Source organism: Streptomyces sp. NPDC020983 (assembly GCF_044333485.1).
GTDB lineage: Bacteria > Actinomycetota > Actinomycetes > Streptomycetales > Streptomycetaceae > Actinacidiphila.
In genome coordinates this window covers 449,588-501,396 of the sequence record NZ_JBIRRA010000007.1, presented here as the reverse complement: position 1 = coordinate 501,396, position 51,809 = coordinate 449,588, and the positions used below count along the sequence as shown (strand labels likewise).

Annotated in this window: 48 protein-coding genes and 6 pseudogenes (1 of these 54 cut by a window edge); 24 read left to right on the top strand and 30 right to left on the bottom strand. The window is 70.5% G+C overall.

Features of this window, described 5'->3' with window-relative positions; translation table 11 throughout:
• Positions 1–247: 247 nt before the first annotated feature.
• From ACH4SE_RS18925 to ACH4SE_RS18900, 6 genes are all read right to left on the bottom strand, one after another.
• Positions 248–1,528: a PQQ-binding-like beta-propeller repeat protein gene (locus ACH4SE_RS18925; RefSeq protein ID WP_398544531.1), complete on the bottom strand. Its 1,281-nt coding sequence runs from the start codon at positions 1,526–1,528 to the stop codon at positions 248–250.
• Positions 1,529–1,809: 281 nt separating this feature from the next.
• Positions 1,810–2,667: an alpha/beta fold hydrolase gene (locus ACH4SE_RS18920; RefSeq protein WP_398544530.1), complete on the bottom strand. Its 858-nt coding sequence runs from the start codon at positions 2,665–2,667 to the stop codon at positions 1,810–1,812.
• Positions 2,668–2,681: 14 nt separating this feature from the next.
• Positions 2,682–3,203 carry a cupin domain-containing protein gene (locus ACH4SE_RS18915; protein WP_398544529.1) on the bottom strand — a complete coding sequence of 174 codons (522 nt, stop codon included), beginning with the start codon at positions 3,201–3,203 and terminating at the stop codon, positions 2,682–2,684.
• Between the two features lie 563 nt (positions 3,204–3,766).
• Positions 3,767–4,372 carry an HAD family hydrolase gene (locus ACH4SE_RS18910; RefSeq protein ID WP_398544528.1) on the bottom strand — a complete coding sequence of 202 codons (606 nt, stop codon included), beginning with the start codon at positions 4,370–4,372 and terminating at the stop codon, positions 3,767–3,769.
• The gene (locus ACH4SE_RS18905) at positions 4,369–5,724 is read right to left on the bottom strand and encodes a pyridoxal phosphate-dependent decarboxylase family protein (protein ID WP_398544527.1); all 1,356 of its coding nucleotides are present in this window, start codon (positions 5,722–5,724) and stop codon (positions 4,369–4,371) included. The genes ACH4SE_RS18910 and ACH4SE_RS18905 overlap by 4 nt, the downstream gene beginning before the upstream one ends.
• A 55-nt stretch (positions 5,725–5,779) precedes the next feature.
• Positions 5,780–6,403, bottom strand: a complete 624-nt coding sequence (locus ACH4SE_RS18900; protein WP_398544526.1) for a helix-turn-helix domain-containing protein — start codon at positions 6,401–6,403, stop codon at positions 5,780–5,782.
• 574 nt (positions 6,404–6,977) lie between these two features.
• Here ACH4SE_RS18900 and ACH4SE_RS18895 point away from each other — a divergent pair.
• The 3 genes from ACH4SE_RS18895 to ACH4SE_RS18885 all read left to right on the top strand — a co-directional run bounded on the left by ACH4SE_RS18895 (position 6,978) and on the right by ACH4SE_RS18885 (position 8,693).
• A complete protein-coding gene (locus ACH4SE_RS18895) occupies positions 6,978–7,733 on the top strand; it encodes a 3-keto-5-aminohexanoate cleavage protein (protein WP_398544525.1) in 756 nt (251 codons plus the stop codon).
• A 147-nt stretch (positions 7,734–7,880) separates the two neighbouring features.
• On the top strand, positions 7,881–8,108 hold the full coding sequence (locus ACH4SE_RS18890) for a hypothetical protein (protein ID WP_398544524.1): 228 nt from the start codon (positions 7,881–7,883) through the stop codon (positions 8,106–8,108).
• A gap of 258 nt (positions 8,109–8,366) precedes the next feature.
• Complete coding sequence (locus ACH4SE_RS18885) at positions 8,367–8,693, top strand: SCO0607 family lipoprotein (protein ID WP_398544523.1); 327 nt, start codon at positions 8,367–8,369, stop codon at positions 8,691–8,693.
• Positions 8,694–9,676: 983 nt separating this feature from the next.
• Here the strand turns inward: ACH4SE_RS18885 and ACH4SE_RS18880 are convergent.
• Entirely contained in the window at positions 9,677–11,125 is a 1,449-nt protein-coding gene (locus ACH4SE_RS18880) for a DHA2 family efflux MFS transporter permease subunit (RefSeq protein WP_398544522.1), read from the bottom strand.
• Between the two features lie 275 nt (positions 11,126–11,400).
• On the opposite strand from ACH4SE_RS18880, the gene ACH4SE_RS18875 reads away from it, so the two are divergent.
• Positions 11,401–12,003 (top strand): CGNR zinc finger domain-containing protein, encoded by a 603-nt coding sequence (locus tag ACH4SE_RS18875; RefSeq protein ID WP_398544521.1) that lies wholly within the window; start codon positions 11,401–11,403, stop codon positions 12,001–12,003.
• A gap of 386 nt (positions 12,004–12,389) precedes the next feature.
• On the opposite strand, the gene ACH4SE_RS18870 is transcribed toward ACH4SE_RS18875, so the two are convergent.
• The 4 genes and pseudogenes from ACH4SE_RS18870 to ACH4SE_RS18855 form a co-directional block, all read right to left on the bottom strand.
• Positions 12,390–13,217 (bottom strand): SDR family NAD(P)-dependent oxidoreductase, encoded by an 828-nt coding sequence (locus ACH4SE_RS18870; RefSeq protein ID WP_398544520.1) that lies wholly within the window; start codon positions 13,215–13,217, stop codon positions 12,390–12,392.
• A 22-nt stretch (positions 13,218–13,239) separates the two neighbouring features.
• Positions 13,240–13,554: a hypothetical protein gene (locus tag ACH4SE_RS18865; RefSeq protein WP_398544519.1), complete on the bottom strand. Its 315-nt coding sequence runs from the start codon at positions 13,552–13,554 to the stop codon at positions 13,240–13,242.
• 104 nt (positions 13,555–13,658) lie between these two features.
• Positions 13,659–14,141, bottom strand: a pseudogene (locus ACH4SE_RS18860) (ABC transporter substrate-binding protein); the annotation flags it as partial.
• A gap of 186 nt (positions 14,142–14,327) precedes the next feature.
• Positions 14,328–14,849: a MarR family winged helix-turn-helix transcriptional regulator gene (locus ACH4SE_RS18855; RefSeq protein ID WP_398544518.1), complete on the bottom strand. Its 522-nt coding sequence runs from the start codon at positions 14,847–14,849 to the stop codon at positions 14,328–14,330.
• A 398-nt stretch (positions 14,850–15,247) separates the two neighbouring features.
• On the opposite strand from ACH4SE_RS18855, the gene ACH4SE_RS18850 reads away from it, so the two are divergent.
• The 3 genes and pseudogenes from ACH4SE_RS18850 (at position 15,248) to ACH4SE_RS18840 (ending at position 17,625) form a co-directional block, all read left to right on the top strand.
• Complete coding sequence (locus ACH4SE_RS18850; RefSeq protein WP_398544517.1) at positions 15,248–15,820, top strand: TetR/AcrR family transcriptional regulator; 573 nt, start codon at positions 15,248–15,250, stop codon at positions 15,818–15,820.
• Between the two features lie 55 nt (positions 15,821–15,875).
• Positions 15,876–16,814: an SDR family NAD(P)-dependent oxidoreductase gene (locus tag ACH4SE_RS18845; protein ID WP_398544516.1), complete on the top strand. Its 939-nt coding sequence runs from the start codon at positions 15,876–15,878 to the stop codon at positions 16,812–16,814.
• A 44-nt stretch (positions 16,815–16,858) separates the two neighbouring features.
• Positions 16,859–17,625, top strand: a pseudogene (locus ACH4SE_RS18840) (transposase).
• On the opposite strand, the gene ACH4SE_RS18835 reads toward ACH4SE_RS18840, so the two are convergent.
• A complete protein-coding gene (locus ACH4SE_RS18835; protein ID WP_398544515.1) occupies positions 17,615–17,896 on the bottom strand; it encodes a hypothetical protein in 282 nt (93 codons plus the stop codon). The pseudogene ACH4SE_RS18840 and the gene ACH4SE_RS18835 sit on opposite strands and share 11 nt — an antisense overlap.
• Before the next feature lie 223 nt (positions 17,897–18,119).
• On the opposite strand from ACH4SE_RS18835, the gene ACH4SE_RS18830 reads away from it, so the two are divergent.
• On the top strand, positions 18,120–18,341 hold the full coding sequence (locus ACH4SE_RS18830; RefSeq protein ID WP_398544564.1) for a hypothetical protein: 222 nt from the start codon (positions 18,120–18,122) through the stop codon (positions 18,339–18,341).
• 1,211 nt (positions 18,342–19,552) lie between these two features.
• Here the strand turns inward: ACH4SE_RS18830 and ACH4SE_RS18825 are convergent.
• The gene (locus tag ACH4SE_RS18825) at positions 19,553–21,076 is read right to left on the bottom strand and encodes an esterase/lipase family protein (RefSeq protein ID WP_398544514.1); all 1,524 of its coding nucleotides are present in this window, start codon (positions 21,074–21,076) and stop codon (positions 19,553–19,555) included.
• A 365-nt stretch (positions 21,077–21,441) separates the two neighbouring features.
• On the opposite strand from ACH4SE_RS18825, the gene ACH4SE_RS18820 reads away from it, so the two are divergent.
• The gene (locus tag ACH4SE_RS18820) at positions 21,442–21,792 is read left to right on the top strand and encodes a hypothetical protein (protein WP_398544513.1); all 351 of its coding nucleotides are present in this window, start codon (positions 21,442–21,444) and stop codon (positions 21,790–21,792) included.
• Here the strand turns inward: ACH4SE_RS18820 and ACH4SE_RS18815 are convergent.
• The 3 genes from ACH4SE_RS18815 to ACH4SE_RS18805 all read right to left on the bottom strand — a co-directional run bounded on the left by ACH4SE_RS18815 (position 21,782) and on the right by ACH4SE_RS18805 (position 23,949).
• Complete coding sequence (locus ACH4SE_RS18815) at positions 21,782–22,531, bottom strand: peptidoglycan-binding protein (protein ID WP_398544512.1); 750 nt, start codon at positions 22,529–22,531, stop codon at positions 21,782–21,784. The two genes, ACH4SE_RS18820 and ACH4SE_RS18815, sit on opposite strands and share 11 nt — an antisense overlap.
• Positions 22,532–22,608: 77 nt before the next feature.
• Positions 22,609–23,400 (bottom strand): hypothetical protein, encoded by a 792-nt coding sequence (locus ACH4SE_RS18810; RefSeq protein WP_398544511.1) that lies wholly within the window; start codon positions 23,398–23,400, stop codon positions 22,609–22,611.
• 93 nt (positions 23,401–23,493) lie between these two features.
• On the bottom strand, positions 23,494–23,949 hold the full coding sequence (locus ACH4SE_RS18805; RefSeq protein WP_398544510.1) for a hypothetical protein: 456 nt from the start codon (positions 23,947–23,949) through the stop codon (positions 23,494–23,496).
• A gap of 244 nt (positions 23,950–24,193) precedes the next feature.
• On the opposite strand from ACH4SE_RS18805, the gene ACH4SE_RS18800 reads away from it, so the two are divergent.
• Together ACH4SE_RS18800 and ACH4SE_RS18795 are read left to right on the top strand one after the other, a co-directional pair.
• The gene (locus ACH4SE_RS18800; RefSeq protein ID WP_398544509.1) at positions 24,194–27,496 is read left to right on the top strand and encodes a hypothetical protein; all 3,303 of its coding nucleotides are present in this window, start codon (positions 24,194–24,196) and stop codon (positions 27,494–27,496) included.
• Complete coding sequence (locus tag ACH4SE_RS18795) at positions 27,496–30,942, top strand: hypothetical protein (protein WP_398544508.1); 3,447 nt, start codon at positions 27,496–27,498, stop codon at positions 30,940–30,942. The genes ACH4SE_RS18800 and ACH4SE_RS18795 overlap by 1 nt, the downstream gene beginning before the upstream one ends.
• Positions 30,943–31,090: 148 nt before the next feature.
• On the opposite strand, the pseudogene ACH4SE_RS18790 reads toward ACH4SE_RS18795, so the two are convergent.
• The 3 genes and pseudogenes from ACH4SE_RS18790 to ACH4SE_RS18780 form a co-directional block, all read right to left on the bottom strand.
• Positions 31,091–31,276, bottom strand: a pseudogene (locus ACH4SE_RS18790) (hypothetical protein); the annotation flags it as partial.
• Positions 31,277–31,284: 8 nt separating this feature from the next.
• Positions 31,285–31,677 carry a PPOX class F420-dependent oxidoreductase gene (locus ACH4SE_RS18785; RefSeq protein WP_398544507.1) on the bottom strand — a complete coding sequence of 131 codons (393 nt, stop codon included), beginning with the start codon at positions 31,675–31,677 and terminating at the stop codon, positions 31,285–31,287.
• A 66-nt stretch (positions 31,678–31,743) separates the two neighbouring features.
• Positions 31,744–32,337 (bottom strand): dihydrofolate reductase family protein, encoded by a 594-nt coding sequence (locus tag ACH4SE_RS18780; protein ID WP_398544506.1) that lies wholly within the window; start codon positions 32,335–32,337, stop codon positions 31,744–31,746.
• A gap of 91 nt (positions 32,338–32,428) precedes the next feature.
• On the opposite strand from ACH4SE_RS18780, the gene ACH4SE_RS18775 reads away from it, so the two are divergent.
• Positions 32,429–32,881 carry a winged helix-turn-helix transcriptional regulator gene (locus ACH4SE_RS18775; protein WP_398544505.1) on the top strand — a complete coding sequence of 151 codons (453 nt, stop codon included), beginning with the start codon at positions 32,429–32,431 and terminating at the stop codon, positions 32,879–32,881.
• Positions 32,882–33,282: 401 nt separating this feature from the next.
• On the opposite strand, the gene ACH4SE_RS18770 is transcribed toward ACH4SE_RS18775, so the two are convergent.
• The gene (locus ACH4SE_RS18770) at positions 33,283–33,636 is read right to left on the bottom strand and encodes a hypothetical protein (RefSeq protein ID WP_398544504.1); all 354 of its coding nucleotides are present in this window, start codon (positions 33,634–33,636) and stop codon (positions 33,283–33,285) included.
• 200 nt (positions 33,637–33,836) lie between these two features.
• Between ACH4SE_RS18770 and ACH4SE_RS18765 the strand changes: the two genes are divergently transcribed.
• Positions 33,837–34,067, top strand: a complete 231-nt coding sequence (locus tag ACH4SE_RS18765) for a hypothetical protein (protein ID WP_398544565.1) — start codon at positions 33,837–33,839, stop codon at positions 34,065–34,067.
• A gap of 24 nt (positions 34,068–34,091) precedes the next feature.
• On the opposite strand, the pseudogene ACH4SE_RS18760 reads toward ACH4SE_RS18765, so the two are convergent.
• Positions 34,092–34,306: pseudogene (locus ACH4SE_RS18760) on the bottom strand (IS5/IS1182 family transposase); the annotation flags it as partial.
• 466 nt (positions 34,307–34,772) lie between these two features.
• Between ACH4SE_RS18760 and ACH4SE_RS18755 the strand changes: the two are divergent.
• From ACH4SE_RS18755 to ACH4SE_RS18745, 3 genes are read left to right on the top strand one after another with little or no spacing between them, the layout of a single operon-like run.
• Complete coding sequence (locus ACH4SE_RS18755; protein ID WP_398544503.1) at positions 34,773–35,744, top strand: hypothetical protein; 972 nt, start codon at positions 34,773–34,775, stop codon at positions 35,742–35,744.
• Positions 35,728–36,522, top strand: coding sequence for a 2OG-Fe(II) oxygenase (locus tag ACH4SE_RS18750; protein WP_398544502.1), 795 nt, complete (start codon positions 35,728–35,730; stop codon positions 36,520–36,522). The genes ACH4SE_RS18755 and ACH4SE_RS18750 overlap by 17 nt, the downstream gene beginning before the upstream one ends.
• Complete coding sequence (locus ACH4SE_RS18745) at positions 36,519–37,223, top strand: SDR family NAD(P)-dependent oxidoreductase (RefSeq protein WP_398544563.1); 705 nt, start codon at positions 36,519–36,521, stop codon at positions 37,221–37,223. The genes ACH4SE_RS18750 and ACH4SE_RS18745 overlap by 4 nt, the downstream gene beginning before the upstream one ends.
• 64 nt (positions 37,224–37,287) lie before the next feature.
• Here ACH4SE_RS18745 and ACH4SE_RS18740 read toward each other — a convergent pair whose 3' ends face one another.
• The 4 genes and pseudogenes from ACH4SE_RS18740 to ACH4SE_RS18725 all read right to left on the bottom strand — a co-directional run bounded on the left by ACH4SE_RS18740 (position 37,288) and on the right by ACH4SE_RS18725 (position 40,730).
• Positions 37,288–38,094, bottom strand: a complete 807-nt coding sequence (locus ACH4SE_RS18740) for a hypothetical protein (protein ID WP_398544501.1) — start codon at positions 38,092–38,094, stop codon at positions 37,288–37,290.
• A 199-nt stretch (positions 38,095–38,293) separates the two neighbouring features.
• Positions 38,294–38,374 (bottom strand): annotated as a pseudogene (locus tag ACH4SE_RS18735) (IS5/IS1182 family transposase); the annotation flags it as partial.
• A 304-nt stretch (positions 38,375–38,678) separates the two neighbouring features.
• Positions 38,679–39,146 (bottom strand): hypothetical protein, encoded by a 468-nt coding sequence (locus ACH4SE_RS18730; RefSeq protein ID WP_398544500.1) that lies wholly within the window; start codon positions 39,144–39,146, stop codon positions 38,679–38,681.
• Positions 39,147–39,944: 798 nt separating this feature from the next.
• Complete coding sequence (locus ACH4SE_RS18725) at positions 39,945–40,730, bottom strand: SDR family NAD(P)-dependent oxidoreductase (protein ID WP_398544499.1); 786 nt, start codon at positions 40,728–40,730, stop codon at positions 39,945–39,947.
• Between the two features lie 87 nt (positions 40,731–40,817).
• Here ACH4SE_RS18725 and ACH4SE_RS18720 point away from each other — a divergent pair, with 87 nt between their 5' ends.
• Positions 40,818–41,669, top strand: coding sequence for a helix-turn-helix transcriptional regulator (locus ACH4SE_RS18720; protein ID WP_398544498.1), 852 nt, complete (start codon positions 40,818–40,820; stop codon positions 41,667–41,669).
• Positions 41,670–41,823: 154 nt separating this feature from the next.
• Here ACH4SE_RS18720 and ACH4SE_RS18715 read toward each other — a convergent pair whose 3' ends face one another.
• From ACH4SE_RS18715 to ACH4SE_RS18705, 3 genes and pseudogenes are all read right to left on the bottom strand, one after another.
• Positions 41,824–42,195: a VOC family protein gene (locus tag ACH4SE_RS18715; protein ID WP_398544497.1), complete on the bottom strand. Its 372-nt coding sequence runs from the start codon at positions 42,193–42,195 to the stop codon at positions 41,824–41,826.
• Positions 42,196–42,253: 58 nt separating this feature from the next.
• Positions 42,254–42,408: pseudogene (locus ACH4SE_RS18710) on the bottom strand (IS5/IS1182 family transposase); the annotation flags it as partial.
• 170 nt (positions 42,409–42,578) lie between these two features.
• Complete coding sequence (locus ACH4SE_RS18705) at positions 42,579–42,974, bottom strand: winged helix-turn-helix transcriptional regulator (protein WP_398544496.1); 396 nt, start codon at positions 42,972–42,974, stop codon at positions 42,579–42,581.
• 153 nt (positions 42,975–43,127) lie between these two features.
• On the opposite strand from ACH4SE_RS18705, the gene ACH4SE_RS18700 reads away from it, so the two are divergent.
• From ACH4SE_RS18700 to ACH4SE_RS18685, 4 genes are all read left to right on the top strand, one after another.
• Positions 43,128–43,991, top strand: a complete 864-nt coding sequence (locus ACH4SE_RS18700) for an SDR family oxidoreductase (RefSeq protein WP_398544495.1) — start codon at positions 43,128–43,130, stop codon at positions 43,989–43,991.
• Between the two features lie 476 nt (positions 43,992–44,467).
• Complete coding sequence (locus ACH4SE_RS18695; RefSeq protein ID WP_398544494.1) at positions 44,468–44,983, top strand: SigE family RNA polymerase sigma factor; 516 nt, start codon at positions 44,468–44,470, stop codon at positions 44,981–44,983.
• On the top strand, positions 44,977–46,107 hold the full coding sequence (locus tag ACH4SE_RS18690; RefSeq protein ID WP_398544493.1) for a hypothetical protein: 1,131 nt from the start codon (positions 44,977–44,979) through the stop codon (positions 46,105–46,107). Before ACH4SE_RS18695 ends, ACH4SE_RS18690 begins: the two co-directional genes overlap by 7 nt.
• 57 nt (positions 46,108–46,164) lie before the next feature.
• Positions 46,165–46,329 (top strand): hypothetical protein, encoded by a 165-nt coding sequence (locus ACH4SE_RS18685; RefSeq protein ID WP_398544492.1) that lies wholly within the window; start codon positions 46,165–46,167, stop codon positions 46,327–46,329.
• Between the two features lie 155 nt (positions 46,330–46,484).
• Here the strand turns inward: ACH4SE_RS18685 and ACH4SE_RS18680 are convergent, their stop codons facing one another.
• Positions 46,485–46,901: a winged helix-turn-helix transcriptional regulator gene (locus tag ACH4SE_RS18680; protein ID WP_398544491.1), complete on the bottom strand. Its 417-nt coding sequence runs from the start codon at positions 46,899–46,901 to the stop codon at positions 46,485–46,487.
• Positions 46,902–47,137: 236 nt separating this feature from the next.
• On the opposite strand from ACH4SE_RS18680, the gene ACH4SE_RS18675 reads away from it, so the two are divergent.
• The 3 genes from ACH4SE_RS18675 (at position 47,138) to ACH4SE_RS18665 (ending at position 50,333) form a co-directional block, all read left to right on the top strand.
• Complete coding sequence (locus ACH4SE_RS18675; RefSeq protein WP_398544490.1) at positions 47,138–48,070, top strand: NmrA family NAD(P)-binding protein; 933 nt, start codon at positions 47,138–47,140, stop codon at positions 48,068–48,070.
• Positions 48,071–48,438: 368 nt separating this feature from the next.
• The gene (locus ACH4SE_RS18670) at positions 48,439–48,675 is read left to right on the top strand and encodes a hypothetical protein (protein ID WP_398544489.1); all 237 of its coding nucleotides are present in this window, start codon (positions 48,439–48,441) and stop codon (positions 48,673–48,675) included.
• Positions 48,672–50,333, top strand: coding sequence for a hypothetical protein (locus ACH4SE_RS18665; RefSeq protein WP_398544488.1), 1,662 nt, complete (start codon positions 48,672–48,674; stop codon positions 50,331–50,333). Before ACH4SE_RS18670 ends, ACH4SE_RS18665 begins: the two co-directional genes overlap by 4 nt.
• 492 nt (positions 50,334–50,825) lie before the next feature.
• Here the strand turns inward: ACH4SE_RS18665 and ACH4SE_RS18660 are convergent, their stop codons facing one another.
• On the bottom strand, positions 50,826–51,809 hold the 3' portion of the coding sequence (locus ACH4SE_RS18660) for a zinc-dependent alcohol dehydrogenase family protein (protein ID WP_398544487.1). It continues 15 nt past the right edge of the window; 984 of the gene's 999 nt are visible here — the last part of the coding sequence; its start codon lies beyond the right edge, outside the window — the gene reads right to left on this strand; it ends in the stop codon at positions 50,826–50,828.

The window sequence follows — 51,809 nt, the reverse complement described above, 5'->3', positions numbered from 1 at the left end:
ACGGGGGGGGGGGGGGGGGGGGGGGGGGGGGGGGGGGGGGGGGGGGGGGGGGGGGGGGGGGGGGCGCCGCCCCCCCCCCGCCCCCCCCCCCCCCCCCCCCCACGACGACCCGGTCCGCATGCGAACTGCGGCTGCTACAGCAGCACAGGGTGGCGGCGAGGGCGAGGAAGCCCACACGTGGTCACGGGCGTGCCCGGTTGCCGCCGACCGCACCGGCACACCGACCGCAGATCGACCGAAGCCCCGCTCATCCGGTCGCGGGGTAGACGTTCATGTCGATGCCCACCGCGGCGTATTCGTTGATCATGTACGTGCTCGCGCCGTCGTAGAGGCCGCGGTCTTTGCCCGTGCGGGCGTCGAGGATGACGCAATCGGCGTCGGCGGTGGCGTAGACGGCGCCGTGGAAGGCGTTCACGACTTCGGGCTTCTTCCGTGAGGGGTCGTCCTCGGAGATGGTCCAGAGCACCTTGCGGCTCTGGGCGTCGATGGCCCGGACGGTCTCCTCGGTGTCGCACACGATCACGGACCGCTGGTCGTTGAAGCAGTGGAGGAAGGTGCCGTTCGGCCCGCTGGGGACGGGCCGGCCCGTGCGGCTGTCGCGCAGCGAGCCCGCGACGAAGAAGCCGCCGCCCACCTGCTCGACCTCCACGCCGGAACGGCCGTCCTGCTTCCAGAGCGGGGAGCCGTCCGTGAGGGCCAGGCCCGCGAGGGCGAGGTCATCGTCGTTGGTGTGCCAGCCGTCCAGGGCCTGGAAGGTCGCGTCGTCGCCGAGCTGAGCACCGATGACGACGCCGTCGTCCAGTGCGTCGCCGGCGAAGCCGTCCTTTTGCCAGGTCACTTGACGGGTCTTGAGGTCGATTCCGTAGGTGGTGGCGCTCTGGCCGCCGCTGCCGGAATCTTCGGTGCTGGTGAGGACCCTGACAGCCGCGGTTCCGTCCTCGGCACCGATCACCGCGGGCTCCAGGTCGCCGACGGTCGCCCCGTTCGGTGCCGGCAGCCGGACCGTCCAGGACACCTTGCCGCTGTCCGCGTCGACGGAACGCAGGTAGACGTCGGTCCGGTCGCGCTCGGTGCCCGAGCCCTTCGTGTAGTCGGCATACGCGAAGAGGACCGCCGTATGCCCGTCCTGCTGGGCGAAGACCGGGGGGATGGTCTGGTCGTCGCTCGGCTCGCCCTCCTTGCCGGTGTACCAGTCCTTGCGGCCCAGGTCGGACGACCACAGCTTCCGCCCGGAGTGGGTGTCGTAGGCGTCGAGGGCCTTGGAGGTCCGGTGGTACAGCACGGGGCCGAGCAGGGCGAACCCCCAGGCTTTGACGTCCTCGTCCACGGGCAGCGCGAGCTGTTTGCCGAACCTTGCCGGAGGATCGAAAGCCTTCGCCTTCGCCGCGGCCGGAGGTTCGGCGCCGGAGGCCGCACCCGGGGCCCCGGCGTTCGCGTCCGTCCCGGAGGCGCCGTCGGAACAGCCCGCCAAGCCGAGCAGCACGGCCACGAGAGCCAGATGCGTGACGTGCTGGTGCGTGGCTCGCACAGTGATCTCCTCCATTTGGGTAACTCCGCGGCATCCTAATGTCGTTGTCCTCGCCACGCATTCGCCTGGTACTCCAGCAGAGGATCGCGCCATGAACTGGTGGTTGGCTGCGCCGCGGCGGCGGAACCCGGACGGCTTCCGAGGATGCGCGGGAAGCCGTCCGGCAGTCCCCGGGGAGGCGAAGCGGATGGCGAAGGCGTCGATGTTCACCGGGGACGGCGCAGCACCGACGTTGACGGGAGGGTGGCAGCGGCTGTCGGATCCGTCTGTCGCTCCTGCGCTCAGGAGGGGTGTCGGACCGGTTCTGCTCCGGTGTGGATCAGGAAGTCGGTGAGTACGTGGGCGAGTCGTTCGGGCTGGTCCTCGGGGATGAGGGTGGACGAGTCCGCGATCTCGACCAGTCGGCCCTGCGGGTACAGTTCGGCCAGGCGGGGGCCGTGCTCACGCGGCATCAATCGGTCCTCGGTCGCCCAGACGACCAGTACCGGTCGGTCGAAGTCACGCAGCCGCTCGCTCCAGGCGAGCAGGGTCCCGCGGTCGGGCGCACCGGTGGCGAATTTGGCGAAGTCCCTGCGGATGGCCCTGCTGCGGGTGGCGGGAGCGAACCAGTCGTCCATGATCTCGTCGGGGACCCCGAGCAGGCTCATCCCGCCGTATCCGCTCCGGCTGTGGCGGAAGGCGGGGATGCGCATGAGGCGCGTCAGGAGCCAGACGCCGCCGGGGATCCTGCACAGCTGCACCATGGCCTTGGCCGGCCCTGGGGGAAAGTTGTCGAAGGCCTCGCAGGCCACCAGTACCAGGCGCGCGACGTTCTGGTGCCGGCCTTCCGACACCAGGAACTGGCCCCCTCCCCAGTCATTGAGAACGAGGGTCACCTGGCCCAGGCCGAGCCTGTCGATGAACTCGCCCAGGAGCCGGGCGACACCGCGCTGGGACAGGTCGGCATCCGGGTGCATCGGCTGGCGGTGACCGCCCAGGGGCAGCGTGGGCAGGACGCAGCGGTAACCGTCCAGCAGCGGGACCACCTTGCGCCACTGGGTCTCGTTCATCGGCAGCCCGTGGCCGAACACCAGCACCGGCCCCTCACCGCCGGTGTCCTGGTAGTCGATCGGTCCGCACGACAACTCTGTCCTCGGCATCCCAACCCCCTTGCTCACGCCACGACGCTACGGTGCCGGACTGCGCGGCGGGCGGTGTTCCACTCTGTGCTTTGCAGGAAGTATGTGTCGTAGGCCTCTTGGACTTCCAGGAGGCTTTCCGGGGGGGCCTGGCCGAGTGCGATGCGTTGCAGGTGGTGGAAGTAGCCGAAGCGTTCCACGCCTGGTGTGACGACGACGAGCAGGTCGGCGTTGCTGCCGGGTGCGGCGGCGAAGGCGTGGGGGCGGCCGGGTGGGACGACGACGAGGTCGCCGGTCCTCGCGGTCAGCACTTGGTCGGCGGACAGGATGTGCGCGGTTCCGTCGAGGAGGTAGAGCATCTCGGTGCAGCTGTTGTGCCGGTGCGGTGGTGCGCCGTCGGCGCCGTCGAGGAGCGTGATGCGCAGGGTGGACAGCGCGCCGCCGGTCGCGCTGCTGTCGGCGAGGAGCTGCGCGGTGGTGGGGGCCCGGCCGACGACCTCGGTGTCGGTGGAACGGACGATCGCGGACCCGTCGTAGCCGGGCACGATCAGCGACATGGCGAACTCCTCGATTCGGTGGGCTTCGGGCGGAGGCGTGGGTGGTGCGGGGACCTGCGGTGAGTCGACCGGGAGTGCGGGCGGACGGGGACGGTCCGGCGAAGGCGGCGCACCCCCCGGGGGCTACCGGTGTGGGCCGCTGGTCCAACGGGCCTGAGGCCCCTGCGGTGCCGGTGCGAGGAGCGCGCCAGGCCCGGCATGACGGAGTAGGCGAAGGCCGCGAACAGGCCCGCCATCAACCCGGTCGCGAGAGCGCTCAGGACCAGGTGACCTGCTGCAGGGATTTCATACGTGATGCCCTTCGTTCCAGACGCCGGTGACGACACTGCGGCGCGAGCAGCCGGCGACATCCCGCGGAAAGCGGACCAAAGCACGCCGGACGCCGACGGCGAGGTGGGCGATTGCGGCCGCCGCGGACAGAGGGTGAGGTGTCCGAGCCGGTCCGTGCCGTCCTCGGGCGCCTGCGCCCGGGCAATCGCAGCGGCGTACTGCTGAGCGGTGAGTGGGTCGTGGTCAATGCGCCGCCCGGTCGCCGCGCGGATTGCTGGCAATGTGCCGTGGCGTCACCGGCTTCGGGAACGCAGGGCTTGTTCGAGGGTCTCTCTGCCCTGGAAGTGGAGGGCGGTCCAGCCCGCGGCGCGTGCTGCGTCGGTGTTGGTGACGCTGTCATCGATGAAGAGGATGTCTTCCGGGCGCGCGCCCAGTTGTTTCGCAGCGGCGTCGAAGGCGGGGAGAGCGGGCTTTCGGTGTCCGAGGCGGTGGCTGAACAGCAGGTGGTCGAAGCAGTCGAACATGAGGGGGTACAACCGCAGCAGCACTTCCTGCTCCAGCGGGCCGTTGTTGGTGAACAGCGCCAATTGCCGGGAGCCGCGGTGACGCTCCAGCATCTGCCGGAAGGCGTGGTCGGGCCGGAAGGCGCTGCACCAGGCGGTGTCGAGATCGTCGTCGCTGCCGGTGAAGCCGGTGGCGGCACGAATACGGTCCCGGATGTCCGCCGTGTATGGGTACGTGCCTGTGTCGCAATCGGCGCCGAACCCGGACCGCCACAGCAGCTCGTCCAGTCGGTCTGCGGGGAGCGCGAAGGTGTCAGCCATGCGTTGAAGGCGATGGGGGTGGTCGAAGTGGAACAGGACGCCGCCGAGATCGAGGACCAGGGTCTGGGGGCTCATGCGGTGACCTCGCGCGCGGCGGCCCGGATTTCGTCGAGCAGGAGGGTGAGGTCGTCCTCGGTGGTTTCCGGGTGCAGTATGCAGGCGCGCAGGGTTGCGGCGCCGGCGAGCTGCGTGCCGGTCAGGAAGGCGTGGCCACGGCGCTGCAGGGCGGTCGGTATTGCCTTGTTCAGTGCTTCCACCCGGTCTGTGGCGAGGCCCGGCGGGTGGTGGCGGAATGCGACGATGGATGTGACGGCCGGGGCGAGGAGTTCGAAGTCGTGCGACGCTTCGACCAGTGCGGCGAGGGTGCGCGCGAGTGCCGTGGTGTGCTGCACGAGGCGAACGGTGCCGTCCCGTCCGAGGTGGGCGATCGTAGCCCACACGCGCAGTGCGCGAAACGGGCGGGTCTGCTCGGGGCCGTACTCGGAGAACCAGCCGAGCTCCCCGGCGTCCTCGTCACGCAGGTAGGGCGGGACCAGGCTGAAAGCGTCGCGTGCACCGGCCGGCTCGCGGAAGAGGACGCAGCCGGCGTCGACGGGGACGCCGAGCCACTTGTGCGGGTCCAGGACCAGAGAGTTCGCCCGTTCCAGCCCGGCGTACCGGGGGGCGGCGTCCGGGGCGAGGATGCCGAGCGCGCCGTAGGCGCCGTCGATGTGGAACCACAGGCCGTGCTCACCGGCGATCGCGGCGATGTCGTCCAGGGGGTCGACGGCCCCGGTATTGACCGTTCCCGCGCTCGCGGCGACAAGAAACGGCCGCACTCCGGCCCGCTGGTCGGCCGCGATCAGACGGCGCAGCTCGCCGGTGTCCATACGGAATTCCGCATCGACCGGGACGGTGCGCAGGTGGCGGGTGCCCATGCCGAGGAGTTCGGCCGCCTTGCGCAGACAGCTGTGGGCCTCGGCGGACACGTAGAGCGCCAGCGGGCGGTGCCCGTACAGTCCGGTCTCGCGCACATCGTGGCCCTGGTCGCGGAGCACCTGGTGGCGGGCGGTGGCCAGGGCCACGACGGTGGCCATGGAAGCGCCGCTGGTCAGCAGCCCGGCTCCCGGGCGGTGGGGGAATCCCACCAGTTCCGCCAGCCACCGCACAGCGGTGCGTTCCAGCAGAACACCGGCGTGGTCTCCGCCCGCGCAACTGGGGTTCATGGCCGCGGCCAGGGACGCCGTCAGGACGCCAGCAGGCGAGGGCGGGGAGTTGACCCAGCCGAAGAACCGAGGATGCCCGTTGCCCATCGGATAGGGCAGGATGCGGTCGCGCACCTCGTCCAGCAGATCCGCCAGAGGGCGGCCGTCGACGGGCAGTGGCTGCTGGGTGAGCCAGGTGCGGTGCGCCTCGGGTACCGGCCGCCATACCGGTCCTCCTGCCACGCGCGCCAGGTGATCGGCTGCGAGGTCCGCCGCCGACCGGGCTGCTTTCCGCAGGTCATGCATTGTGCCGTCCCGGTGTGTGGTGGAGTGAGCCGGCTGCGTGGGCCAGCGCCATGGCCAGGTAGTACACGCACGTGTCGGTGGAGTCGTTGGCGAAGGCGTGTCGGCGGTTGCCGGGGAAATAGGCTGCGTCCCCGGCCTCGAGACGGTGGGTCACACCGTCGATGACCAGGCGCAGAGACCCCTGTTCCACGGCCACGTACTCGTGCGAGCCCGGCGCGTGCGGGGAGAACTCTCCTGCGTCCACGCCCGGTTCCAGGGTGGTGCGCATGAACTCGAATTCGATGTCCGGCAGGACCGGGGAGAGGATCCGTCGTTCCCACCCGGCGGGGTCACGGACCACCTGCTGCCGGTCCCTGGCGAGTACCACGGCGTCCGGGCGCACCGGTTCGTCCAGGAGCCGGGCGATCGAGGTGCCCAGCGCGGTCGCCAGGCGGTCGAGAACCAGCACGCTCGGTGTCTTCGCGCCGCGTTCCACCTCGGACACCATGCTCCGGCTCACACCGCTGACTTCGGCCAGCCGTTCCAGGCTGACCCCCCGGGCCCGCCGCTCGCCTCGGATCCTTGCCCCCAGCTCGGACATGGACAGCCCGCTGGTCAAAGTAGTGCCGTCACCCATATGCTCCACTATAGAGAAGGAGTTCCACTATCGGAAAGGGTTCCGCCGCGGCAGCGCCCGCATGGTCCGGGCCGCCAGGCCCGTCGGCGCCCCGCCCTCTCCGCAGCCTCTCGCGGCGACCGGCCGGGCCGACAGACGGGACAGGCGGCGGGCCGCGGCTCGGGCGCGGGGGTGGGGGCCGGCCCACCGTAGATTCGAACGGGGAATCGAACCAGCCTGGCGCCATGAGCGACGACCAGGGTCGGAAGGAAGAGGCGGCCGTCTTGCCGAAGGCCGACGGGCCGCTGGTGAAGGTCACCGTCCACGACGGCCAGCAGCTCTGCGCCGTCGTCAAGGGCCGGCGCCGCGAGACCGCGGATCTTGGTGGTTCGCCCTGTAGATCCACCTGCCAGCGGCCAGCACCACGTGGGGCACGCTGCGGGATGAAGCCGCGCCGGTCGCCTTCCGTGCCCCGGCCCGGCCGTCGAGCCTGTAGCGACAGGGGCAGCGCATATTTGCTGACGAGCAGCTTGTCCGACCAGGTTCGTATGAGGTCATGTGCGGGGAGGGCGGAGCCGACGTCTAAAATCCGGCCATGATTCAACTGACGCCAGCTGGCCCTTTCGGCAAGGACAGGCATCCGATGCTGCCTGTATCGCTGGACGAGCTGCTCGCCGATCTGCGCGAGTGCTTCCGGGCCGGCGCCGACGGTGTGCACCTCCATGTGCGCGACGAGTTGGGAGCTGAGACCCTGGCTCCGGCCCGGGTCAACCTCGTGGTCGCTCGCGTCCGGGAGCTCTGCGCAGAGCTTGGCACTCCGGTGGAGATCGGGCTGACCACCGGCGCCTGGATCCTTCCCCGACTCACTGAGCGAGTCGCGATGATCCGCGAGTGGGAGGGCGTGGACTGCGCGACCGTGAATCTGAGCGAGGACGGCTTCGAGCACGTGATGCAGGCACTACTCGATGCCGGAGTCGGCATCGACGTCGGCCTTTGGGCACCCCGTGAGCTTGACCTGCTGACTGCCTCCGGCTACCTTCCCGCGGCGCAGCGGGTCAGTATCGAGCTCGATCCGGGCGAGCCATACTTCCTGCAGGGCACGCCGGAAGAGTTGGCACAGCGCGTCAACGAGGCGCTGGACGACGCTGGGTCGGACTGTAGTCGGCTGACGCACGGGATGAACGACTGGACGTGGCCCCTCGTCGAGGACGCTTTCCGGCGCGGCCACGACACACGAGTCGGATTCGAGGACTCCGTCCTGCTGCCCGACGGCCGCCTGGCAGACAACAACGCCGACCTCGTACGAGCCGCCCTCGCAATGCAGTCAGACATCCGGGCACACAACGACTGAACTCAGCCTGCCTTGGCGGGTGCTTCTGCTCGGGCTCGGGTGCTGGCGAGGCGGTAGACACCTCACGGTGCCAAGCGGTCAAGCCGGGGTCGTGAGAGTCCCGGTAGCCTTCTGGCTGTTCGACTGCGGGCAGGGGGTGGGGATGCGATGGACGTAGCGCGGATCATGGAGTCGCTGGCAGAGCAGGGTGTGACAGCGTTGTTCAAGGTCGATGCCGAGCGCATGCGCGATGCGACGAAGCCCTGGACCTTCGTCGCGAGCGACGGTCCGTTTCGGGATGATCTCCTGGTTCGCACCGACGCCGTCTCTGCGGAAGCATGCCTGAAGATCTGCCTTCCGCGACTGCGTGAGCGTGGCTTGGTGATTCCCGATTGACGGCGCGGCCCAGGGTGGGCGACGAGCCGTGACAGAGCTTCCCGAAGGGTCGTGGCGATGGCGCTGACGTCCCAGGGGACGTCGGAGAAGTCGCCACCCGCCCCGTACGGAGCGGGCAACGGACTCGGAGGTCACGTACTCACTCCGTCGCTGCGCACCAAGGGCCCGATACCCATGACGAATTGAGTAGCTGCGCCGATAAGCACCCCCTGCCTTCTCGACAGACTTGGTCCCCTCCACGAGACAAGGGACCACACCGTGAAGATCAGCACAGGCGGCTCACGCCGCACCATCACTCTGCTCTTGGCAGGCGCCGCTGTCATCACCGGGCTCACCGCGGCCTGTTCTCTGGACACCCGGGAGGGCATGTGCATGCCCGACGAATACCCCGTGGCGGCTATCGGCTACGCCGGCGGCGGCGGATGTGTCAGCGAGGGCCAGAAACCGCCCAGCGGCACCGTCCGCTACCCCGCTGGCGAGGTACCGCAATACGTCGACGACAAGTGGGACAAGTACTGGCAGAATCATGCTCTGGATGCCCATGGCCACCTCATGAAGGACCCCAACCAGATCCGCCGCTCGTAACCGCGCCGAGACAGCCTCAACCACGCTTCGGACCAGCTCTCCCGCCAGGCCTGTATGCCTTGATGCACCAGCTGCGCTCCTGACCCTCCCCCGAGCGAGCACCGAAAGCTGGATCGCCCCTCCGTGAGGATCCGGCCCCCTGGTCACCGCGGTGGCACATTTGACCCGGCCGCTGTCGCCGAGCGTCCGTGTCCCGGCGTGGTCCCGCAGGGCGGCGAGGTTCCTCTCCCCACCTTTCCGCAGCGGCCGGCCGCGCTCCCGTCCCCGTGTCGGGGGCCGCGGTCGCACAGCCGCCGTTCGGCGGGGAGCATTCCCTTCCCTCCGGCCCTGCCCCGACCGCCCCTCTTCCCCACGAACGGCCGGACAGGGGAAGTCGGCATGGCGCCCACCTCGAAAACCCCGATAGACCTGCGCCGTACCGCTCCAGCCGCCGACCGCGGCGCAGAACGCCGTCCTGGACGGCCGCTTGCACGCCGACTATCCCCCGCGGACGACATATGGGCAGGTCAGACACCCAGCATCCCGACGAGAGAATCCAGAGACCGCCAAAATCACCCGGACATTCTGAAACCCCCATCGCGTAGGCGCAGCCACGGCGCAGAGAAGCCGGGCGATGACAGTGGAGAGGAACTGACCGGTGGTCCGTCCGGCGAGCGGTGCGCCGTGCGCCTCGTCGGGCCGGGATGGGCCGTGCACCCCGAAGCGCGCCTGTCCGCCTGCTCATTCCATTCGGATGCGAGTCCCTTGACGCAGCCTGGGGCACTGGAGGCGCCCTGATCCGTCCTGCCCGCCTGCGCCGGCGCTGCTCTCGCCGGGCGCCCCGCCCGACGCGGGTGCGACCCAGCCGGAGGAATTCTGCCTGGGGAACGCCGGACGGGGACGACGGGAACAGCGCCTTGAAGTCTTTCGGCGCCACGAGGCCGCTCCGACCACCGTTTTCGTCTCCGCCGTCCGGGCCGGGACAGGGCCCCGGCCCGGGGAGTTCAGTGGACCTTGTCGGCGGTCTCCTCGAAGGCCGGGGCCAAGGGGCTGGGGACGGGCTCCGGGCGACCGGGGAGCAGGAAGCTCGCGGCAAGCACGAGCACCACCGTGCCGAACACGAACCAGTAGGCGTCGTGGAAGCCCGTCGCGGTGGAGGCGCCACCCTGCATCTGCAGGATGAGTGTGATCACCGCGATGCCGACAGCTGCGCCGATCTGGTTGAGGATGTAGAGGGCGGAGCTGCCCTGCGGGACCAGGTGCGGCGGGAGCGTGCGGTAGAGCGAGCCCATGGTCGGAGCGCCGACGAAGCTGAGTCCCACGCCGAAGACGACTGCGCCCAGCACGGGCCGGACGTCGGAGGTCCCGTCGCCGATACGCGTCAGGACCGCCACTCCCACGAGGGCTGTCCCCGCGCCCCAGCGGGCGAGCGAGCGGGGTCCCAGCCGGTCGGAAAGCCGGCCGGCGAGCGGCATGGCGGCGGCGCAGCCGATCCCGTACGGCGCGAGGAGCAGGCCCGCGCCCAGCGCTCCCCGCCCGTGCAGTTGCTGGTAATACAGCGGCAGGATGAACAGGTTTGCGAACGTGGACATGCCGATCAGGGCCATGATCGCGACGGCGGCGGAGAAACTCGGCCGGGTGAACAGCCGCAGGTCGATCGGGGGCGGGGTACTGCGTACCCGCAGGGAGTGGGCGGCGTAGCCGAGCAGCACCGTGACGCCCGCGACCAGCGGCAGCCACACCTGCCGGACGCCGAACGCCCCGTGGTCGGCCGCGCGGGACATGGCCAGGACGAGCAGGGCCACACCCGGTCCGAGCAGTGCCACTCCCAGGAGGTCGAGGCGTACCCGAGCCGCCGGATCGCCCGGCGCGTCGGCGGGCAGCAACCGGCGCGCGCCGGCGAGCGCCACGGCGCCGAGCGGAAGGTTGATGAAGAAGATCCAGCGCCAGTCGAGGGCATCCAGTACGACGCCGCCGAAGATCAGGCCCAGCACCGGGCCCGATGACAGGACGATGCCCATCAAACCCATGACCCGCCCGGCCCGTGAGGGGCCGGCGGCCTGCGCCAGGATCATCAGAAGGAGCGGGTCGAGGATCCCGGCGCCGAGTCCCTGGACGACCCGGAAGACGAGCAGGCTCTCGATGTTCCAGGCGAGCCCCGCGGCCAAGGAGGCGGCCATGAACACGACGAGGCCGAAGGTCCAGAGCCGTTTCGTCCCGAACCTGCCGACGGCCCAGGTGGTCACCGGGATCGCGACGGTCAGCGCGAGCAGGTAACCGGTGGAGACCCATCCGATCGTGCTCAACGAGGTGTGGAAGTGCTGGGCGAGCGTGCGCACACCGACGGCCACCACCGTGCCGTCGATGATGCCCATCGTCCCGCCGAGGAGGATCATGCCGATCAGTCGTTTGAGCGCGGGTTCGAGCCGGTCGTCAGAGGCGGCAGTCGTCATGGGGGTTCGTCTCCGGGTGTGAAGGGTGAGCGGAGGCGGGCGCCGGGCCGCACGGTGGGCCCGGCGCGCTGTCCGGGCCGGGCACCGGGCGTGGAGCGGCCGAAGAAGCCTTCTCAATCTAATGATTGAAGGCGCTTCTTATCGTTAGTTAGCGTAGGGGGCTCGGGCGCGCGGGCGCAACGATTGGCTAGAATCGGCGGAGAGGGCGCGGCGCACCTGCGCCCTTCCGGTGCGTGACCCAGCGCGTGGCTCCCGAGGACATGGGGGATGTTGTGATGGTCGACGCGAGGCCGGACCCGGCGCCGGTTCTGGGGGAGCCGCTGGCCGTGGAGTTCGCCAACACGCTCTATCCGCACCGGAAGGTGCTGCAGGATGCCCTGCGGGACCGGGCGTCTGCCGCCCGGTGGCTGCTGGACCGGGCCGACGAGTTCCGTCCCGCCCTGGAGGCCGCGGACGCGAACGCCCTCGACGAGGTGGACCTGGGCCGCCTGGTCGCCCTGCGGGACGCCGTCCGCGCCGCCCTGTACAGCAGCGCCGCAGGCGAGGACGTTCCGGCGGCCGCGCGTGCGGCGATCAACACGGCCAGCGCCCTGTCTCCGCGCTGGCCGGTCCTCGACTGCCGGGCCGCGATCGAGATCGTGTGCGCCACCGGCACCGACCCGCTCCGGGAGGCCGAGGCGTCGATCGCCCAGTCTGCCGTGCACGTGCTGGGCGGCCCGATGCGCGACCATGTGGAGATCTGCCCGGGTGACGGCTGCTCGATGCTCTTCGTCAAGGACCACCCGCGCCGCACCTGGTGCACGCGTGCCTGCGGCAACCGCAACCGGGTGGCGCGCCATCAGGCCCGTCATCAGGCCCCGGCCGGCCCGACGGTCTGAGCGGCCTCGGCCACCAGCGCGGCCGCAGGCGCTTGCGCCGCCGCTCGGCGCCGGGCCCCGAGACGGCCAGGTGGCGCATGCCGGGCCGCTCCCTCCGGTGTACAGCAGCCAGGCGGCCAACTCCCGCGGCGAGCACCGCGACGAGCACGGCGACGTTCGGCCAGCTGCCGGCAGGTAGTGGTACAGCGCCATGAAGACGGTGTGGTGCAGCAGGCGGAACGCGTAGGTCACCCACGCTGCACCAGGCGCCGAAGCCGCAGGGCGTGCACATCCCGGTGCTGCACCCGACACTGGGCGACGACAGGCCGACCGGGACGTTCCGCGTGCCGAGGACGGCACCCCGGAGGGCAGGGAACTGTCCCGGTAGGCCCGCCGGCCGCCCCGGGTCACCGCGGCAGGCCGGCGAGCAGCTTCTCGGTGACCTCGTGCAGGCGGGCGGCGTCCGCCGGGTCGAAGCCCCGGGTGTCGGTGGGGACCTGACGGCCCTCCAGGACGGCGGTGAGCCGGGCGCGCGGGTCGGCGAGGAACGGCAGGATGTGCGCGACGGCCAGCGACACCGGCTTGCCCACGGCCTTCAGGCGCCTGACATCGGCCGCCGTGGCCCTGTCGTACTCGCCCGCGAAGCTCGTGGACACCACCCCGGGGTGGTTGAGGACGTAGTGCACGGGGGTGTCGGCGTGCAGCCGGGTGAAGTGGACGCCAAGGAGGTCGCACAGGGCTCCGCTGTGACCGAGCGCGCCCGTACCCGGGTAGTTGTGGCGCAGTTGCAGGTCGTGCCAACGGACCGGGCCGGTGCGACCGGATCCGCCGAAGTTCAGCACGACCGGACGCTCGGCCCGGCTGAGCGGTCCGATGAGCCCATGGCTGAGGAGATAGCGGCTGAGATAGAACAGCGCGAAGTTGCTTTCGAGGCCGTCCGCGGTCTCCGCGCGGGTGGAGCGATGGAAGCGCGCGCCCAGCACCAGCAGGTCGATCGCCGGGTACGTGTCAGTGATCAGGTCGATGACGCGGCGGTTTTCCGCGACCAGGCTCAGGTCCGCGCGCAGGAAGCGTGCCCGGTCGCCGGCTCCGTTGCGCTCGGCGGCGGTCAGGAACGCCTGGCCCTTCTCGGTGCTGGTGCCGACGATCAGCACCTCGTGGCCGAGTTCCAGATAGGTGTCGGCGAGAGCGCGGCCGATACCGTCGGTCCCGCCGCTGATGACTGTTGTCGCCATGGTCTTCCTCTCGGTTGATGGACTACCCGACGTCCATGACGGCGTCGAGTCGGGGCACGGCTGCCAGCAGGGCGCGCGTGTAGGGATGCCGTGGGTACGTGAAAACGGACTCGGCGCTGCCGGACACGACGATCCGGCCGTCCTTCAGCGCGCCGACGCGCACCGCGTCGAAGGGCACCGCATCGAAGGGCAGAAAGCGGAAATCCACGTGGGACTGGTACGCCGGGCCATGGTGGGCCGAGAACGCGGGGGCCCAGCGGTCGCTGGTGCTGCGGTCCAGCGCGACGCCCGCGTGCCGGGTCCACCCCTTGAGGGAGAAGGCGCCACTGCCCACCACCGCGTGCGGCGGGTGCTTGCGGAGGCGCGCAGGCTCGTGGGCGACAGCATCCCCGGATAGGTGGTGGAGGCGGCCTGCAGGAACGGCGCGTACGGCTTGCTCAAGCGGACCTTCACGGTGCCCGGGCCCGTGCTCGCGTACGGGCCCGGCAGACTCACGGCGTAGGGCGACTTCGTGGCCGGCGCGACGATGTCGTCGAGGTTCGCCTTCACTGCTGCGGCGTCGAAGGGGCTGCCGTCCTGGACGGTGACGTCCTTGCGCAGCGTGAACGGACAGGCCTTCAAGTGCGTCGACACTCGCCGCGAACTGGCCACCCACGGCACGAACGTGCCGTCCGGGGCCTGCGCCACGAGCGAGTAGACGACGTTGGGGTCGATCACAGCCACGGCGTTGAGCCCACTGACACGCGGATCGAGGCCGTCAGGTTCCTGGTCCACGGCGTAGCTCAGCGCTCCGCCGCGGACCGGTTGGCCTCCGGGGTGTGCGGCTGACCGGGGCGAACCCTCCTCAGAGCCGGTGCAGGCGGCGAGCAGGGCAGTCAGCTCGGCGGCGAGGGCGACGAATGGGATCAGTCTCGGCGAAAACATGATGAAGCGGTCCTCAAGGGGCATGGTCGGGCTGCGGGAGACACGGAAGCCCTGCGGTCCAACTAGTTTTATCAATCAAAGTAGATGACCAGAGGGCACCGCCAGGCTCGCGACCATGGCAAGTTTGTGAACTCTCCGGCCGCCGGATCCCCGCTGCGCCACGCTTCCGTCGGCGACTGCTCCGAGTCAGCCGAGCGGTTTGACGTATCCCGCCGCGGACATCCCGCCGAGCATGTGGTCCTGGACCCGGATGAGGGTGTCGGCAGCCCGGCCGAGCTCTGCCGACGGTGTCCGTGAGAACACCTCGGCCAGCAGTTCGCAGCGGGCGGCCCGCACCCGGGCGAGGACCTCGCGGCCGCGCGGGCTGATCGCAATGACCCCCGAACGGCCGTCAGTCGGGTCCTTCAGGCGGTTCACCAGTTCGTCGGCCTTCAACTGGCGGAGCTGGAGCGAGACGGTCGAGATGTCGATGCGCAGGCACTCGGCGATGTCGGACACGCGCATGGCCCCCGCGACATCGAAGTGCTCCAGCAGTCGCAGCGCGCTCGGCGGGATGTCGCATCCGGACAGCCGCGCCACCTCGGCCCGGGTGTGTTTGCTCTCGCTCCACCGCGTCACGGCGGCGAGCGCCACCTCCAGGCGGGCCAGCTCGGCCGGAGCGGGAGTCCCGGCCGGTACGGTCCCGGGCACGGGCGTGGAGGAGGCCATGCCGCCAGGTTACCCGGGCCCGCACCACGTGGGACTGCCGCATGCCGGTGCCCGGCCCGTGCTCCGGCACGGGGCGTCAGGCCGGCGGAACCAGCGTCGGAAGGATGCCGTCGGTAGCGGGGCCCTCTCAAACGCCGAGCGGGACATCGCGGCTACGTGGTCGGAGCGTGACAGGTGGTGTTCGGCTGCGGATTCAGCCAATGCGCTCTTTCAGTGTTGCCGTTTCCGGGTGAGGATCGCGGCCACGATCGACGACTCCCTGCTGCTGCCGGAGCCGTGTCGCCACCGCTCTCGTCCTCCTGATACGCATGACCCGTCACCCACTTCGTCCGGCTCCCTATCGACGACATCATCGGCGACTTCTTGACTGACTAGTCACTCTCTTATAGCCTCAGACCATGGCCAGACCACGGAGTACGGATCGGCGCAGCGCCATCCTGTCGGCGGCAACCCGCACCATCGCCTCCCAGGGACTCGGGGCGTCAACAGCGATGATCGCGAAGGAGGCCGGTGTCTCCAACGGTTCGCTGTTCGTCTACTTCGATACGAAAGCGGCGCTACTGAACGAGCTCTACGTCGCGCTGAAGACCGAGATGGCGACGACCTCCCTTGTCGGTCTCCCCGCCGGAAGTGAACCTCGTGAACAGATGCTCCACCTGTGGACACAGTGGCTGCGCTGGGCGACAGCCAGCCCGGAGAAGCGGCGCGCACTCGCACAGCTCCAGGTGTCGGACGACATCACCGCCGCCAGCCACCAAGCGGCGAACTTCGCATCCCGCGGCATCGCGGATCTACTCGAGAAAAGCCGGGCAGGTGGCCCGATGCAGGACGCGCCGCTCGGCTTCGTCCTGACGCTCACCAACGCCATCGCCGAGTCCACGATCGACACGGTGATCCGCGAACCCGCCGATGCCGAGGCCCTCATCCGCGTTGCCTTCGACGCCATCTGGCGGGTCATCGCCGGTGCCTGACGTTCGACCGTCACCTGCCCCGGCACAGCAAGACCGTCACCGCGAAGGAATCGACATGCCAACTCCCGAGCACAGCGCATCCGCCACCCCAGCATGGATCATCACCGGGCCGACGTCCGGAATCGGCCGTCGCACCGCGCTGGCACTCGCCGAGCACGGCATTGTCATCCTGGTGGGCCGAGACCCGAACAAGCTTGAAGAGGTGGAAGCCGAGATCAACGCGCGGGCCGGAGGCCACGCGACATCGGTCGTCTGTGACTTCTCCGACATCACGAGCGTGCGCCGCGCTGCCGCGCAGATCCTGGCACTCGGTCTTCCCCTCGCAGGCCTGCTCAATAACGCAGGCATCATGCCGAACCGCGCCGACCGGACGCCCCAGGGATGGGACCTCGCCTACACGACCAACCACCTCGGGCCGTTCGCCCTGACGGAGACACTCATTCCCCACCTGCCCGACCATGCGAACGTCGTCTTCACCTGCTCGGGCGTCGAGGACCCGGAGCGCAAACCTGCGGTAACCGCCGGCTTCCGCGGTGCGCGCTACATCTCCGCCGAAGCCAGCGCACGCGGCGAGTGGCAGCCCGGCGGATCCTCCAAACCCGGCTTCGATGCCTATGCCACCTCCAAGCAGGGCAACCTCGCCACCGTCCTCTCCCTCGCACGCGAGATCCCGAGGCTCCGTTTCATCGCGGTCGAACCCGGCTTCAACCCCGGCACCGGCCTTGGCCGCGACGCGAACCCCGCCCTGCGATTCCTGGCCAAGTACGTGCTCGCTCCGCTGGCACCCCTCATCAAGCACTGGAGCACCCCGAAGCGCGCCGCACGACTGCTGGCCGGGGTGCTAACGAGCCAGTCACATCCGTCAGGGGTGTACTACGACGAGAACGGCAAGCCCATGCTCGGCTCCGTCCAGGTGCGTGACCCCGCGTTCAGCGATCGAGTCGTTGCAGAGACCCGTGCCCTGCTCGCCCAGGTTTCCAGGGTTACCCCCTAAAGGCTGTCCCGTAACTGCTGGCCTGGTTCTGCGTTGGTCCTGTCATGGGTGGGGTGATCTCGGCGAGCGAGCCGATGTGGATCGAGCCGTTCTCGGGGCTGAGTGAGTCGCAGTTCCGCAAGCTGGTCGTGTTGGTTCGACGACGTGGCGGTGACGTTCAGCGCGGTCGGCAGTGGCGGCTTGGCCTGGACGACCGGGTGCTGTTGGTGGCCACCTACTGGCGGACCAACCTGACGTTACGGCAGGTCGCGCCGCTGTTCGGGATTTCGAAGTCCGCCGCGGACCGGGTGCTGGACCTCTCGCACCGTTGCTGGCGATCTCACCGGCCCGGCGACCACGGCAGGACACCGTACTGATCGTGGACGGGACCCTCGTGCCGACCCGGGACCGGACGATCGCCGCATCCAGCAAGAACTACCGCTACTCCACCAACCAGCAGGTCGCTATCGACGCCAACAGTCGACTCGTGGTCGCGGTCGGCCTGCCACTGCCCGGCAACCGCAACGACTGCCGGGCCTTCAGCGAGTCGGGCGTCGACCGCGCCTGCAGGGACGCACCGGTCCTGGCCGACGGCGGCTACCAGGGGACCGGGGCGCTCATCCCGCACTGACGCCGTCGCGGCCAGGAACACCTCACCCCCGAGCAAGAAGCCGACAACGCCGTCCACCGCAGAGCCCACGCCCGGGTCGAACACGTCTTCTCCCGGATGAAGAACTGGAAGATCCTCCGAGACTGCCGGCTACGCGGCGCCGGAGTGCACAACGCCATGCTCGGCGTCGCGCGGCTCCACAACCTGGCACTCAGCGGATGAGCCGGTCCCACCTCACCGTGAACTCCTCGCGTCCGTCCAGCGTCGTGACGCCGTGCGGCGCGGTGGAGACCGTCACGACGCCGTCCCCGGTCGTCGCCTCGGCGTCGCCCTGGACCACGCACGCCACCGTGACCTCGACGGGGTAATCGGAATCGGGGGCCAACTCGCCAAGCGGCGCGAACACCGCGCACTTGTCGATCAGCGACCAGGACTGCCCCGCAGCATCGGTGAACCGGACCTCGACGATGCCGGGGAATGGCTCGTCGTCCACCCACCGCACAGCTTCACAGCGCAGCTCAAGCACTCAGGCCCCCGTCTCAGACTCGCTCCAGCGCAGTAACGACCGCCAGTATGCCCGAGGTCAACATCGACTCACGGGACAGCCTTTAGTCTGCGACCGATAGACACCTCACGTTGCTGTGCCGTCGAATCGTCGGGCCACGGCCCGCGCAGCTGACCTGCCTATTCGAACAGGGGGTGGAGCGTTGGCCGACGTGACAATCGTGAGGGAAGCGCTGGCCGAGCAGGGCGTCACGGTGCTGTTCGAGGCGGATGCAGAACGCATGCGTGACGGAGCCAGACCGTGGACCTTCGTCGCGACCGGTGCCCCTTTCCATGAGGATCTGCTCGTGCGCACTGATGCGGCCTCGGTGGAGGCCTGCCTGGAGATCTGTCTGCCTCAGTTGCGTGACCACGGTCTTGTCGTCCCAGTGTGAGGGGTGACGGCGCGGCCGGCGGATCCATGCGGCAGCGGCCTCCGCGGTGCCTGAGAGGCCGGGAAAGCCACGCTCTCGTCAAAGAGCCGGCGGTGACGGCAACGTGATCCGGATCGGTGTCAGATCCCGGACGGCCAAGGCTCGCTGCCCGGGCTGCGCCCGGTGGACCTGCTGCCGAAGCGGGAGGCGGCCACCGTCGCGGCCTGGCTGGCCGGTCGAGGCCGTCTGCCGTGACCGTGCTCCGTTCTTCGCAGAGGGCGCCAGCATCGGGGCACCCACCGCCGTCCAGGTCGCCGACCGTTTCCCCCTCTGGCGCAACCTCGCCGAAGCCGCGGAGCGGTGCTTCTCCCGCCACCGCTCGTACCTGCGCGCGACCACCATGGAGGGCGGCCCCGGAGCCGGCAGAAGTCCCGGTGCCGACAGTCGGCGGGGCACCATGGCCCACCGGGCACCGGTTCGCCGACCGCACCCGCGCCAAGCACGCCTCCGTCCACGCGCTGCTGCTCTCCGGCCGGCCGACGCTCGATCCAGCGGCAGCTCGGCATGACCTGCCGCTCCGTCCAGCGGCCGGCCGACGCCGCAAGGCCGGAAGACCTGTTTCAGGGGCAGTGGCAGAACCGCAGGACGAAGCTCGACGACTTCACGCCGTATCTGAACGAACGGTGCGCCGATGGTCGCACGAACGCCTGGACACTCTGGGAAGAGGTCACGACGCACGGGCTACCGCGGCGGCTACGGAGCCGACCGCGTCTCCCTTCGCCCGTTTCGCACCACACCGACCGCACCGGCCGCCCGGCCACCGTCGCCGCGGACCGTCGCCGGGAGGATTCTGACCTACCCCGCCACTGCCGGAGAACGGCCGGCTCAAGCTGAAGTCAGTGCTCGCACACTGCCCTGAACCAGACGCGCTCACCGGTCACGTCCGCGCGTTCGGGAGGATGACCGCCGAACTCCAAGGCGACCGGCTCCCCCAGTGGATCGAAGCCGTCCGCGCCGACGACCTACCGAGCTCCCTTCGTCAGCGGCCTGGAACGGGACCTTTGCCGCCGTCACCGCCGGCCTGACCCTGCCCTGGATCTCGGGCGTCGTCGAGGGCCACGTGAACCGGATGGAGATGCTGAAGCGACAGAAGTACGGACAGGCTGGGTTCGCACTACAGCAGGGCGCGGCCACCACCTCCCGGTCGCCACTTCGAGGACGGTCCGACGGATTCAGCCCCAGGGCGTGACCGTCAGTCGAACGGCTGCCTCGCCGCCGAGCAGCGGGGCCGCGTCCGGGGCCGCGGGGTGCAGCGGGACGCGAGCGGTCCAGACGCCCGTGGCGGGGTCCTCGTCCAGCAGGGACTCCCCGGCCGGTTCGTAGGTGCCGACGGCACCGGGGATCCGCGAGTTCCAGGCGGCCCGGGCCGACGGATGCCCGCCGGGTAGTCCGACGTCGACGATGAGGGTGTCGTCGAAGTCGCGGACCTGCTCCAGGTGGTCGCGGAAGGCGAAGAGCCGGTGCCGCTCCTCGCGTGCGGAGAACACCCGCACTTGCAGCGAGAAGCGCATCGTGTCCGTGCTGGGCGGAGGCAGCCTGCTGGAGAGGAACGTGGTCGCGAGCCGCACCGCCCCGTCGGAGCAGCCGTCCTCTCCCGGGGCCGACAGCTGGATCGGGCACCAGTGGGCCGCGAGGCGCTCGTGCAGGACGACCGGCAGCCCCCGCACCGACAGCCGGACCTCGGCCTGCCATGTGACGTCCGGGTCGGCGTCGTCGAGCCGGTGCCCGACAAGGTCGGCGTCCACCCGCAGGTCGCCGAACAGGAAGCGCCGCAGACTCTGGTACCCCTCTTCGGAGTTGACCAGGCCGTAGTGTCCGCTGTGGCTGCGGTGCACGTAGGCGCGGTGGGCGCCGGGTACGTACGCGTTCTCGATCTGGACCAGGCCGTCGCTCCTGACCCCGACGGCATCCGCCGACAGCCCGAGCGCCACGTCGTAGTCCGACGGGTCGGTTCCGACCACGCACATGACCTTCTCCCGCGGAAACGTCCGCTGCCCGTCCGGCATCGCGCGGGCCGGCCAGCCGTCCGGCGGGCCGTCGGGCTCCAGGAGCGCCGCCGGTGTGAGGTACTCGTACATGCGCCGCGGTCCGAAGATGTCGGCGCCCTCGATCCCGAGCGCGTCGCGCAGCCGCTCCAGGGTGCCGAACCCCACGTCGAAGGCGATGCCGCCGTGCGGGGTGCCGTAGGTGAAGAGCTTCTCGACGTAGTCGCACGGATCGGCGTCCTCGTCCGGAAGGATCTTCTGGAGCAGGCAGCGGCAGATGAGACCGCCCATGGAGTGCGCCACGAGATGGACCCGCGGCGCCCCCGTCTTGCGCTGAAGCGTCCGGATGAGGGACAGCAGGTCGCGTGCGGCGTTCTCCACGCTGAACTCCTGCGGCCTGGCACCCCACGTGTCGGCGGACACGTCGTAGAAGCGGTGCACCCAGATGCTCGCGGGCGGAATGTCCTCGTGCTGGTCCAGGTAGGCCATCTGACCGCCCTCGACGAGGATGTGGTAGCCCTCGTCGGTGTGGAGCCTCAGCAGCGGCCCCTCGAACTGGTAGAACAGCGGATCGTCCCCACTTCCCACCCGCACATGCGTCGAGCCCTCGTTGAACCCGTAGAACGGGTCGGTCACCGCTCTGTCGATGCCCGATGTGCCGCCCGCGAATCCCCGTACGTACACGATGGGAAGGCCGGACCCGGCGGACATCTGACCTCCAGGCGTCATGTCGTGCGAGTGATCCACGGCTCCGATAGTGCCCCGGCCGGGACCGCGCTGCCACGGGAGGACCCCCGGTCGGGCGACCTGCCCGCGCCCGTGGCTCCGGCTCCACCCGGTTGGTCCGGGCCGACTGCGCCGCGCGGGTGAATGTCGCCGGCCGTCGCCGGAAGGTCCTGCCGGTGCGGAAACGGGGCGACGCGTCGTCTCCCTCGCGGACGGGCTCGAGGAGGCACTGACCGGACAGGCGCCGGCCGAGGAGCGCGACACCTTCATCCGGCTGGCCATCCGCCGGGCCGACGCCGAAACGGCTCCCGCTGAGCATCAGCTCCCGGCCGCACGGCTCGCTCCGGGGCATGGACGTGTCCCTCACTGGCCTGGAGCCGCTGAGCGAGGAGGCGGCCTTGGAAAACGTCTCCTCCGGCAACCGGTGGGAGGACCGGCAGCGGCCGGACCGGATCGTGGAGAAGGCGGCCATCGCCGAGGCGCCCACCGACCTGCCGACTGCACGTCCACTGACGGCGGAGGTGCTTCCCGCCTACCGGGACTCGCACGAATCACCGCAGGTCGGGCGGCCGCCCCCGACCAACGCCCTTCCCGCCACGGATGCGTTGCCTTCGGCGGTGTGCACTCCCCGCTGCCCGCGTGGCCGGGTGCCCTCGCCCGCAGTACGTGCCTGCCCGCTGATCCGGCACGCTATGACGTGAGAGCCACCCATGTTCCATGGCCGACGATGCCGTCGGGTGACAGGCCGTTGTTGCTCTGGAACCGGACGACGGCTTCGCGTGTGTTCTCCCCGAAGGCACCGTCCTCGGTCAGTGGAGGCGTCTCGCCCAGTTCGTTGAGCCGGCGCTGGATGTTCTTCACGCCGGGACCGACCGTGTTGAGCTGTGCGAAGGGCTGGTCGGCGTCGTCACGTTCGGCGCTGCTGGGGTGGGCGGCGAGGAAGTCGGCGAGGTCGCCCGGTAGGCTGTCGGGCCCGTCGTTCTCGCCCTCCTGCCAGCCCTCGATCCGCTGGATGGTCGTGGCGGCAGTGGTGAGCTGCCCGTCGTCGAGCTCACCCAGGGTGGTGTCGACACTGGCGGCGCCGAGACTTGTCGCAACCTGTTGGGCGTAGCGGACGGGGTCGTTGGGGCCGTCGCCGGTGGGCGCGTAGACCTTCATCTCGTCGAGGATCGTCCGCTCCGGGTGGCGGCGCAGGACGCGCCGGATCGCCTCGAAGCCGACGTCCTCCGACGGGAAGATCGCGAAGCGGCCGTTGCGCTTTCCGGCCAGCGCTCCGTCGCTCTCGGAGGTTCCCGGGCTGTAGACGATGTTGCCCGGGTTGCAGTTGTTCCAGGACGCGCTGCCGCCGGTGCGCATCTGGTCGTCGTAGAAGACGTGGTCGACGCCGAGCAGGCTCACGACGCTGCCCGCTTCCATGTCGTCGGCGTTGGGCCAGGTCATGGTTGTCTCCTTCGTGCGGTCGGTCCGGCAGGGTTCGAAGGGGCCTGCACGACGCGCCGTTGCCACCGGTTTCGTGGTCAGGCCGTGCCGGTCACACCGATCTGGAGGTGCATGTGCTCGCGGTGTGCGCTGCGTCCGTGCGGGGGCGTGGCGTCGGACGGGTGGTCGGGGTGCATGATGAAGCTGCTCTCGCCGATGGCCGACGGCGTGGTGGCCTCGTCCGGGGTGCTTGTGGTGTCCTGCCATTCCCCGGCGGCGAACTCGTAGAGCGCCCGGAAGAAGTTCCGGGTCCACTCGTCGGCGGCCGGGTCGTCGAGCCGGAAGGACACCGCGCTGCCGGTCCCCGGAGGCCAGTCGCCGCCCGGCGTCACCGCTGTGGCCACCGAGCCCCAGTCGTCCCACACGGTGGTCGGCGACATTGTGCCGTCCTCGGCAGCGACCAGCGCACCGACGAAGTCGACCGCACGGCCTTGCCCGTGGCAGTCGACGCGCGGGTTCCCGTTCTGGTCCACCCCGCCCCCGCTGATCCCGAGGTGGTAGAGCTCTGTCGCGCCGTAGTTCTCGGCAAGCCATTGGCACAGCCGCACGAGCGCCAGGGCGTTGCGCGCGTCGAGCCGGTCCGGTGCCGACCCGCCGACGGCGTTCACGGCCGTTCCGTCCGCGGTCTTCCGGCCGGTCGGCGAGTACCGGACGACCACGCCGGCCACATTCCCGTCCTGCTTGGTCTGCCCGCTCGGGTCCCACCCGTCCAGGCTCACGTGATCAGGCGTGTTGTCCTGGCCCTCCATCAGGATCGTCCCGTCGGATTCCAGCTGCTTCAGCTCGGTGAATGCGTCGTCCTTGGTCATCGCACGGGTGGCCTGGGTCATGGTCGTCTCCTGAGGTTGCCCTGGCGGCGGTCCGGGCGTGGCCTAGTCCCGGACCGCAGGGGGGTTTCGTGTTCGCGGGAATCCGGTGGCCGGTCAGTCGATTCCGGGCCAGTGGTCCGCCACCACGGAACGGTCGAATCCCGGGGTGCTCTGGTACTGCTTGGCCAGGGCGCCGTCGGGGATCTGTGCCTTGCCGTCGTAGTGGGCCACCCAGTAGTTCGGCTCGGTGACTCCGGCCTTGCGGAAGGCGTCGCGCACCTGGGGCCAGGACGAGGTGTTGCAGTAGACCGTCAGGCGCCTGTTGTCGGTTTCCGCCATGGTCCGGGTGCACCAGTGCACCGCGTCCTGGGCGGAGGAGCAGCCGGGTTCCACGTCAAGAACCTGGGCCCTGGTCGTAGGGTGCACCGCGACGGAGACCCTCTTCGCGTGGGGGAATCGCCGGGCCATTTCCTTCAAGTTGGCGAATCGGCCGTCGGCGTACCCGGCCACCATCGAGGCGTCGCCAGGGATGCGTTGTGGTGTCACCGCGTCGTACATCGTGCGGGTCATGGTGATCTCCTCTGTGCGAGATCCTCCCTCTTCCCCAGGTAAGCACGGCTGGCGGGCCGCGCAACTCCTGCGGGCGCTCCCGCGGGGTGTGCCTGATATGCGACGTCGCCTTTGGCCTCGTAGTGTGGAATATGCCAGCAAAACAGGCTACTGACGCCCTGTCGGATGTCTCGGTGCGTGCGCGCGGCTCGGACTGCCTGATGCCCGGAACGTATCCCACACCGTCGTGTACGGAGAGAGAGCCATGACCTCCACACAGCGCCTGATCCTGTCCCGTTCCGCTGACATGATGCTGATGGAAGTGAGCTGGACGGGCTGCGCGCAGGCCGGGGACCGGCTCACGGTCACGGACGCCGGAGCCGTGCTGAGCGTTCTGCTCCCCCCGCAGTCGCTCGCCGAGGCGAAGGTGCGCCCGGGGACCGAGACCGCGGTGCGGGCGGCGCGTCTGGCCGGGGCCAGCCGGCTGGAGGTCGGTCTCGGACTGCCCGTGGGCGCCGAGATCCCGCTCACCGTGGAGGGGATACTGGCCGCGCTCGCCGGCGGCGCCGTCGTGGGCGGCGCCGTCGAGGCACCGTTCGGGCTGGTGCTCGACCCGGCTGTCGAGGACTCCCTGGGCAACGGGACACGGCTGCTGCACCAGGTGTCCGTGCTCACCGAGCAGGGCGTCACCAGCGTGTGGCAACTGCCGCTGGCCGCCCCGCACTCCCCGCCCCTGGAACCGGGCGCCCGCGGGCCCGACCCGCCGGGAGTGCCCGGCGCCACGACGCTGACACTCGGTGCCGTCTCGCTGGGATCGGACGAGGGGGCGCCGGGCCCGGAATCCGACGGGGCCGCCCCCGACTTCCGGCCACTGAACGCGGTGGACCGCGGGCAGATCAGCGCCGGCGGGCCGGTGACGCTGGAGGATCTTCGGCTGACCGCGCTGGGCTCGTCGTTCAGCGCAACCCAGCTCCGGCAGGGCGACACCGGGCAGCCGTCCTTCCGCTGGGACCATCGCGCCAGCCTGGGCCGGGACGCCAAGGTGCGTGTGGAACGCCTCGGCAGGCTCTGGCCTTTCGGGCACACGGCGGTACTCCTGGAGACGGCCGAGCGGGTCGTCGACGACGGCGTGGCCGGTCTGCGGCTCACCACCGAACTGCGGATCACCGAGCCCGTCCGCTCCTTCCCCGACGACGGTTCCCCGGCGGCCCGTGCGTTTCCCTTCACATCGGTGGAGGTCCTGACCAGGTCGGTAACCGGTCTCGCCGACAACTGGCAGCAGTTCGCCCGGCCGCCCTCGTCGATCCAGCCGCTGATCGACCAACGTGACCAGCTGCAGAACACGCAACTCGCCGACGCGGAGGCACGTGTCGCTGCGACGCACTACCCGCGCAGCGCGGACGAGCTGTTCGCAAGCGGATACCCGGAGTCGGGGGACGTGGCGCGGCTGGCGGAGATCCAGCCGACGATCGACCAGGACGCACAGGCGCTCCAGGACGACGCGCAGGCCAGGTCCGAGGTGCCGGTCCAGCCTCCCCCGCCGCCGCCGGAATTCGAGGACCCTGACCACCCGCCCCCCGATCCGCCGCCACCGCCGGAGCCCGATCCGCGCATCCTGTCCGCTGACGCGTTCGCGCGTATCAGCGCGGAACTGCAGCAGCTGGAGGCCGAGGCGAGCCAGTGTCAGGCGAGGATCAGCGCGCGCCTGGCGGCTCTGGCACCGTTCGTCGCGCAGGAGGGCAACGTGGACGGCCTCGCGGCGCTGGGGGACCCCGACGCGGCTGCCGCACTGGCCCTGCGTGCACAGATCGCCGCCCTGCAGCAGCAGATCGACGAGCTGAGCACACCGCTGCCCCTGCTGATGGTGCCGTCCCTCCCCGACGAGAACGGCGACCCGCAGCCGGTGAATTTCCAGGTGCGGTGCACGGGCACCCTCGGCGACGTGTGCTTCGCCGTCCCGCTGGTGTTCGTCGACGATCTTGTGGTGTCCGACGGCGGTGCCGAGACGTACCGGGCGTTCGACGACCCCGAGCTGGCCACCCGCGTGCGGGACTGGCTCTCGCAGTCGAACGTGGACCTGACCGTGGAACTCCCTGGGAACCGGATCGACCTGATACGCGACCCCGCGCCGCGCACCACCGACGTCCGGACCGTGAACGCACTGCACCTGGACGGCCGGCACGAGAACCGGGAGTTCCGGCCGGTACTGACCGGCTTCGACATCGAGATCCCGGAACTGCGCGCGCTCCTGCCCGACCTGCCCGTGAGCACCTCCGCGGTGTTCAGCCCGAGCTTCACCGACGGGGAGCCCACCGACGCGGCGATCGCCCTGGAACCCCCGATCTCCGCCGACTTCGGCGTACGGGCGGAACGCGGCGGCGGCCTGATCGCGCCGACCTTCGACGCCGACGTCGTCTCCCGCACCTTCGGGCCGGCCGACCAGCGTGCTTTGCCCGGCACAGCCGACGTGCTCGCCGCCTTCCAGGACATGCGGCTGCTGGGCATCCCGCTGTCCTCGCTGCTGCCGGCGGACACCTCGCCGCCGGAGATCGTCCAGGTCATGGCCGACGGCAAGCCGCCCGGCGTCAGGATGAGCTGGCAGGACCTGCACCTGAAGAGCAGCGGAATCCTGGTGGCGCACCAGGCACCGCACGACCCGCCGAGAGCCGACACCACCACGGTGTCGCTGACCGCCGAGATCACCCCGGACGGCACCGGCACACGTTGCGAGATGTCGCCGTTCATGCTCAGCGTCCCCGGCGGCTCGCCGATCCTGGAACTGTCCTTCTCCTCACTCGTCTTCGAGCAGAAGGGCGCCGCCGCGCCCGACCTCACCATGAGCGGGTTCGGCGTCACCTTCTGCGGGCCGCTTGACCTGCTGAAGCAGTTGGAGTCGGTGGTCGACCTCGGCGACTCCACCCCGTCGCTCGACGTCACCCCCGAGGGGCTGACGGCCTCCTACGGCCTCGCGGTGCCCTCTCTCCCCGCGATGGGCGTCTTCTCGTTGCAGGACATCGCGGTACGCGTCGGTGTCGCGATCCCCTTCCGTGGCGGCTCGCCGGCGGTGGACATCTCGTTCTCCACCCGGGAGGACCCCTTCCAGCTCACGGTGCTCAGCTTCGGCGGCGGCGGATACCTTCAGCTCACCGTCGACGGCAGCGGCCTGAAACGCCTGGAGGCGTCCCTGGACTTCGGCGCGTCGATCGGGGTCGACTTCGGCATCGTGAAGGCCGAGGTGCACGCCCTGGGCGGCATCCGCTACGTGATGCAGGGCAACGACGTACAGCTCACCGGGTTCATCCGGCTCGGCGGCAGCGTGGACATCCTGGGCCTGGCGTCCGTGTCCATCGACCTGCTGGTCGAGCTGACCTACGACAGCGCGGGCAACCGCCTGATCGGCCACGCCAGCCTGGTGGTCGAGATCGACCTGACGCTCTACTCGGACTCCGTCCAGCTCGACAGCGGTGAGTGGGTGCTGGCGGGTGACGGCGGGAACGCGCCTGCGGTCGCCCCGGGTGGCGACGCCGGTCAATCGGATTGGAAGCAGTATCAGGAGGCGTACGCGTGATGAGCGAATTGCTCTGGGTCGCGGTTCCCGGCGGCCTGACCACCCCCGACCAGGCGCTGCTCAGGCTGCTGGTGATCCCCCGGCTCGACCCGGGTACCAAGCTGGCAGCGGCCGGCCTCGCACACTGGCCGCCGCCGGTGCTGACGCAGCCCGGCACCACCTTGTCCGTCGACCTCGCATCCGCCGCGGACGGTCCCGTCACCACGCACGGGGCGGTACCCGGCTCCGACGTGCAACCAGGCGTGTGGGAGGCGTTCTTCGGGCCTGACGCCGGGGTCCGTCCGGCACGGCCGGCGCCGCAGCGGCAGATGTCCGTCCGGCCCACCGCCGCGGACACACGCCGGGTGGTGGGCACGTACCAGGCCTCTGCCAGGACCCTCCGCGACGCGGACAGCGCGCCGGCGTACCAGGACAAGGTGCGATCCGAGCTGGCCGGCTACCAGGACGACGAGACGCCGGCGGCCCCGCAGACGAGCGCCGCGGCGGCGGACAGCGAGTCGCCCGACGTCCACCAGGTCCTGTCGCTGCTTCGGGAACACCCCGCCGTCATGCGCGCGATGGGGCTGATCCTGACCCTGCCCGTTCCGGTGGCGGCACTTCCCGCGGTGGACGAGGGCGTGGTCCGCGTGCGCTGGGACACCCCCGCGGCCGGGCTCCCCCCGATCGTCTCGCCCTGGTCGGCCTACGAACGGACGGAGTTCCTGCCGTCCGGGTCCGACGCCGCGGACGTGGCCCACGGGATGCTCATGCTCGGCCGTCCGCACTGGGACCTCAACACCATCGACGCAGCGAGCGCACTCGCCCGCCTGCGCGACGCCGCCCGCACGGAGGCGGCCGCCGCCGCGGACGCGGCAGCGGTGGCCGCCGCCAGGGCCGCGGCCCTGGCGGCGGAGGAGGTCGGCACGGAGGCGGGCGAGGAGGCACCCCCCGAGGAGACGCCCCCTGCCGCGGCGGACACCGGCCCCCGCGCGCCCGCCCTCCCGGCCCTGCGCACCGCCGGCATCCTGCTGGTCCGTGAGGGGCGCGAGGAGCTGCTCACCGCGCGCCAGCAGGAAGGCGACGCCCGGGTCGGCCGGCCGGGCAGCGAACTGCCGGTGCTGACCGCGGAACACCTGCTGCTGGGCTACCGTCTCGACGCCCGGGTGTTCGGCGAGACCTGGCATTCGCTCTGCAGGCGGCTGGCCACCTACTCCGTGGGCGGCCGCACCCTTGCCGCGGACCTGAAGGAGGAGGGCCACATCAAGGCCCGTTCCGCCGTGGACCACGGCGACGGGGTGCTGCGGGCCGACGAGGTCGTCGCCGGCTGGACCGGGTGGAGCCCCGTCGTGCCGCGCCCGGTCCTCAACGGCCACGCCACAGGAGACGCTGACGGCACCGGCAACTCCCTGCCGTTCGACTTCGGCTGGACGATGAAGCCAGAGCCGGGGACGCTGCTGAAACTGCGGTTCGGCACGCCGTACCAGCTCCGCGTCCGGACGGTCGACATCGCCGGCGGCGGCAGGGCCCCCGAGGACCCGTCGCCGGACGGCTGCGACTCGGAGCAGGTGCTGTTCGGGCGGCACGAGCCGATCAGCGCGCCCACCGTGACCCTCCCCGACGGCGTTGCCGAGACCGCCCTGGGCCCCGGGGCGACGACGTACGTGATGGTCGTACGGGATCAGGACGACGCCCCGGACGGGCGCCCGGCCGACGCGTCGCGGTCACTGCTGCCCCCCGTCGCCTCGTTCGACATCGCCGAGCGGCACGGCAAGTTCGACGGCGCCGCACCCGGCGACACCTTCGGACTGGTCGAGCGGGACCGGTTGCCCGACCCCGCCGCGGTGGGCGTCGCGGTGTTCCTGCGGCCGGGGCCCGGCGGTCCCGCGGCCGACCTGGAGCCGAAGAAGTGGCAGGACGACTGGCCCGACCAGCCGGGCAAGCACATCTCGCTGGAGGCGCGCCACCCCGGCGAACCCACCATGAACTGGAACACCGACGACGAGCTGACGGTCGCGCTCTCGCCGGCCGAGCAGGTCACGCTCGACGTCTCTTCGTTCCTCGACGCGACGACGCTGGGTGCCTTCGCCCTCAGCGGGTGGCTTCCGCAGAACACGAACGCCGGCGCGGACGCGGAGGTGCTGGACGAGGCACTCGCCGCAGTCGTCACCGGGCGCAATCCCATGATCAGTCCGGCGGCCACGCTGACCCTGCTGCACGCGGTCAAGCGCCCCCTGGCCCAGCCTGCGGGAACGCTGCGCGCCGACCGCACGGAGGGACTGACCTACGCCGACCTCGCGCCCGATCCTCCGTCGCTCGGCGTGAACATGCCGAGCACCGCGACGCTGGAGGTCACCGGGTCCTGGACCGAGGTGGACGACTCCGGTTCCCGCCCGGTGTCCGCTCCCGCAGATACCGTGCTGCTGGGCCGCGGGGACACCGAGATCCCGGCGATCCGCCACGAGTTCCACGACACCAAGCACCGGCGCGTCACCTACACCCTGACCGCGAACAGCAGGTTCCGGCAGTACTACGGCGCCGGCGCCCCTGCGGACTTCCAGACCTCGGCGACGACACCGGAGGTCATGGTCCTCAATTCCGCCCGTCCGGTGGTGCCCCAGGTCCTGTCGGTCGTACCGGCCTTCACCTGGACCTCGCAGCGAGACGGCGGCAGCGTCACCCATCGCCGGCTCGGCAACCGGCTGCGCTTCGAGCTGGCCCGCCCGTGGTTCACCACCGGCGCCGAGGAAGCACTGGCGCTGCTGGTCCCCCAGGGCGAACCGGCGGACGCACTCCTGCCGTACGTCACCCTGCAGGGCCGCGACCCGATCTGGGACACGGCGGAACCGCCCGTTTCCCCGGTGATCGACGCTCCCGAACTCACGCTCGCGGAGGACGAGTCGCTCAGCGTGCTCGCCGCCGCGTGTCCCGTGTGGTCGCACGGCGACAGCTGGTACGCCGACATCGTCCTGCCCGGCACCGCGTCGTACTGCCCCATGGTGCGGCCGGCCGTGGCACGGCTCCAGGAGCACAGCGTCCCTGGCCTCCAGCTGTCACCCGTGGTCCGCACCGACTTCGTCCCGCTGCTGCCCGACCGCACGCTGACCGTCACGCCCGCGCAGGACCAGGTGCAGGTCAGGCTTGACGGCATCGGCCCGAGCGGGCCGGAGGGCAACCAGGTGCTGGTGACCGCCGAGCGTCAGCCCGCCGCCGGCGCCGGCGTCGACGGCTCCGCCGCGAACCCGGCGGACCCCGACGCTGCCGGCTGGACCACGGTCGGCGAGGCCAACGGAGCACTGGGCGACCTCGTGACCGTCGACGCGCCCGCGCCCGGCCCGCTCCGCGTCCGGGTACGCGAACGCGAGATGGTCGTCCCCGGCGACCCGCGCCCGCCGCTCCCGGGCGCCGAGCCGGAACCACCCTCCGAGATGAGCCAGCGGGTGGTGTTCACGGACGTGGTGCCCCTGTGAAGCCGCGAAGCAGGTGTCCCGCGGTGTCCCGCGTCAGGCAACGCAGGTTTTCGGGCAACATGCGCCTCCCCCGCCGTCACCACCGCCGGCTCCTACGTGTCCTCTACCTGTCTGCCCAAGTCGCCGCCCGCTGCTGCCCCAGCTCACAGGCGACGGGGTGTGCGTCCGGGGCTTCGACGTAGGCCGGATCGACCGGGGCGGTGGGCGAGCCCGGGACCGGCCCGGACACCCACGTGCCGGTCGCATCGTCCCGCACGGCGCGGGTCGGCGGCCGCAAGCCCGTCATCAGCTCCAGGCCCGCCACGGCGGTGGAGCCGCGCGGACATGCCGGCCGGCGAGGGGTCAGTTCATGCCGATGCTCTGCCGGTCCGGCTCGATGAGGAGAGCGACGCGCTCGACGTCGCGCGAGTACGGGCCGCCGATGTATTTCGCCGCGAGCCGGTCGACGATCTCCCAGCCCGCGTCGCCCTCGACCCATTCCACGACCCTGCCGCGGACGAGCACCGGTTCGAACGGCCTGTCGGGCGGGGTCAGCGAGATCGCGACCCGCGGGTCGCGCCGCAGATTGCGGGCCTTGCGCGAGTCAGGGCCGGTGAGCACGACGATGTGCTCGCCGTGCGTGCCGATCCAGACGGGGACGGTGTGCGGCCCGCCGTCGGGCAGGACGGTGGCGAGGTGGGCGATCGGGGTGCCGTCGAGTACGTCGCGGACGTCGGTGTCGAGCATCGTGGTCATCTCCTGCTGGGTGCGAGGGGTGGGGTGATTCGCGGGTGGGTGGGGCGGTGACGGCCGGGGCCGCGCTCAGCGCTCGACCGCGTAATGGAGGTGGGTGACACCGGGTGCCGGCACGGATCCGACCAGCCGCAGACGTACGTGGCCGGGCAGGCCCTGGAAGAAGGGCCGGCCGCCGCCGAGCAGGACGGGCACCTGGTGGAGGACGACCTCGTCGACCAGGCCCGCCGCGAGCGCGGCGGTGACGACTCCGCCGCCCATGAGGCCGACATCCTTGGGACCGGCCGCCGCGCGGGCGGCGGCCACCGCGTCCTTAATGCCCGAGGTGACGAGCGTCTGCCGCTCGGTGACCTCCGGGGCGGGCCGGTGGCTGAGCAGGAACAGCGGAGCCGTCGGGTGCGGGCTGCCGCCGCCGAAGCGGTCGGAGTCCTCGTACGTGTTGCGTCCGGCGACGATGGCGCCGGTGCGGGCGGACAGGGAGTCGAAGAGCCGCGCGCTGGCCGGGCTCAGCTTGAAGCCGCCGAATTCCTGGCTGGGGGTGTCACCGTTGAAGTACCAGTCGAAGAGCTGGGTGCCGTCGCCGAGGCCGCGGCCGGGGCCGGCGTCGCGACCGGTGATGTATCCGTCGACCGATACCGCGTGGGCACTGAAGACCTTGCTCATGTCCGCGATCCTCCCTGGGGTTCCCTGAAGAGACGCCACGACCGTACCAGACGGAGTTCCCTCAAGGAACTCCAATTGCTAGAATGCCGCTATGCAGCGCACGAGCTTCAGTGGAATGGCGTGTTCGATCGCCCGCACGCTCGACGTCATAGGGGAGCCCTGGTCACCCCTGGTCCTGCGGGACGTGTGGGTCGGGCTCAATCGCTTCGACCAGATCCAGGCCGACCTGGGCATCTCGCGCAAGGTGCTCACCGAGCGGCTCGGCCACCTCGTCGAGCAGGGCGTGCTCGAACGGCACCCGTACGACCAGCGCCCGCGCTACGAGTACCGGCTGACGCAGAAAGGCACAGAACTGGTCGACCTCCTCATGGTCATGACCCGCTGGGGCGACAGGTGGCTCGCGGGCGAGACGGGTCCGCCGGTGCTCTACCGGCACCATGCGTGCGGCGAGATCAGCGGCGTCGATCTGCGGTGCGACCGCTGCGGCGAGCCGATGCACGCGGGGGACGTCGATCCGCAGCCAGGCCCCGGCACGGCAGCGTGACCCACCGGGCGAACATCTCGGACCGCGCCGGTGGACGAACACCCCCGGCGCCCCGCATGCAAGCCGACCCATGGGCCGCCGGCCTCGCAGCCGCCCGGCAGTTCCACACCCGGGAAGGCCGCCTGCAGCCGTCCAGGAAGGCCGTTTGACGCCGTGACGGGGCCGAACGCGAGATCGGGCGTTCGTCGACCAACGCGCGGCGCAGGGCCGACAAGCTCGGCCCCGGGCGGCGCCGGGAGCTGACCGAGCCGGGCATGCGCTGGTGGAGCCGCGCGACGACGGGCCGTGCCCGGACTCTCCCAAGGGTTCGGACACGGCCCGTTGTGCGCCGTCGGATGTGCGCGTGGCTCACCCGCTGTGGCCGAGGATCTCCGGCCGGCGACGCCCCGGCAGGACCGCCGTCAGGAGAAGACGACGGACCGCAGCAGCAGGCGGTCGGATGCCCCCGCGCCCGGGGCCAGGGTGTAGTAGACGTCTCCTTCGCAGTCGGCGTGGAGGAAGACGGTCGCGGTGGCGTCCGTGCGGTTCTGAGGCGCTCGCGACGCCGTTCCGGGGACGGAGCCCGGCGCGGGGAGGGTGATGCACTCACCGCTGGCGGGGTTGTTCATGAAGCCGACGGCGTCGTAGCCCTCGGCGGTGGTGTAGGTGTAGCGGAACTGGCCGGTCGCCGCCGCCGCCGAGCCGGGAACAGCCAGCAGCAAAGCAACGGCACTGCACGCGGCACCGACGGCAGCCACAGCGGAACGCACATACATGACGGTCTTCTCCCGGTCGCGGAAAGGGCAGGTCAGGGCCAGTAATGCCCGAACCGGGAAGCCGGTAGGCGCTGCATCCCCCGAACGGCGGCTGCCGAATCGTTCACTCATCCCGCAGCCGGCGCACACCCGGCCGCCCAGCGGCAGTCGGCGGATCCGCACGGAAGCCACGCAGGAAAACGGGGCCATGACAGCAGCGTGTGACGCCGCAGTGCGGGACCGCGGAGATGATCGCGGCGCTGCGCTCGCCGGGGGTCAAAATCCTCGAACCCAACACCGCAGCCGTCGCGGCCACCGCCGAACTCGGCTTCCGCCCCGCGTGCAAACTCCGCACCCACCGCTCCTCGCCCGAACAGCCCGCCCGACATGATCTTGATGGACGCCGTGCCCGAAGACTTCCCCGCCCCCTCGTGACCGCCAGGGCCGCCTGACACCCCAGCCGGACGGAAAGCGGGCCCGTCGACAGCTGTACGGGCCGTGAAAGAGGTCGCGCTCCGGCTGAAGGAGCTACGGGCAAGGGTGTCGTGGCGACGCAGATACACGGGTGCGACCAACGCACGGCGACGCGGCGGGAGTTTGCACCGCCGGTCACCCTCATGCGGATCGATGAGCATCGTGAGCCACTCGACCAAGGCACAAGGCAGGTCGAGTGCGGCAGATACGGAACCAACAGGGCTCCCCGCGCTGCTGAGTCGAGACGTCGAACACCTCCCTCAACGGCACGGGAGCCCTGCCCGTTGCGCGCCCCGACCCCACACCACCCCGTCACCCGATCAGGCGCCACGCTCAAAAAACGCTCACTCCGAGACCACGATCCGCGGGGCCATGACCGAGGTGATACTCCGCCGCCTCACCCGAGGCCAACCCGCCGTACGCCACGACCCCCGACCCCTTCGAAAAACCACCCCCGTAACCGATCCCGACCACGCTCTCCCACCACTTCGCGAAGATCATTTCGCTGAGAAAACGTCAGTTGGTTCAGGAAGGGCCGGCGATGCGTACGGTTGCCCGTAGGACGACATGCGCGGCGAATGGCTTCGGGATACGGTAACTGAAGGCGATGACCTGGGGGAATCTTCAGGGGCGCGGTCGCGGGATAGTGCGTGGCGCCCCGGGTGTCAACCAGAGGAGAGCCGATGATCGAAAACGGCATCTTCACCATGTTCAACACCTCGATCAGCCATGTAAATGCTGAAGCACAAGCGACGCAGAATTCTCTCGACAAGAGCGTCGCTGCGGCGGACACGATCGACACAACCATCCAGGGCGCCGCTCCCGAAGCGCGCGAAATTGCATCCGCCGCAAGTCAGTTGGCGAGGTCCCTGGGGAATGCCGAGTCGCTTGACGATCTCCGGGCCAAAGCCGCAGCTCTGCCCGAGGCGGTTAACACGCAGGCCCAGGCTTTGGGTGGACAGGCCCAACTGGCGCAGTCGAAAGCCCAAGAGGTCGTCAGCAAGATCGGGAGGGCTGTTGACTCGTGGAGCAACGTACAGGATCTCGACAGCCTCACGGCAGCCGTCAACGACACGATCACGGCTGCCGGGGCATTGAGCGGATTCCTGACGTTCCTTGGCGGCCTCATCTCTGCCTTCGCGCCTCCCGTGGGTCTCGTGATCGTCGCGGCCGGCGTCGCATTGGGCGAGTTGGCAAGCACTACGAATCAAGTGGTGCAGCAGACACAAGCGCTGATCGACCCGCAGCAGGATCCAGGGCCCGGGCCGGAACCAGAGCCGGAACCGGAGCCCGAACCCGAACCCGAACCGGAGCCGGAGCCGGAGCCGGAACCTCAACCCGAGCCCGAGCCCGAACCGGAGCCGGAGCCCGAACCTCAACCCGAACCCGAGCCCGAACCCGAGCCCGAACCCCAGCCCGAACCTGAACCTCAACCCGGGCCCGAGCCCGAACCAGAGCCCGAACCCGAACCCGAACCCGAACCCGGACCCGGACCCGGACCGGAACAGAAGCGTGATCTGCCGCAAGAGCTTGAGACAAAGGTCGAGCCCAACCCAGAGACCCGGAGCTCCAACGGAAACCAGCAGCCGAGGTTCGCGCCAGGGGTTGTCCCCCGACTGCCTGATCGCGGAGATGGCCATGAAGACGAAGGCTGAACATCCGAACGTGAGTTGGCCGCCGACGGGTGACTGGTGGGCCTACCGCTCACCATTCCGCCACTGGCGCGCGTCGGACGTTTTGGACGAGGCGTCCTACCAGGCGGTTTCGTCGTCCTTCCGTAGTTTCCTCGACGGCAGCGCCGACCAGCCCAAGGGCCGGCGCGGTCTGAGGGCAGGGACCGCGAACTACGACGCCCAGATGCTGACGATCGACGACAGTGTGGCGCGTCTTTTCGAGCCGTTCTTCTCGGACCACTGGATTCAGTCGCTCCACGAGTTCGTCGCTGTACCCCAGACGCGCCGCATTGATGCCGCCCTGCATTCGAGCCCGGAAGGCAGCCGTACCGGGTGGATCCACACGGATTTCTGTTCGGGGTGGTTCGACGAGTCCTCTGCCGGCGACGGCAGGTTTTTCGCCGATCGTTCCGGGTGCGACTACTTCACCGGGCGTCCCAAGAAGACGACGGCGAGTCCGAAGGAATATGTTCGCGCCGCCACCATGATCTATTACCTGTGCAACGACGGCTGGTCCGAAAGCGACGGTGGTGAGACGGGTCTCTACGGCGCCGAGAAGCAACGCGACCGGACCACCACCGCACTGGTGCCTCCTCTGAACAACACACTTCTGCTGTTCGAATGCTCACCCCACTCCTACCATCGATTCATCGCCAACCCCGGGCGCCGCCGCAACAGCATCATCCTGTGGCTGCACACCACGGTGGAGGACTCGGAATCGCGATGGCTCGATGCAGTGAACCGTCGGAGGTGGCGATGAAACCCGTCTGCCTGATCACCGGCGCCGGCGGTCGGCTCGGCCAACTGCTGTGCGCAGATCTCGCGCAGGACCATGAGGTTGTCGCCACCTATCACACAGCGGTTCCACGGGTGGCTTCACAACTTCAATGGCCGATCGGCGACGACCCGTCAGGCGAAGAGCGTTCCCCGGCGATCCACTGCGTCCAGGCAGATCTCCTCAGCCGCGAGGACATTCGCCGGGTCGTGGAGGTTGCGCACGCCCGGCACGGCCGTATCGACTCGATCGTCAACGCCGCGGCCGACGTCCGGTTCCATGGCCGACTGGTGGAATTGTGGGAGTCCGGGGATGAAATAGTGTCGCAGTTGGCCATCAACGCGGTCGCCCCTGCTCAACTCGCCTCTGCGGTCTTCCAATCGTGCTGGAAGGACCAGACCGAGGAAAACAGCCGATGGAACCGCAGCATCGTCAATGTGTCCAGCATCTCGGGCCTGTCTGTGTCCAAAGACGTCGGCCAAGCCTACTACGCGGCGTCGAAGGCGGCTCTCAATACCTTGACGATGTATCTGTCACTCGAACTGGCACCGTACTCCGTGCGCGCCAACGCCATCTGTCCGGCCAGGTTTGCGAACAAGGCCGAGACCCAGCGCGTCGTCGATGGCGTACGACAATTGATCAGGGGAAGGGATACCGGCTTGTTGGTGTCCAGAGTGCCCGCCTGACGTGCGTCATCCGTGAGCACGTGGCCGGACAGCTGCAGAGCGGGGCTGTGCGCTGCGCCGCCCCTCAGGCAGAGTCCACCACCAAGGTGCGCAGGGCAGCCGAGAAGTCATTCAGACCGGTGACATAGTCGTCCCCGATCAACTGCGCGGGCTCACTCGGCACCGTGTCGGCGTCAAGGACGGGATGAGTGAGGCCTGTGTCCCCCGGATCGAGGATGTCGTCCGCTGCGCCGGCGACGGCCGACCTCACGGAAGAGAGCGCCGTGCCAGGCGATTCGGGAAGGTCACCCACCGTATCGCGGTAGAACTGCTGCATGTCAGCCAGGGAGAGTCCCGCCCAGTTGACCTGGAACTGGTCGCGCAGCGACACCCACGCCTGGTTGACGTCGGACACCACGGGGACGAGGGATTCCTGGATTCCTGCGACGATCTCCGCGTTCTGCCGAACCGCGTCGGCTTGGTCATTCGCGGCGGAGTCGTTTCCCGCCGCCCTCGCACCGTCGTACCTTTCCAGGGAACTGCGGAGCGCGAGCAGCCCGTCGGATACGAGAAGTTGCATGGCGTCGAAGCGAGCGATCACCCGCTGCCGGTCGTCCTCTGCCGGAAGTGCCGATTCATCCAGCTGTGCGGATGTCACCGTGACGACGTCGAAGTCGTCACGTGAAGGATCATTGGCGACCGATTGTCTGTAATTGCCGCAGAACCACAGCGCCGCGGACCCCACGCCCAGAACGGCAGCATGAGGGGGAGAGAGAAGAGCCACCACCGCCGCGCCTCCGGCAAGGATTGCGGCCATGTTGTTGTCGTTCACCGCCATCCGGGCCGCCTGCGCTTTGACGGCCTGTTTCTGTGTGTCGCTGACCTCTGGCATGGAGCAGCTCCCTTGGGGACATCTGATCGCCCAGAGTGTCCCCGACGGGTTTGTTCCCTAACCGCGCGCACCTCTGGTGTCCCCGGATGGCCGACCAGAAGGCGGCAGCAGCCCTGGCGAGCCTTCAAGCGGTGCCTCTCCAGGGCGGCGACGGCTCTGGCGATGACCGTCGTGCGGGTGTGGGCTGATGCGGGATCTGCCCCTGGCAGGCGCGGTCGGCCAGGACGGGGACGCCGTGGTGTTTGCAGATACGGATGATTCGGTGGGTACGGGCTGCGCCGCCCGCATCCATGCCCTGCCCGCCTTGGGCAAAGCCGAGGCCAACGGTCTGCCCACTCCGGCCGGCAAGGGCGACATCGGCGCCCGCATCGGCATCCCTGTCCCCGTCCGCCGCCCGAAAGGCCAGTCCGAACACGCCCTCCATGCTGACACCCGAACCACGAACGCCCTGATCAGAGACCTTCCCGCTCTCGGTGAGCGTGCCGCCGCGTTCGGCGTACCGGCGGTTCCGCTGGTCGGGGCCGGCGGCACCGGCCCCGGCCAGCGGAACCTCCCGCCGACGCCGGCCGCCCGCGCTACCGCTGTCAGAAGACGAACGGCCCCGGGTTCTGCAGCGAGGTGGCCGTGCAGTGCATGGTGAACGTCCCGTACGTGCTCGTGAGGGATTTGACCTCCAACGCTTCGCCCGGGGTGACGGTGCCCGTCAGCGGGCCGGAGTTGTAGGCCTGCCCGAGCAACGTCCAGGCCGGGTTGGACTGTCCGGTGAACGTGACCTCGGCACCGTGCGCGTCGGACAGCGTCAGCGTCGTCTGCATCGAGTCGGCCGGGAAGGAGTGGGTCGCCCAGACCACCGGCGTGGAGAAGGTGACGGCCGCCGCCGTGCCGTCCTGCCGGGCATCGAGCCTGGCCTGACCGGAGCCCCAGTCCCCGCAGTTCACCTGGACCGTGGCGGTGGTGGGCGCGACCGCGGAGGCCGAGGGCGCCATGACCAGCGCGCCCACGGCCAGGGCCGCCGCGCCTGCCGTACCGGTGCCGAAGATGCTGAGTTTCATGCCGGCTGCCTTTCTGTGGGGGGACCGTCGGCCTGCCGCGCCGGGTGTGGTCCGCACTTCCCCGCATCGGCGCGAGCGGACCTGTCGGGGCCGTCGGCACGGCGCAAGGCAAGGGGGTGCCGAAGGTGCGGTGGCGGGTACTCCGCCGGGAACGGCACTGCACGGGGGTTCCGGTGCGGCGCGTCGGCACGGACCCCTCGGGCGGACGGGGCCGGGCGTCAGGCCAACGGCTAGTAGTTGACGCATGAAGTATATGGAGGGGTGAGGAATTCGCGCGGTCTGGTTCGAGCCATTTGCGGCGCGCGCCGTCGGCACCGCGATCCCAAGGCCGGTACACCGGTCGGCAGCCGACAGCTGTCCCAGAGCTCCGGAGTAGCCCAAGAGAGCAGCACAGGCGACAACCGCGCGTGCTGCACGCTGCTGCTCCAGCCGTCTCTCCCGTGCCGTTGGCGGCCAGGATGTCGAGAGGGAGTGACGACCACGAGCGCGCCAGGTGTATTGACCCGCAGCGTTGTTCACGCGGGTCAACACGCCTGGGCGGAGGGGTGGGCCCGGGCGATCTACTCCGTCGCGGCGAAGGGACCGGTCGACGGCCTCCTCGGCCGCCTGACTGTCGGCAGGTCGAAGGCCCGGGCCACTCACGGAGGATCGGAGCCCCGTGACCACTCCCAGGTCCCGCACCGCCGGCTCGGGGGCGGGTTCTGCCGCGGCCCGCGGGGTCGGGCGGCGCTCCGGGAAGCCCAGGACGACGTCGCCGTCAAGGTCGGCGGACAGGCCCCTCCGCCACGGCGGGGTCCCTCAGGCGCCCGCGCCGCCGTCGACCGGCACGATCGCACCGGTCACCATCGACGCCCGGTCGCTGAGCAGCCACGCGGCCACCTCGGCGACCTCGTGGGGCTCGGCCATCCGTCCGAGCGGGGTCGACGCCTTGATGCGCTCGACGATGCCGGGGGTCGCCGCCTCCCATGCGTCGATCATCTCCGTGGCGGTGCCGCCGGGGGTGATGCCGTTGACCCGGATGCCGTCACGAGCCCAGCTCACCGCAGCGGTCTCGGTGATGCTGTTGAGCGCGCGCTTCATCGCGCCGTAGGCGGGCAGGGCGGGGTTCGCGCGGCGGCTGCCGATGCTCGAGGTGTTGACGATCGCCCCACCCCCGTTCCTGCGCATGAGTGCGGCCTCGGCGTTCATGGCGGTCCAGTGCGAACGGAAGTTCACGGTGAACTGCTCGTCGATGTCCTCGTCGGTCGTGGCGTCGAGCGGGCCGGGCTGCTGCTGTCCGACCGCACCGTTGTTGAAAGCGCCGTCGAGCCGTCCGTGCAGTTCCTCGACGCGGTCGACGGCGGCACGGATGCCGGCACGGTCGGCGAGGTCCAGGGCGACGGCGTCGGCGACGCCCCCGTCGGCGCGGACCTCGGTGACGATGCGGTCGAGGGCGTCGGTGCTGCGGGCGGCGAGCACGACGGCGGCGCCCTCCCGTGCGAAGAGCCGGGCCGCGGCCGCGCCGATGCCGCGGCTGGCGCCGGTGATGAAGACGACCTTGCCGGTGAGCAGGCCGATGGGTGCGGTGTCGATGATGTGCGTCATGCCGCCAGTGTCATCCGGTCTCCGGAGCGCATGCAGGCACAGGCGGTACCAGGATCCGCACGCCGCGCCGCGTGCACACTGGGGAACATGGACAAGCACGAGCTCGGGGCGTTCCTCCGCACCCGCCGCGAACGGCTCCGGCCGGAGGACGCCGGTCTCCCCTCGGGCCCGCGACGCCGGACACCGGGGCTTCGCCGCGAGGAGGTGGCGGTCCTCGCGCACATCTCCACGGAGTACTACGTCCGGCTCGAGCAGGGCCGGGCACCGCGGCCGTCGGGCGAGGTCCTGGCCGGCATCGCGGGCGCGCTGCGGCTCACGGACGCCGAGTCCGACCACCTCCACGTCCTCGCGGGCACCGCGCCGAGCCGGACCGGACTGCACCGGCGCGACGTCCGCCCGAGCGTCCTCGCACTACTGGAGCGGCTGCCGCAGACGGCCGCCTTCGTGACCTCCGCCGTGTTCGAGGTGCTCGCGTGGAACGACCTCGCGGCGGCGCTCATGGAGGACTTCGCCGAGCTCGCCCCGGAGGACCGCAATCTCGCACGCCGAGCATTCCTTCGACCGGCCCGCGCCGATGCAGCGCCGTACGGGGTCTCCGACGCCGCGGAATTCCGGCACCACGTCGCCATGGGGCTCCGGTCCGCCCTCGCCCGATACCCCACCGACCCCGCGGTGACCGCACTCGTCGACGAACTCCGGGACTCCAGCCCCGAATTCGCCCGACTCTGGGAGCGGCACGACGTCCAGGCCGCGCCGATGCTCACCAAGACCTTCCAGCACCCGGTCGTCGGGGAGATCACCGTCGACTGCGACGCACTCACGCTCACGGACCGCGACCAGACCCTCGTGCTCTACAGCGCGCCGCAGGGGTCCCGGAGCGCCGAGGCCCTGGCCCTGCTGAACGTCCTCGGAGCCGAGGCCGCCGACTACCTGCGATGACGCGCCACCCCGCCGCAGCCCGAGCCCTGCACACCTGACCCCACCCCCGGCAGGCCCCGGGCCGCACGGCAACGGATCAACGGCGCGGCCTGGACGGCCGCGGCGACGTCGACGGCCGCCTCGCACCCGCTTCGCCGTCTGAGCCCCGTGCCCGTCAGCCGTGACTGGTGTCGATGACGCAGAAGCGGTTGCCTTCGGGATCGGCGAGCACGACAAAGTCGGCGTCATCCGGATAGAGGTCCCACTCGACACGTTCAGCGCCCAGGGAGATCAGTCGTGCCACTTCGGCTTCCTGATCGGCGGAGTCGCGAGCGTAAAGGTCCAGGTGGACTCTCGGGTGTTCCTGCACGGGCGTCGTACTGAGGCCGAGGGCCAGTGCGGCGCCGGAGCCGTCGGTCGGCACCAGTACCACCCAGTCGTCCTTCGTCTCACCATCGCGGGGGACGTAGCCCAGCGCCCGACTCCAGAACTCCGCGGCCCGCCGTACGTCGCCGGCCCCCATCACGATCGTTCCGATGCTCAGCATCCGCCGATTCTGGCAGACACAGGCAGACCCCCGGAGTGCACGTCCCCCCACCGGAGCAGCCCGGTGCGGTCGCAACGATGCGAATCCTCGACCCCGACGTGCCACGATCGGTCGGATTCGGTCCCGTCACCCACCTTTGAGTAGCGCATGCGACCAGTCCACCTGACCCGCACCCCCGAGCCGGTCCAGCACCAGGCGGTGAAGCTTCGCCCACGCCGGGCCGCGGTCCCGTGGGCAGAGCGCCGGTGCACGGTCCCGGCAGCATGTCCGATGCGAGCTACTGAGGTTGAACTCGTGATGCCGCCGCGCTGCTCAGGGAGTCCGGCTGCCGGGCCGGTTCCCGCGGGGCAGCCGTCCCTGGCCGGACCGTCGGCCGCCGCCGCTCACCGGGTGCGGTCGTCGTACTCTTCGCGGGCGGTGATGACCTCTTCGATGTGCAGCACCGACCACTCCGTGAGCGCCTTCAGCGGTTCCCGCAGCGTCTGGCCGAGCGCGGTCAGCTCATACTCCACGTGCGGCGGCACCTCCGGGTAGACGGTCCGGCTGACCAGCCCGTCGCGTTCGAGGGTGCGCAGCGTCTGGGTGAGCATCTTCTCGCTCACGCCCGCCAGGGCCTGCCGGAGCCGGCTGAACCGGGAGGGCCCGTTGCGGCCGAGTTCGCCCAGCACGAGGACCGCCCACTTGCTGCCGATCTGGTCGAGCAGGTCCCGTGACGGGCAGCCGCGCTCGTACGGATCGAACGACGGTATGGGCCCGGTCACGTTCTCGACAGCTGTCATTCGGCTCACCTCGATGCTTTCAGTCCGGTAAGTACCGTACTAAGAAGTGGCTACTTCCCGACAGTGAGTGTCCAGGTCATTCTCTGTTCCATCCCGCCGCGGACGGACCGCGGCAAGCGTGCGAGGCGCGCGCGGAAGGAAGGAACGACCAACATGCCGATCGTCGTCACCGGAGCCACCGGCCAGTTGGGCAGGCTCACCATCGAGGCGCTGCTGCGGCGCGGGATCCCGGCCGCGGACATCATCGCGACCGGCCGGGACACCGCAAGGATCAAGGACCTGGCCGACCGGGGCATCACGGTACGCCGCGCCGACTTCTCGGACACCGACGGCCTTGCCGAGGCATTCGCGGGGGCGGACAGGCTGCTGCTGATCTCGGCCTCGGTCCCCGTGGGCGAGCGGGTCGCCCACCACCGCCGCGTGATCGACGCCGCGGCATCCGCAGGCGTGTCGCTCGTGGCGTACACGAGCACGACGCACGCGGACACGGCCACCACCGTCATCGGTGCCACGCACCGCGAGACCGAGGAGTATCTGCGCGACCGCGGAATCCCCGGCGTGCTGCTGCGCAACGGCTGGTACCTGGAGAACTACACCGGCCAACTGGCGCAGATCCTGCAGAACGGCGCCGTCGTCGGCGCCGCAGGCGAGGGACGGATCAGCGCCGCGTCCCGCGCCGACTACGCCGAGGCCGCAGCGGTCGTCCTCACCGCGGAAGGCCACATCGGCGCCGTGTACGAGCTCGGCGGCGACGAATCCTTCACCTTGACCGAGCTCGCCGCCGCGATCTCCGCCGCGGCCGGCAGGCAGGTTGCCTACGCCGACCTCCCGGTGGCCGACTTCGCTCAGGTACTGGTCGCCGCCGGCCTACCCGCCGAGCTGGCGGAGGTCCTCGCTGACGCCGACCGCGGCATGAACCGCGGCGAGATGTACACCGACTCGGGCGACTTGCGCCGCCTGATCGGCCGCCCGCCCGTGACCCTGGCCGAGGCACTCGCGGTCGCCCTGCATCGCTGAGGCTGAATTCGACGCCGCCGGCCCCCAGACGCACTTCAGAGCGGCAGCCTCGGTACGGAAGTGTCCGCGGACCCGGACGGCGTTGCGTATCCGTGCGTTGACGCTCGATGGCGCTCGTCGGGCAGATGACGGTGCGGATCTCGACGTCGAAGGACAGCAAGGGCACCAACTCGGCCCAGGCGCCCGCCCCCAGTGTGGTGATCGCCGGAGTGGCCCACCGGCCACCTCGGCCACGGGCTCCTGCTCGATCCTCGTCTCACTCACCTGGCGACTCCATGATCAACAGATCCGCCGTTCACTGGACGCTCCCACGCTCGCCTTCGACGCGAGAAGACAGCGGTCATCGTGAGGCGACAACCGGGTAGCGGAGATCGTGTCGACGGCGGCGCGTGTCGAAATGGCTGCGGAAGTCGTGCAACGGTTTGCCGGCAACTGGTGCTCTCCAGCGGTATGAGTATCCGTGGCGAGGGGGAACGATGAGCGCTGAGGCCGACGGCCACGACGCCGAGTTCCGGGAGTTCATGCTGGGCCGCTGGCCCTCCCTGGTCCGGTTCGCCTACGGGCTGACCGGTGATCGCGGCCATGCCGAGGATCTGGCGCAGACGGCGCTGTCCAAGGCATACGCCAGCTGGTCCCGGGTCCGCAAGGCCGACGACCCGGACGCCTACGTGCGCCGGATCCTGGTCAACGCCAACCACGGACGCTTCCGCAAGCGCCGTGTCGCCGAGCACGACTGGGGTCAGCTCCCTGAGCCCGCGGTCACCGACGCGACCGGCGACCTGGACCGGCGCACAGCGCTGGTGGCCGCGCTGATGGAGCTGCCGCCCAAACAGCGCGCCGTCGTCGTGCTGCGCTACTGGGACGGCCTGACCGAGACCCAGGCCGCGGCGGTCCTCGGCTGCTCGGCCGGCAATGTGAAGAGCCAGGCGTCGCGGGCGCTGGCGAAGCTTCGGACCAGCGCACAGCTTCAGGACGGGAGCCTGTCATGGTGAACGACGAGGACCTCATCGCCGAGCAGCTCGGCGCGGACATCGGCCGCGTCGAACCCGGCTACGCGCCGGTGGACGCGGTCATCAGACACGGCAAGGCGATCAAGGCCAGGCGGCGGGCGATGGTCGGGAGCGCGCTCGCAGTGGCCGTGGTGCTGGGGACCGCCCTTCCGCTCGCACTCAGCGGTCACCAGGACGGGGCTCCGTCAGCCACGGCCACCCACCGGGTGACCGTGGACGCTCCGCACAAGGACGGCACGGGCGCGGCCGTCTTCTCCGGCAGCATCGACGGCCATGCGTGGAACGCCCCGGTCGAGGTACTTCACCAGGGCGGCCCCGGCGGCAGATCAGCCTGCATCATGTCGTTCGGCAACTGCGTGTCCGGCCCCCCCGTCGCAACCGATCCGGCAGCCGTTTCGGCGAGCAGCGGCCCCGGACAGCCCGATCAGTACACCGTGGACTTCCGCGCGGATGTGAAGCGGGTGGAGATCGGCCTGCAGAACGGCCAGACGCTGACCCTGGATCCCCTGCCGGTCAGCGACCACCGGATCGCCCTCTTCGAACTCCCGAGCGGTCTGCACATCAGGCGGATCACCGCCTACGGGGCCGATGGCAAGGAGGTCGGATTCGCGATCCCCTTCCAGCAGCCCGGCGGGGCGAGCATCGCCGTCACCTGGGACGCCCCCGGCGCGAAGCCCGCCTTGTCGGAAACCTCGGCGCAGATCGCATCCGGTGTGACGCCTGGCTCGGCGGGCGAGGAGAAGTGGTCCGTCACCGCTTACGTCGGCCCGTACGGCCAGTGCGTCGTCCGGTCGGCGAGCCAGGGCGGCGCGGTGTCACAGTGCGTCAACCGCGACGCGAAGCCGCCCGTGTCGCTGCCGTTCACACGCGTCAAGGCGAAGGGCACGCCGTACTGGCTGCAATCCGAGATCGACACTTCCGTCGACCACCTGGACGTCGCCTACTCCGACGGCACCACCAGGCACCTCACCCCGACCCGCGTCGCGGGCCACGCCTTCGTCGGGATCGTTGTTCCGGTCGGCCTGGAGGTGGAGAGCGTGAGCACATTCGACAGCTCGGGCCGGCAGCTTGGCGTCTACACCGGCGATTCCGTCCCCGCCAAGTAGCCGCCACCCTGATCGCCCGGCCCGATGGCGGTGTGTCACACGAGCGGTGCAGCCGGAATGCTGGGCTCCTGGCTTGTCGTCACCGGTGGCGGGGTCGAATCGACCCCCGGGGACGCGCACGAGCGGGGCTTCCGCGTGACGCTGCCCGTGGACGCGATGACCGACCGCGACATCGGGCAGCACGGGCACAGCCTCGTGCGGGTCTACCGGTGCGCCCCGTGACGTCCTGGACGCCCTCGCCACCCGTCCCGTCACCGGGACCACCGCGGAGCAGACGCCGCACACCGCCGGCGTTCCCTTCGGTCGGCCCCCGGGGTGGGTGAGGGCATCTGCCTTCAGGAGGCGGGTGGCACGGGCGTGCTGCGGTCGGTCACGGCTCAGCGGGCCTCGTCGGGGTGCTCTGCGTCCCAGCGTTCACGGGAGGCGGCGACGGTCTCCTTGTGCGTGCGGGACCAGTCCGCGAGGGCCGTGACGGCTGCGGAGAAGCTGCGGCCCGTCTCCGTCAGGCGGTAGTCGGTCTGCGGCGGGGTCGTCGGGTGGACGGTCCGCTCGACGAGGCCGTCGCGGACCAGCCGCTTCGCCGTCACGCTCAGCATCCGCTGGGAGATGCCGGGGACGGCGTGCTGCAGTTCGTGGAAGCGCCGGGTCCCCTTGGTCAGTTCGACCACGAGCAGGACGGACCACCGGTCGCCGAGCCGGTCCAGCACGTCGCGGATGCCGCAGTCGTCGTCGCACGGGGCGTGGGGGTTCGGCGCCGTGTCGTGCGGAAGCGCACGGAATTCGGTGGTGGTCATCGGAAGCCTCTCGTGCGTCACGTGTCCTCCCCGGGACCAACGCCGCACGGCCCGTGGTGCTTCCGCCCGCTGCTCCCCTGTCCGGTCGTGGCGCTCCGGCCTGCGGGCTTACCGCGGTGTGAGCGGGTGACGGGAAAGTGCCTCCTTCCGTGGAGGCGGCGGTGGACGGATGCTCGGTCGCGACCGTCGCCGCCCCGACGCGGCAGCACGCAACGACATGCACAGGGAGTTTTCCGATGATTCTGGTGACCGGTGTCTCCGGCGGCCTCGGCGGCCTGATCCTCAGCGGGCTGGCCGGCAGGGAAGGCCTCCACGTGGTGGGCGGCACCCGCGCCGGCGACGGCGGGCGTGCCGGACGCCGCGTCGACTTCGACGACCCGGCGTCGCTGCGCGCGGGTTTCGCGGGCGTGGACGTCCTCGTCGTCGTCTCCGCCGGGTACGCCGAGGACGACGTGGTCTACGCCCGGCACGGCGCGGTCGCCGACGCCGCCGCGACCGCGGGCGTACGCCACGTCGTCTACACGAGCCTGGCGTCCTCCGGGGAGTCGATGACGATCGCCCTTCCGCACCGCTGGACCGAGGAGCGGCTCTCCGCCGGGCCGTTCACCACGACGGTCCTGCGCAACGGCCTGTACACCGAGATCCCCGCCGGGCTGGCGGCCGCAGGCGCCGCGGAGGCGGCAGCCACCGGGGTGTTCGCGGCGCCCTTCGGCCAGGGACGGCTCTCGGTGGTGGCCAAGGAGGACCTGGCCGACGCGGCCGTCAGGGTCGCCGCCGAGTCCCAGCTCGACCTGGCGGCCGGGCGGGAGAGCCGGCACGCGGGCCGGGTCTACGAGTTGGAGGGCGACCGTGCGCTCGGCGGTGCGGACATCGCCGCCGCGCTGACCGGGGCGCTCGGGCGGCCGGTCGCGTACCGGCCGGCGTCGCTGGCCGAGACCCGGGCGGGCCTGGAGGGCAGCGGCCTTGAACCGTACCAGGTCACGCACACCCTCTCGCTGTTCTCCAACGTGATCGCCGGCCGCGCCGAGGCGCGGACGTCAGACCTGGCAGGGCTCCTCGGCGTACCACCGCGCCCGGTCCTGGAGGCGATCGCCGAGGCGGTGGCGGCGGGCGGCCACCAGGACCGGTCGATCTCGGCGAACCGCGGGCAGGACGACGTGACGCCGTAAGGGCCGTCCGTCAGCGAACGTCGGCGAGACGACATCGGAGCACCGTCGTGGTCCCGCGACGCGCCCTGCGCCGCCCCGGACGGCCGGACCGGTCGAGGGCGGCCTGCCGGCGTGTCGGGACGGTCGCGCCGGCGGGCCGGGGCCCTCCGGGGCAGCGGTGCAAGCTCGGTACGAAGTCGCAGGCCGAGCCGGCCCTGATACGGGATGAGGGCCCGGCAGCGTCCGGCTGGGACGACCGGCTGAAACCCGCGTCCCGGCAACCGTGTGGCAGATGATCGCCGAACGCGCCTGGCAGACCGTGGTACTGCACCCCGGACCTGAACCCGGTCGAGGGCGTGCGGTCCCGCGTCAGACGCAGCCCGGGCAACATGGCCGCGCTCACCGTCGACGCGCCGGAGACGCCGATCCGCAACCGGCTCAGGTGCCGTCAGCGCGGGCCCGCCGTCCTCGACGGCTTCGTCGCGGACGGCGGTCTGACCTTGAACCTGTTACCGCCGGGAATCAACGTGACGCCGTCGTCGGAGACCTGCCCGCGGCACCGTCCGCCTGCAGCGGGCAATCCTCTTGCGCCGCCGACCCCGCCCGGCGAAGCTCGAACGCCGTGAGCAGCTTCCAGATCAGCACCCTGACGACCACCGAGGAGCGGCTCTGGCACGCTTTCACCGCCGGCGCCCTGGTCGACCTCCGCTCCGGGCCCCACGACCACCCCGGCCAGGCGGCGTCCTGGCCGCGCAGCCGTGACATTCGCGCCGAGGTGATCGCCGCGCTGCTGACCGGCAGCGGGCCCGAGGCGAACGGCGGCGCGGGCGTCAGACTGGCCGGCGTCCGTGTCCTTGGGCCACTCGCGCTCGCCCACACGAAAATCTCCTCCGCACTGGACTTCGAGCACTGCTGCTTCGACGACGGCCTGGACCTCGCCGAGGCCGAGACGCGCAGCGTGCGCCTGCGCGGCTGCCATCTCAGCGGGCTCGAAGCCAACCGCGCCGAGATCCGCGGCGAGTTCCAGGTGCAGGGCTGCCGCCTCGACCGGCTCAGCCTCTACGCGGCACGCGTCTTCGAGATCGAGATCAGCGGGACCACGATCACCGCGCCCCCGCCCGGACCTCCGGACCCCGACGCCGACTGGACACCGCCACGCATCGCCGTCAACGGCGACCTGCTCGTCGTCGACACTGCGATGTACTGCCACGACGTGGTCGTGGACGGACAGTTCCGGCTCCCCGGCGCGCGCATCGGCGGATACCTGCATCTGGACGGCGCCCGGATCACCCACGAGGAGCCCGGCCGTCCGCCCGTGCCCGCTCTGCTGGCGCAGGGATTGCGCGTCGACACCGGCGTGTTCGCCCGCCGGGGCAATACCCGGGCGAAGAACCGGTTCACCGTCACCGGCGGGATCGACCTCAGCAGCGCCACGATCAGGGGCGGCCTCATGCTGCCCGACGCCGACCTGGCGGACGACCGCGGCGGAACGGCGCTGCGCGCAGACCACATCTCCGTCGAGGGCGGTGCCGACCTCTCGGGCGTCACGGCTTCAGGCGCGGTCCGGCTCAACTCGGCCCGCGTCGTCGGGCCGCTCACGCTGAGGGGTGCGCGGCTGGGTACGCTCGACGCCTCCGGCGCGCGCGTCGAGGGGGCGATGGTCTGCAATCAGGGATTCGCCGCGCACAGCCTGGATGTGCGGCGGGCACGGACTGCGACGTTCGAGGACGACGCCGCATCATGGCCCGCCAAGCTGCGCCTGGACGGTTTCGTCTATGACGAGCTGATACCACTGCCGGCGGCCGGGACGCGCCTGCCGTGGCTGGCTCGTGACGCGTTCCAGCCTCAGCCCTACGAGCAGTTGGCCGCACGCTACCGCGCGCTGGGACGTGACGGCCAGTCACGGCGCGTGCTGCTGGCCCAGCAGCGGCGGCGACGTGAGGCGGCGACCGCGCCGGCGAAAGCATGGGGCTTTCTCCAGGACGCAACAGTCGGGTACGGGTATCGACCGTGGCTGGCCGGGCTGTGGCTGCTGGGCCTGCTCGCCGCCGGGTCGGTCTACTTCGTCTCCCACCGCCCGGCGCCGCTGGGCGCGGGCAGCCCGCATTTCAACGCGGTCGCCTACACGCTCGACCTGCTGGTGCCGGTGGTCAGTCTCGGTCAGTCGGGCGCGTGGAATCCCGGCGGAGCCAGTCAGGTGCTGGCATACGCGCTGATCATCAGTGGCTGGACACTGGCCACGACACTGGTCGCCGGCGTCACACGAATACTGGTGCGGCCCTGAGGCGACAGATCTCTCCACGGCGGGAGCACAGTCACGAGGTGACGTCAGACCGTCGTCCTCAGTGCTTCCACCGGCTCGCCGCCGAGGTCAGGGAGATCGGCCCGGCCGCGTTCGGCGGACCGTCGTCGCACCTGGTCCGCCCCGCTCGCCGCTTGCTCTCTGGACAGCTGCAGCGGCACCACCCTGCGCTCGCGTCCCGCTGGAGCCGGCTGACGACCGGCCGTCAGGCTCTCTGTCTGCGGAGACAGGCAGCGACGTCGGCGCAGCCGTTGAAGCGGAGGGCGCCGATCGCCGGGTTGCACAGGGCCGCCATGGCGCGAAGGTGCGGTTCCGGTCCGCACCCGCGGGGCGTTCTCCTGCGGGAACCCACCCGCACGGAAATGACCCTCGACGCGAGTCCTCGTCACTCCACAGTCACTTAGAGCAGCACCGGGCATGCCCGGTGATCACGCTGCCGCACCCGTCGGCTCCCGGACCGCCGACGGGGTCAGGCTAGTGCTGGACGGTGAGGAGGATCTTGCCGAACTGGTTGTTCGATTCCAGGTAGTGGTGGGCGGCAACAACGTCCGCCAGGTCGAAGGTGCGGTCGATCACCGGGCGCAGAGTGCCGGCCCGCAGGCCGGCGTTGACGAAGTGCTTGGCGCGTTGCAGCCGGGCCGCGTCCTCGACCGTCACTTCGGTGAACGCGAAGGTTCGGATGTTGCGGCCACGGAAGTCGGGGGCGACCGGCATCGGTGCCGGTGCCGGATCCAGCCAGCCGTAGAACAGGAGTGTCCCGTCCGGGGCGACGGCCTGGATCAGGGTCGTCACCGCCGGGCCCATGACGGCGTCCACGGCGAGTTGTACTCCCCGGCCGCCGGTCACCGCGTGGACCTCGGCGACGAGGTCCACGTCTTCGGCCGGGATGACGTGTGCCGCGCCGGCGTCCAGGAGCCGTTGCTTCTTCGTGTGGGTGCGGGTGACGGCGATCGGGACGGCACCGAGGTGGTTGGCGACCTGGATCGAGGCGAGACCGACGCTGCTGGAGGCCGCGTTGATGAGGACGGTGTCGCCCGGCCTGATTCCGCCGAATTCGACCAATAGTCCGTAGGCGGTGGTGTAGGCCATCCACGTGGCAGCGCCGGTCGGGGCGTCGACGCCGGCCGGACGGTGCACCAGGGCATGCGCGGGCAGGACGACCGATTCGCCGTACGTGCCGTAGTCGGTCATCAAGAACGTCGGTACGGCGCTGACGGCGTCGCCGACGGCGAACCCGTCGACGCCGTCGCCGACCGCCTCCACCACGCCGGCGGCTTCGTAGCCGAGCCCGGAGCCGGGAAGGGTGGGCGGATAGACGTACGTACCGGACCGGAAGTTGGACTCGGCCCGATTCAGGCCGATCGCGTCGACGCGGATCCGGACCTCGCCCTGCGCGGGCTCGTCGAGCTTCACCTCTTCCAGCCGGAGCACCTCCGGCCCGCCGAGTTCGTCGAAGCG

What these genes read in the sequence shown, in the direction of transcription:
- ACH4SE_RS18920 (WP_398544530.1), bottom strand. Translation starts at nt 2,667, where the DNA reads ATGCCGAGGACAGAGTTGTCGTGCGGACCGATCGACTACCAGGACACC.
- ACH4SE_RS18915 (WP_398544529.1), bottom strand. Translation starts at nt 3,203, where the DNA reads ATGTCGCTGATCGTGCCCGGCTACGACGGGTCCGCGATCGTCCGTTCC.
- ACH4SE_RS18910 (WP_398544528.1), bottom strand. Translation starts at nt 4,372, where the DNA reads ATGAGCCCCCAGACCCTGGTCCTCGATCTCGGCGGCGTCCTGTTCCAC.
- ACH4SE_RS18900 (WP_398544526.1), bottom strand. Translation starts at nt 6,403, where the DNA reads ATGGGTGACGGCACTACTTTGACCAGCGGGCTGTCCATGTCCGAGCTG.
- ACH4SE_RS18895 (WP_398544525.1), top strand. Translation starts at nt 6,978, where the DNA reads ATGATTCAACTGACGCCAGCTGGCCCTTTCGGCAAGGACAGGCATCCG.
- ACH4SE_RS18890 (WP_398544524.1), top strand. Translation starts at nt 7,881, where the DNA reads ATGGACGTAGCGCGGATCATGGAGTCGCTGGCAGAGCAGGGTGTGACA.
- ACH4SE_RS18880 (WP_398544522.1), bottom strand. Translation starts at nt 11,125, where the DNA reads ATGACGACTGCCGCCTCTGACGACCGGCTCGAACCCGCGCTCAAACGA.
- ACH4SE_RS18875 (WP_398544521.1), top strand. Translation starts at nt 11,401, where the DNA reads ATGGTCGACGCGAGGCCGGACCCGGCGCCGGTTCTGGGGGAGCCGCTG.
- ACH4SE_RS18870 (WP_398544520.1), bottom strand. Translation starts at nt 13,217, where the DNA reads ATGGCGACAACAGTCATCAGCGGCGGGACCGACGGTATCGGCCGCGCT.
- ACH4SE_RS18855 (WP_398544518.1), bottom strand. Translation starts at nt 14,849, where the DNA reads ATGGCCTCCTCCACGCCCGTGCCCGGGACCGTACCGGCCGGGACTCCC.
- ACH4SE_RS18850 (WP_398544517.1), top strand. Translation starts at nt 15,248, where the DNA reads ATGGCCAGACCACGGAGTACGGATCGGCGCAGCGCCATCCTGTCGGCG.
- ACH4SE_RS18845 (WP_398544516.1), top strand. Translation starts at nt 15,876, where the DNA reads ATGCCAACTCCCGAGCACAGCGCATCCGCCACCCCAGCATGGATCATC.
- ACH4SE_RS18825 (WP_398544514.1), bottom strand. Translation starts at nt 21,076, where the DNA reads ATGTCCGCCGGGTCCGGCCTTCCCATCGTGTACGTACGGGGATTCGCG.
- ACH4SE_RS18820 (WP_398544513.1), top strand. Translation starts at nt 21,442, where the DNA reads ATGGACGTGTCCCTCACTGGCCTGGAGCCGCTGAGCGAGGAGGCGGCC.
- ACH4SE_RS18815 (WP_398544512.1), bottom strand. Translation starts at nt 22,531, where the DNA reads ATGACCTGGCCCAACGCCGACGACATGGAAGCGGGCAGCGTCGTGAGC.
- ACH4SE_RS18810 (WP_398544511.1), bottom strand. Translation starts at nt 23,400, where the DNA reads ATGACCCAGGCCACCCGTGCGATGACCAAGGACGACGCATTCACCGAG.
- ACH4SE_RS18805 (WP_398544510.1), bottom strand. Translation starts at nt 23,949, where the DNA reads ATGACCCGCACGATGTACGACGCGGTGACACCACAACGCATCCCTGGC.
- ACH4SE_RS18800 (WP_398544509.1), top strand. Translation starts at nt 24,194, where the DNA reads ATGACCTCCACACAGCGCCTGATCCTGTCCCGTTCCGCTGACATGATG.
- ACH4SE_RS18795 (WP_398544508.1), top strand. Translation starts at nt 27,496, where the DNA reads ATGAGCGAATTGCTCTGGGTCGCGGTTCCCGGCGGCCTGACCACCCCC.
- ACH4SE_RS18785 (WP_398544507.1), bottom strand. Translation starts at nt 31,677, where the DNA reads ATGACCACGATGCTCGACACCGACGTCCGCGACGTACTCGACGGCACC.
- ACH4SE_RS18780 (WP_398544506.1), bottom strand. Translation starts at nt 32,337, where the DNA reads ATGAGCAAGGTCTTCAGTGCCCACGCGGTATCGGTCGACGGATACATC.
- ACH4SE_RS18775 (WP_398544505.1), top strand. Translation starts at nt 32,429, where the DNA reads ATGCAGCGCACGAGCTTCAGTGGAATGGCGTGTTCGATCGCCCGCACG.
- ACH4SE_RS18770 (WP_398544504.1), bottom strand. Translation starts at nt 33,636, where the DNA reads ATGTATGTGCGTTCCGCTGTGGCTGCCGTCGGTGCCGCGTGCAGTGCC.
- ACH4SE_RS18755 (WP_398544503.1), top strand. Translation starts at nt 34,773, where the DNA reads ATGATCGAAAACGGCATCTTCACCATGTTCAACACCTCGATCAGCCAT.
- ACH4SE_RS18750 (WP_398544502.1), top strand. Translation starts at nt 35,728, where the DNA reads ATGAAGACGAAGGCTGAACATCCGAACGTGAGTTGGCCGCCGACGGGT.
- ACH4SE_RS18745 (WP_398544563.1), top strand. Translation starts at nt 36,519, where the DNA reads ATGAAACCCGTCTGCCTGATCACCGGCGCCGGCGGTCGGCTCGGCCAA.
- ACH4SE_RS18740 (WP_398544501.1), bottom strand. Translation starts at nt 38,094, where the DNA reads ATGCCAGAGGTCAGCGACACACAGAAACAGGCCGTCAAAGCGCAGGCG.
- ACH4SE_RS18730 (WP_398544500.1), bottom strand. Translation starts at nt 39,146, where the DNA reads ATGAAACTCAGCATCTTCGGCACCGGTACGGCAGGCGCGGCGGCCCTG.
- ACH4SE_RS18725 (WP_398544499.1), bottom strand. Translation starts at nt 40,730, where the DNA reads ATGACGCACATCATCGACACCGCACCCATCGGCCTGCTCACCGGCAAG.
- ACH4SE_RS18720 (WP_398544498.1), top strand. Translation starts at nt 40,818, where the DNA reads ATGGACAAGCACGAGCTCGGGGCGTTCCTCCGCACCCGCCGCGAACGG.
- ACH4SE_RS18715 (WP_398544497.1), bottom strand. Translation starts at nt 42,195, where the DNA reads ATGCTGAGCATCGGAACGATCGTGATGGGGGCCGGCGACGTACGGCGG.
- ACH4SE_RS18705 (WP_398544496.1), bottom strand. Translation starts at nt 42,974, where the DNA reads ATGACAGCTGTCGAGAACGTGACCGGGCCCATACCGTCGTTCGATCCG.
- ACH4SE_RS18700 (WP_398544495.1), top strand. Translation starts at nt 43,128, where the DNA reads ATGCCGATCGTCGTCACCGGAGCCACCGGCCAGTTGGGCAGGCTCACC.
- ACH4SE_RS18695 (WP_398544494.1), top strand. Translation starts at nt 44,468, where the DNA reads ATGAGCGCTGAGGCCGACGGCCACGACGCCGAGTTCCGGGAGTTCATG.
- ACH4SE_RS18690 (WP_398544493.1), top strand. Translation starts at nt 44,977, where the DNA reads ATGGTGAACGACGAGGACCTCATCGCCGAGCAGCTCGGCGCGGACATC.
- ACH4SE_RS18685 (WP_398544492.1), top strand. Translation starts at nt 46,165, where the DNA reads ATGCTGGGCTCCTGGCTTGTCGTCACCGGTGGCGGGGTCGAATCGACC.
- ACH4SE_RS18680 (WP_398544491.1), bottom strand. Translation starts at nt 46,901, where the DNA reads ATGACCACCACCGAATTCCGTGCGCTTCCGCACGACACGGCGCCGAAC.
- ACH4SE_RS18675 (WP_398544490.1), top strand. Translation starts at nt 47,138, where the DNA reads ATGATTCTGGTGACCGGTGTCTCCGGCGGCCTCGGCGGCCTGATCCTC.
- ACH4SE_RS18670 (WP_398544489.1), top strand. Translation starts at nt 48,439, where the DNA reads ATGGCCGCGCTCACCGTCGACGCGCCGGAGACGCCGATCCGCAACCGG.